The organism is Streptomyces sp. NPDC021356 (genome assembly GCF_040641015.1).
Taxonomy (GTDB): Bacteria; Actinomycetota; Actinomycetes; order Streptomycetales; family Streptomycetaceae; genus Streptomyces.
Map to the genome: position 1 here is coordinate 171,207 of NZ_JBFACU010000011.1, position 47,113 is coordinate 218,319.

The following is a 47,113-nucleotide window of genomic DNA, read 5'->3' on the forward strand; positions in this document are numbered from 1 at the left end:
GCACCGGGAGCGTCCGGAACTACCTGGCGGACGTGCGGGGCAAGGCACACGACGGCGACTTCGAGTTCACCAGTTTCTGGCGTGCGTACGCCCCGCAGATCCAGAAGCTGTCGGTCGTCGGCGGCGCGGACCTGCACCCGAGGACGGCGAGCACCGGCTCCGTCAACCTCGACGGAACCGGCGAGGCCGCGCTGGTCGACGCGGGCACCGGCACCCCCGACGAACTGCGGGCCGCGGGCGTCGCCGGGAAGATCGCGCTGGTCGAGGCCGGCGACGACGGTTTCCTGGGCACCCTGGCGCGTGACGCGAAGGCCGCGGGCGCGAAGGCGATCCTCGCCCACCGTCCCGCCGCCGGCCCCTGGCAGCCGTCCGTCGGCCTCGGCCGGGCGCCGCTGCCCTCGCTCGGCATCGAGGCGGACGAGGCCGCCGCGCTGAAGGCGGCCCTGGCCAAGGGCTCGGTGAAGCTGCGCTGGCAGGCCACCGCCGGCAGCCCGTTCGTCTACAACCTCGCCTTCCCCGAGACCGGTCCGCTCACCTCGGACCGCACCTACCAGGTCCGGGACAAGAAGCTCGCCTCGGTCAGCGCGACCTACGAGGCGATGGGCGTCGCGACGGACTACGTCGACACGATGGTCATGGGCCGGCCGTACGGCGGGGTGTTCTCCGCCGCCACCGACTCCGTCGCCGTCCCCGGCAAGCGCACCGAGTACTACTCGGCGGGCGACAGCACGTGGACGCGCTACCTCTCCTCCAGCTTCCCCTGGGGGGAGGCCATGGCCGACCGGACACGTACCTACACCGCCGGCTCGAAGCGGGCGGAGAACTGGTACCGGGGCATCCCGGCCCCGGCCGCCCCGCGCGACGCCGCCGGCAAGCTCCAGCTGGCCGCCGAGCGGCAGGACAACCTCATCGGCGTGGCACCCGCCTTCTGGGGTGACACCGAGCACATGGGCATCCAGGGCTCCTTCGGTGACGTCGGCAGCATGCAGCTCACCAGCGGCGGCAAGGTGATCGGCGAGACCGGGTGGCCGTCCGGCACCTTCACCGTCCCCGCCGAGGACGCCGCCTACGAACTCACCCTGTACACGGCGAAGTTCGGGCAGCCCGCCGCCGTGTGGAAGCGGTCCGTCCAGACCCGGACGGTCTGGAGGTTCCGCTCCCACCGGGACGAGAACGTCTACTCCCAGGGGATACCGCTGCTCTTCCCGAACTACGACCTGGACACGGACGGGCTCAAGACCCTCCCGGCGAAGGACGGCCAGACGATCGGACTGAGCGTCACCGGCCACGCGGGCTACACACCCGGCAGGCTGATCGCCGCCAAGGTCTCGTACTCGTACGACGGCGGCGCGACCTGGATTGAGGGCACGACCTCGCAGCACCACGGCCGCTGGACCGCGACCGTGGACCACGCGGGCGCGGCCGGCAAGTCCGTCACGCTGAGGACCGAACTGACGGACGCGGCCGGCAACTCCGTCCTCCAGACCGTGACCGACGCGTACGCCGTGCGCTGATCACGTGCTGACCGGCCCGCCGGGCGGACTCTCCCGCGGGGGAGAGTCCGCCCGGCGGGCCACCACTACGCCGACGGCACCCACGATCAGCAGCGCGGCGACGGTGCCGAGGGTGAAGGTCTCGAACGAGGCGCGGGAGATACCCCAGACGTCGTGGAAGGCGTAGCCGATGCCGAAGAGGTGTTCCAGCACCCCGGGGAAGAGCGCCGACCAGGACCCGATCAGGATCCAGGCGTAGACGAGCGCCGCGCAGAAGAGGAAGCCGCGGGTGCCGAAGGGGACGCGGTAGGGCCGCGGGACGTCCGGTCGGCGCAGGCGCAGCAGGACCAGGGCGGGCACGACGACCAGGTAGGACAGCAGCAGGGTGGTGACCGCGACGGTGAGCACCACGGCGAAGACGTCGGCCGCGTCGCCGTTCGCGAGCCGCATGGCGGCGAGCATGAACACCGTGGCGACGACTCCGGAGAGCAGATTGGTGCGCACCGGGGTTCCGAGCCGAGGGTGGAAGGCGCCGAGGGCGCGGGTGAAGAAACCTCCGTCGGCGGCGGCCATGGCCTGCATGCGGTCGCTGACGATCATCCAGGCGCTGCCCTGGGTGAGCAGGGCGAGGACGAACATGACCGCGGTGATCTTCAACAGGGGGCCGGCCGCGACGCCGTAGACGCCGAAGACCAGGCGGGCGCCTTCCATGAAGCCGCCGATGCCGGTGACCTGGCGGGCGGGTACGACGGCCAGCAGGGCGAGGACGGGCAGCAGGTAGCAGCAGGCCGCGACGGTCGCGGAGCGGCCGAGCGCGGCGGGCACGTCGGCCTGCGGGTCGTGCATCTCCTCACCCGCCGCGTTGGGCGCCTCGAAACCGACGTAGGCGAACAGCAGGATCGGCACGAGGGCGAGGAAACCGGCGGTCGTCGGGGTGAAGCGGGTGTCGGCCAGGCCGTGGAAGCCGTGCCGTACCCCGTAGAGCACGGCGGTGAGGGTGAACAGGGCGAGGGCGAGGACCTTCGTCGCCGCGCCCGCCGTGGTGATCCACTTGCCGCGGCGCAGGGAGACCACGGCCGTGAGGATGGCCACCCAGACGAACAGGAGCTTGAAGACGTAGTCGGCCACCGTGCCCGAGCCGAGGTGGAAGACGAAGCCGTCCCAGGTCTGCGCGGCGAGGAAGACCAGTGAACCGCCCAGCCAGATGGGGTTGGTGACCCAGTACATGAGGGTGGTCAGCGCGGCCGCCGGACGGCCGAGGGCGAGCTTGACCCACACGTACGGGCCGCCCTCCTGGGGGAACGCGGCGCCGGTCTCGGCGAAGAGCAGGGCGTAGGGGACGAGGAAGAACAGGGCGATGAACGCCGTCCAGGTGGCGGCCTCGCCGCCGCCGGTGGCGATCTGCCCGACGGTGTCGAAGGAGATGACCGCGGCGATGGCCATGGCGGTGATGTCGAAGCGCTTGAGGCTGCGTTGCAGCGCGCCGCCGGTCTCGGGCCGGGACGCTCGGGGTTCGGTCGTCGAGAGGTTGGAGGACACGGGCAGTTCCTAGGAGGGGAGAGGAGTGACTGCGAGGAGGCGCGGGTGCGGGGCGCCGCTACGGTGTGGGGTCCGTGTCGGGTGGTGCTGGGCCGGGGACATCAGCGGGGGAGGCCCGGTCGTCGCGGGCCGGACCTCCCCCCACTGAGGCCGAAGGCATCGAACGCCTGAGGCGTCAGGCGGCGCGGATCTCGCCGGTGGGCTCGGTGCGCTCCAGGACGCTGCGCAGCGCGGAGGCCGCCTCCTTGGCCTCGGCCTCGGTCATGATGAGCGGCGGGGACAGCACGAGGCTGTGCGCGGAGTCGCGTACGATCACGCCGGTCTCGCGGCGGATGACGTCGTGCGGCATCCGGTCGGGGCGCAGGGGCAGGGGTTCGCGGGTGGCGCGGTCCTGGACGAGTTCCACGGCGAGCATCATGCCGACCGAGCGGATCTCCCCGACGATGGGCAACTCACCGATTTTCGCCTGCAGTTCACTGTGCAGAAAGGCGCCCAGGCTCGTCGCGCGGGCGAGCAGGCCCTCCTTCTCGATGATGTCCAGGTTGGCGGTGGCGACGGCGGTGGCGACGGGGTGGCCGTTGTAGGTGTAGCCCATCGGGAAGCCGTGGTCGCGCAGCAGCGCCTCGGCGACGTGGTCGCCGACCAGGAGCGCGCCGAGCGGGACGTACCCGGAGGTGATGCCCTTGGCCGTGACGATGATGTCGGGGGTGACGCCGAAGTACTGCGCGGCGAACCACTCGCCGACGCGGCCGTAGGCGGTGACGACCTCGTCGAAGATCAGCAGGATGCCGTGCCGGTCGAGGACCTCGCGCACCCGGGGCCAGTAGTCGGCCGGCGGGACGAGCATGCCGCCGACGCCCATGATGGGCTCGCCGATCATCGCGGCGATGTTCTCCGGGCCGATCCGAGCGATGCGCTCCTCCAGCTCGCGGATCAGGAAGTCGGTGACCTGCTCGGGGCTCAGCGGCTGCCCGCCGTACAGCTCGCTGCGGTAAGGCCACGGCGGGGTGAGGTGGGAGACGTGCGGCATCATCGGGGCGAAGCCCTCGTGGTAGACCGGGAACCCGGTGGCCGAGCCGCCGCCGTAGCCGATGCCGTGGTACGCCTTGCTGCGGGCCAGGATCCAGGTGCGGCTGCTCTCCCCGCGCCGGTGGTGGTAGTAGCGGGCCATCTTGATGGCGGCCTCGTTGCCCTCGGAGCCGCCCGAGGTGAAGTAGACGTGGTCCATGCCGGCGGGGGCCAGGGAGGCCAGGCGGGCGGCGAGTTCGATGGCGCGCTCGTTGGAGAACTCCCAGAAGCTGGTGAAGTACTCCAGCTTCCTCATCTGCTCGTGGGCGACGTCGGCGAGTTCGGTGCGGCCGTGGCCGACCTGCGCGAGCCAGAGGCCGCCGGTGGCGTCGAGGTAGCCGCGGCCCTCCGTGTCGGTGAGGCGGCAGCCGGAGCCGGAGGTCATGACGACGCGCTCGGTGGCGCTGCCCGGCAGGTAGGGGTGGATGATGTGCGCCCGGTCGAGACGGGTGAGGTCTGCGGCGTCGAGGGTCATGAGCGGTACGTCCTTCGTCTGTTTCGGTGGTGCGGTGCGGGTTGATCCGGTGTGGTGTGGCCGGTGCGGTCAGGAGTGCGCGATCCAGGTCGTCTTCAGGCCGGTGTACTTGTCGAAGGAGTGCAGGGAGAGGTCGCGGCCGTGGCCGGACTGCTTGAAGCCGCCGAACGGGGTGAACGGGCTGAGCGCGTCGACGGTGTTGACGGAGACGGTGCCCGCCCGCAGGGCGTCGGCGACGCGGTGCGCCCGGCCCAGGTCCCGGGTCCACACGGAGGCGGCGAGCCCGTAGGCGGAGTCGTTGGCGAGGCGGACCGCCTCGGCCTCGTCGTGGAAGGGCAGCACGGTCAGCACGGGGCCGAACAGTTCCTCCCGGACGAGCGGGGCGTCGGGAGCGAGGCCGGTGACGACGGTGGGGTCCAGGTAGGCACCGTCGCGCTCGGGACGCGTACTGCCGCACACGAGGGTGCCGCCCGATGAGCGCACGGCTCGCAGGATCCGCTCCACCTGGGCCTCGTCGACGAGCGGTCCGAGACGAGTGGCGGGGTCGAGCGGGTCGCCCGGCAGCCAGGTGCGGGCGTGCTCCGCGACCCTCGCCGTGAACTCCTGGGCCACGGGCGCCTCGACCAGCAGGCGGGTGTTGGCGGAGCACACCTGCCCGCAGTTGTAGACGAAGCCCCAGGCGGCGCGCTCGGCGGCGGCCTCCAGGTCGGCGTCGGCGAAGACCACGTTCGGGCTCTTGCCGCCGGCCTCCGGCCACACCTGCTTCATGTTCGACTCGGCCGCGTAGGCGAGGAACCGCTTGGCCACGGCGGTGGAGCCGGTGAAGACCAGGGTGTCCACGTCCGGGTGGAGGCCGAGTGCCCGCCCGGTGGTCTCCCCCGGACCGGGTACGACGTTCAGCACACCGTCGGGAAGCCCGGCCGCCGAGGCCAGCTCGGCCAGCAGCAGCGCCGACAGCGGGGACTGCTCGGCCGGCTTCAGTACCACGCTGTTGCCCGCCGCCAGGGCCGGCGCCAGTTTCCAACTCGCGATGTCCAGAGGGAAGTTCCAGGGCACCACGGCGCCCACGACCCCCAGCGGGGAGCGGCGCACCAGGGCGAGGTTGCCGGGCGGGGCCGGGGCGACCTCGTCGTAGAGCTTGTCGACGGCCTCCGCGTACCAGGCGAAGACGCCGGCCGCGCCGGGCACGTCGGTGCCGTGGGACTCCGCGATGGGCTTGCCCATGTCTAGGGTGTCGCACAGGGCGAGTTCCTCGCCGTTCTCCTCGATGAGGCGGGCGAGCGCGAGCAGGACCCGCTTGCGCTCGGCCGGCGCGGTGCGCGACCAGCGGCCGTCCTCGAAGGATGTGCGGGCCGCGGCCACGGCCCGGTCGACGTCGGCGGCCGATCCGGCCGCCACGTGGGCGGTGGTCTTGCCGGTGGCGGGGTTCACGGTCGGGAACCACCGGTCGCCGTCGGGGTCGGCCCACGCGCCGTCGATGAACAGGCGGGTGCGGGGCGTGAGGTCGGCGGCGCGCTGCCGCCAGTGGGCGTACGTCTGCATGCTGTGGCCTTCGATCGCTTCGTGGACGTCATGGCACGTGGGTGAACCGGTGCCCGTCCGGATCCGGTGCGGCCGGGGTCGTCTCAGGTGCCGCCTCGAATCGGTGGGCGAGGCAGCGACGAGGGGCTCGGCAGCGAATGCCTGCGCCGGTTTCTTTGAGTCGAGATTCAAACAATAGGTGAACCGACCGTCAATGCTTCTGTCGGAAACTTATTGCGAAGGCTGATGTCTGTGACAGAGAATTGGCCGCCATGGGGAAAGCCGGCAGACCACGCAACCAGACGGCACGCAGGCAGGCCCTCGTCTCCGCGGCGGGACGGGCCATCGCGGAGCGCGGGCTGGAGGGGCTGCGCATCAAGGACATCGCGGACGCGGCAGGCGTCTCCCAGGGATCGGTCCTGTACTACTACCCGGAGCTGGACGACCTCGTCCTGGAGGTGCACCGGGGCGCGGTCGAGAGCTACCTGGACTCGCGGCAGCGGGCCTACGACGAGGCACCCGCCGAAGGGCCCGCGGCGCGGCTGCGGGCCCTGCTGCACAGCGGCCTGCCGAGCATGACGGAGGACCCGGTGCACGGGCTGCTGTACGAACTGCACCGGCGCGCCGGCCGCAGCCCGGGCCACGCCGAGCTGATGACCTCCCTGTTCGCCCGCGAGGTCGCGCTCTACACGACCGCCCTGGAGGTCGGCGCCGCGACCGGGGTGTTCACCCTCGCCGCGCCCGCGCACGACCTGGCGCACGGGCTGGTGGCCCTGGAGGACGGGTACGGCCTGCACATCGTCAGCCGCAACGCGGCCCTGCGCCCCGAGCGGGCCCAGGGGCTGGTCCTGGCCCATGCGCGGGCGGTGACGGGCTGCGCCGAACTGTAGGGGCCGGTCCGCCGGAGCCTGGACGAGTGCAGAGCCCGGTCCGCCCGGAGGCTGGAGGCTCAGCCGGCGTCGGTCCCGGACGCTCAGTCGGCGTCGGCCCCGGCGGCGATCTCCCGCAGCAGGTCCATCACGGCGCGCGAGCGGGCGGTCTGGCTCATGCCCCCGAGAGTGGCGATCTTGACTTCGAGGGCGGGGCCGCCGTCCCGGAGCTGGAGTTCCGCGACCTCGCCGCCGCCGTAGGTCTGACTGGTCGCGGGCCGCTGGTTGAGCACCGAGTAGCCGAGCCCGCGGGCCACCAGGGAGCGCACGGTCTCGTAGCTCTGGGTGCGGTAGCGGACGTCGGGCGCGGTGCCGGTGGCGGCGACCAGCGAGCGGAAGTAGTCGCGGCTGTGGGGGAGGTCGAGGAGGACGAGGGGTTCGGCGGACAGCTCCGCCAGCTCCACACTGTCCTGACCGGCCAGCGGGTGGCCGGCGGCGACGATGACGTAGGCCGGGGCGCGGGCGATCGTCTCGCTGTGCAGCTCCGGATCGGCGGACAGGCCCAGGCCGTAGGTGAGGGCGAAGTCGATGCGCCCGGACGCCAGGGCCCGGACGAGCTGGTCCGTCTCCGCCTCCACCACGTCGATCTCGATGCCCGGATGGCGCCGGGTGCACTCGCTGAACAGAGGTGGCAGGTAGGAAGGGGCCAGGGTCACGAAACAGCCGACGGCGACCGGCCCGGAGAGGGTCTCGCCGTCTCCCCGGGCCTCCCGTTCGATCTCGCGGGCGCGGGCCAGCAGATCCCGCGCCTGCTGCCGGAGCCGCTCCCCGGCGGGGGTGAGGGTCAGCCCCCGGCCCCGCCGGCGGATGAACAGCTGCACCTGCAGGTCCCGCTCCAGGTTGTAGACGGCCGTGGAGACGGCGGACTGCGCGATGTGCAGCTCCGCCGACGCCTCCGTCATCGACCCGCGTTCGGCCGCCACGAGGAAGTAGCGGAGCTGAACGAGCGTGAAACCCACTGGTGCCGTCATACGTGACCCTTGCGCCTGGTGACCGGTGCCGGTGCCGACCCTATGCGGCACTGTCCACCGGGGTCTCGCGGGCCGGCCCCTCGGCCACGTCCTCGGGGTGCAGCAGCGCGCACCCGGCGGTCTCCCGCAGGGTCAGGGCGGCGATGAGACCGGCGAGGGCGAACACCATCAGGTACGGGCCGGGCACCAGGGTGGAGCCGGTCGCGGAGATGAGCACGGTCATCAGGTACGGCACGGTGCCGGCGAACAGGGCGGCGGTGATGTTGTACGAGATGGACAGGCCGCTCTGCCGGGTGCGGGTGGGGAATGCCTCCGCCGACCACACCGCGTACGTGCCGAGGATCGCCGCCAGGATCACGCCGAGCAGCAGACCGGCGACCCAGGTCCCGGCGAGCCCGGTCCGCATCAGCCAGAACGCCGGGGTTGAGACGACCAGCAGGGCCGCCGTCGCCCCGACGAACACCGGCTTGCGCCCGACCCGGTCGGACAGCATGCCGAACAGCGGCACGAGCGCCAGCCCCAGCAGCGAGATCACCGTGGACAGCAGGGCGGCGCTGTCGGCCGAGTGGCCCAGGTGGTCCGTCTCGTAGGTGACCAGGTAGGTCAGCACGGCGTAGAAGGGCACGTGCATGGCCGCCATGAGGCCCGCCGTCTGGAGGAGCTGCCGCTTGTGCGAGCGCAGCAGCTCGCGCACGGGGCTGCGCGGGACCGAGTCGCCGGCCTCCAGCATCCGGAACTGCGGGGTGTCCTCGATCTTGCTGCGGATGACGAAGCCGATGACGCCCAGCGGCGCGGAGACGAGGAAGGGAATGCGCCAGCCCCAGGAGGTCAGCTGGTTCTCGTCGAGCCCGGCGGACAGCAGCAGGAAGACGAACGAGCCGGCGAGGAAGCCCAGCAGGGAGCCGGCCTCCAGCCAGCTCACCCCGAATCCGCGGCGGCGCCGGGGCGCGCTCTCGGCGAGGAAGCTCGCCGCGCTGCCGAACTCGCCGCCCGCCGCGAAGCCCTGGACCAGGCGCAGGACCAGCATGAGCACCGGCGCGGCGATGCCGATCGAGGCGTAGCCGGGCAGCAGGCCGATCGTCAGGGTGGCACCGGACATCAGGAAGATGACCAGCGACAGGGTGCGCTTGCGGCCGATCCGGTCGCCGAGCGGCCCGAACACCAGGGCACCGATGGGCCGGATGCCGAACGACACGGCGAACACACCGAACACGGCGAGCAGCCCGGTCGTACGGTTCTGGGACGGGAAGAACACGGTCGCGACGGTGCCGGCGAGATAGGCGTAGGCCGCCCAGTCGAACCAGTGCACGAACACGCCGACGGCACCCGCGATGACGCTCCTGCGCAGTGCGACCACGTCGGTTCCCGCCTCGACGTCGGTCCTCGTGTCCGCCCTGTCATGCGTGTCGGCGCTGTTGTAGGTGCGCATGCGCGCCTCCTTGGGGGATGGGTGGAGAAGCGGTGGCTGTGCGGGTGCTGCCGACGCCGTGCCCTTCAGAGCACGGGCAGGCCGGTGAGGGACGCGGGGCTGGTCAGCTCGCGCAGTTCCGCCTCGGTCAGCAGCTCGCGCTCGCGCACGAGGTCGAGCGCGGGTCTGCCGGTGTGGTGGGCCTCCAGCGCGAGGGCGCAGGCGGTCTCGTAGCCGAGTGCGGGGCTGAGCGCGGTGACGAGCCCGACGGAGGCCGCCACGGTCCGCGCCAGCCGGTCGCGGTTGGCGGTGATGCCGCGTACGCAGTGTTCGGTGAGGACCGTGATCCCCGCGGTGAGGTGGGCGAGGCCGGCGCTCAGACTCCGGAACACGACCGGCTCGAAGGCGTTGAGCTGGAGCTGCCCGCCCTCGGCGGCGAGGGTGACGGTCACGTCGTTGCCGATGACCTCGAACGCGATCTGGTTGACCGCCTCGGGGATCACCGGGTTGACCTTGCCGGGCATGATCGACGAACCGGCCTGCCGCGCGGGCAGGTTGATCTCGCCGAACCCGGCCTGCGGCCCCGAGGACAGCAGCCGCAGGTCGTTGCAGATCTTGGACAGTTTCACCGCGATGCGCTTGAGGACGCCGGACAACTGGACGAAGACACCGACGTCCTGGGTGGCCTCGATGAGGTCGGGCGCGGACACGAGCGTCGGGATCCCCGTGAGCCGGCGCAAGTGCTCCATCGCGCGCTCGCGGTAGCCCGGGCGGGCGTTGAGTCCGGTACCGATCGCCGTGCCGCCGAGGTTCAGCTCGTGCAGCAGCACCCTGGCCTCGGCGAGCCGCTGCTCGTCCTCGGCCAGGGTGGCGGCGAACGCGCCGAACTCCTGGCCCAGCGTCATCGGTACGGCGTCCTGCAACTGGGTTCGGCCCATCTTCAGCACGTCGGCGAACTCGGCGGCCTTGGCGGCGAACGCCTCGCGCAGAGCGGCCAGGGCGGCGAGCAGCTCGGCGATGTGCGCGTCCAGCGCCAGTTTCACCGCGGTCGGATAGACGTCGTTGGTGCTCTGGCCGAGGTTGACGTGGTCGAGGGGGTGCAGGTCCGCGTACTGGCCGCGGGAGTGTCCGAGCAGTTCCAGGGCGCGGTTGGCGATCACCTCGTTGGCGTTCATGTTGGTCGACGTGCCCGCGCCGCCCTGGATGAGGTCGACCACGAACTCCTCCCGCAGCGCGCCCTCGCGCAACTCGGCGCACGCGCCCGCGATCGCCGAGGCGAGCGTGCCGTCCAGGGCGCCGACCTCGGCGTTGGCGAGGGCCGCGGCGTGCTTCACCGCCGCCAGGGCGCCGATCAGGTGCGGCCGGGCGGCCACGGTCTCCCCGGTGAGGGGGAAGTTGACCACCGCCCGGACGGTGTGGGCACCGTAGTAGGCGTCCGCCGGCACGGCGACGTCACCGAGCATGTCGTGTTCGGTGCGGTACGTGTCTGCGCCTGTGTCTGTGTCTGTGTCGCCGAGCGTGTCGTGCTGGGTGCGCGACCTGTCCGTTCCCGTCATGCCACCGCTCCTTCGTCCGCCGTGCCGCGGTCCACGCCGGTCCACGCCAGCGCGATCGCGCCGTCGAGCAGGGCCCGCTGCGCCGTCCCGCCCACGCAGTACGCGGCGAACTCGTGCTGGTGGTTGGTGGCGGGCAGGGAGCCGATGCCGATGTAGGGGTGGATGGCCGGGACCACCTGCGAGACGTTGCCCATGTCGGTGGAGGCGCGGTTCATGCGCGCGGCCTGGCCGGGCGGCGCGAACTCACGCCCCAGGGCGAGGGCGTTCGCCCGGTAGTGCCCGAGGGCGGACTCGTCCGTACGGAACTCGGCGTACGGCTTGCTCTCCGGTTCGATCTCCAGCTCGCAGCCGGTGGCGAGGGCGCCGGCCTCGAAGGCCCGCATGACCCGCGGTTCCAGCTCGGCGAGTTCGGCGAGCGTCTCCGCTCGGACGTACCACCGGCCGCTCGTCCGCTCCGGGATGGCGTTGGGGGCGTCCCCGGCGTGGGTCACCACCCCGTGCACCCTGGCCGAGGCGGGCAGTTGCTGGCGCAGCAGGCCGATGGCGACCTGGGCCACGGTGAACGCGTCGGCCGCGTTGACCCCGGTCTCCGGATAGGCCGCGGCGTGCGCGGACTTCCCGGTGTACGAGATCCTGGAGTGGCTGACGGCGAACGGGCGGGCCTCGGCGACGTCGACCGGCGCCGGGTGCACCATCATCGCGAGGTCCACCCCGGCGAAAGCGCCCCGCTCCAGCATCTCGATCTTGCCGCCGCCGCCCTCCTCGGCCGGGGTGCCGTAGACCTCGACGGTGAGGCCCGCGTCATCGGCAACGGCTGCGAGGCCGAGCGCGGCCCCCACCGCGGACGCCGCGATCAGATTGTGCCCGCACGCGTGGCCGAGGCCCGGCAGCGCGTCGTACTCGGCGCACAGCGCGATCCGCACCGGCCCGCTGCCGAACCGGGCCAGGAACGCCGTCTCCAGGCCCAGGTAGGACGGGGTGACGTCGAACCCGGCGCGGTCGAGCAGTTCCGGTACGGCGGCGGCGGCCCGGTGTTCCTCCCAGGCGGTCTCCGGGTCGGCGTGCAGCCGCTCGGACAGCGCGATCAGCTCCTCGGCGCGCCGGTCGACCGCCTGCCGGGCCGCCTGCTTCAGCGCGCCCGTCGCGGACCGCTCTTCCGGCGCGTCCTTCACGTACTGCTCTCCTCGCGCGCCCATCACAGGTCGCCCGGGACGCCGTACGAGGGAGCGGAGGCGGGGTCCAGTCCGCGGCGCACGTAGTCGTCCCGCTGCGGCAGCCAGACGTCGAGGAGTTCCCCGAGCCGGTCCACGGGATCATCGGCCCAGTCCACCCGCAGGTCGGTCACCCGCCAGTCCACGTCCGCGACGACCGCCAGGCCCGCGGAGTGCACCGGCCCCTCCTCGCCGCCCGCCGCGACGGCGGCCTTCAGGGCGGCGAGCAGGCGCTCCTCCAGCTCCCCGGACGCCGCCGCGTACGCGTCGAGCAGGACGCCGGGTATGTGCTTGCCGGAGAGCATGTTGCCGGCCGCCACCGCGCCGTCCGCGGTGGCCGAGGCGTACGTGCCGAGCGTGCGCGCGCCGCTGTGGGCGAACCCGGGGCCGCAGCGGCCCAGCACGGTCAGCTGCCGGTACTCGATGGTCTTCGCGTTCCGCCCGGCGCCGGTGACGCCGGCCAGGGCGCGTTCCGCGTCGCCGTGGTCCGCGAGCCCGTCCAGCAGGTCCGTGCCGAGTGTGGGGTCGGTGATGTTCTGCGAGGTCGCCGCGCCGACGCCGGGCCGCAGATGGGTGACGCGGGCGGCGACCGCCGGGGACGACGAGCTGGCCACGATGCCGAAGCGTTCGCCGTCGCGTACCACCAGGGACATGGTCATGCCCGGTCCTCCTCGGGGATCACGGCGATCGCGTCGATCTCGCACAGCCACTCCGGGCGGGCGAGGGCGGAGACCACCAGGCCGGTGGAGATGGGGTGCACGCCCTTGGTCCAGCGGCCCACGGTGCGGTAGACCGCCTCGCGGTAGCGCGGGTCGATGAGGTAGATGGTCAGCTTGACCAGGTGCTCCATGCGGCTGCCCGCCTCTTCGAGCAGCATCTTGATGTTGGCCATGGCCTGCTCGGCCTGGGCCTCGGCGTCGCCGATGCCCACGGACTCGCTGGTGTCGAGGTCCTGGCCGATCTGCCCCCGCACGTACACCGTGTCGCCGGCGACGACGGCCTGGCACAGGTCGTTGTCGAGGCTCTGCTCGGGATACGTGTCGCGTGTGTTGAACGGACGGATCCGGGTGTGCCCGCCGGCGACGATCGGGTCCTTCGCCCGGCGGCCCTCGCTCGTGGACGTCATCAGCTGCTCCTCAGTCGTTCTGGACCGCCGGCGCGACGCCGGGCCGGTCGGTGGTGCCGTACGCGAGGTAGCCCCGCTGGGTGACGATGTGGTCGGCGACATACCTGGCGTCGTGCCACACCCCCCAGATGAAGCTGGACCCGCGGCGGGAGAGCCAGGGCAGGCCCAGGAAGTAGACCCCGGGCTCCGAGGAGACTCCTCGACGGTGGTCCGGCCGGCCCTTCTCGTCGAAGGCGTCGGCCTGGAGCCAGCTGTAGTCGGTGGCGAAGCCCGTCGCCCAGACGATCGAGGTGACGCCGGCCCCGGCCAGGTCGAGTTCCAGGAGGGGGCTGCTCACGCAGTCCGGGTCCGGCCCCAGGACATGGGCCTCCGGCTCCTCGGGGAGGTCGAGCCCGTTGCGCTCGACGTACGCGTCGGCCGCCGCCAGGAACGCGAGGTACTTGTCGTCGCCGAGCGAGATGTTCGTGGCGAGGTCCGGCGCGAAGCGCAGGACGCCGTCCTCGTACGACGCGGTCATGCCGACCAGCTCGACACCGGTGCCGGCCAGGGCACGGAAGTCCACGGTGTGGCCACCGCGGGCGCCGCTGACCGCGATGGTGACGTGTTCGGCGCCCTGGGGCGGCGTCTGCGCGTCCCAGATCCCGAGCACCCCGAGCCACCAGCAGAAGTCACGTCCGCGGTACTGGCGCGGAGGACGGTCGTGCGGGCCGACGGAGAGGAAGACCCGGCGACCGGACCGGCGCAGCTCGTCGGCGATCTGGACCCCCGAGGAGCCGGCACCCACCACGAGGACCGCACCCTCGGGCAACTGCCGGGGATTGCGGTACCCGCTGGAGTGGATCTGCACGGGGACGGCGCCGTCCGGGACGATGGGCGGGATCACCGGCCGCTGGAACGGGCCGGTCGCGGCCACGACGAAGCGCGCGTCGATGGAGCCCTCGGACGTCTCGACCCGGAAGCCGGGCCGGCCGGCCTTCTTGCGCACCGAGGTGACCTCGACACCGCTGCGGACCGGGGCGCCGATCTTCTCGGCGTACGCGACGAGGTAGTCCGCGACCTGCTCCTTCGAGGCGAAACCGTCGGGATCGACGTCGGCGAACTCGAGCCCCGGGAACCGGTCGTGCCAGGCGGGCCCGTTCGCGACCAGGGAGTCCCACCGCTCCGAGCGCCACCGCTCGGCGATACGGTGCCGCTCGAGGACGATGTGCGGGATCCCGTGCGCCCCCAGGTGCTCACTCACCGCGACGCCGGCCTGGCCCGCCCCGACGACGACTACTTCAGTTTCTTCACTGGGCACTTCAGCCTCCACTCAGGCGGTAGTCCATCCCGGTGTCGCGTTGACTGTGCTACCGCACGGGACATCCTTGGACGCGGCTGAAAACCTGTCCAACAGATGTTTCCGTTGAAGGCAATCTGATTTATGGATTCAGGCGTTCCGTCATCAGACTCCGTGATCGAACTCCGTGATCGAACCCCATGATCGACAGTGACGTCCGTCGCAGTCGGCGCATCCGGAAATCCTGATCACGCGGATTCTGTTGCACCCGCACATGAACATCTTCACGCCCGTCTCCCTGGGAGACGTCGAACTCGGCAACCGGGTCGTCATGGCCCCGCTCACCCGGATGCGGTCCGGTTCCTCCGGCGTTCCCGGGGACCTGGTGGTGGAGCACTACCGGCAGCGGGCGAGTATCGGGCTGATCGTCACCGAGGGCACGTACCCGAACCACGAGTCGCAGGCCTTCGTCGGCCAGCCCGGCATCGTCACCGACGAGCAGGTGGCCGGCTGGCGGCGGGTCGCCGAGGCGGTGCACGCCCGCGGCGGGCGCATCGTGATGCAGGTGATGCACGGTGGCCGGGTCACCCACCCGGACGTCAACGGCGGCCGCCGGGTCGTCGCCCCCAGCGCGATCGCGCTCGACGGCGAAGGCCACACGGAGAAGGGCAAGCAGCCCTACCCGGTGCCGCACGCGCTGACCGCCGAGGAGGCACGGGCGGCCCTCGACGACTTCGTCACCGCCTCCCGCCGGGCGGTGGAGGAGGCGGGCCTGGACGGCGTGGAGATCCACGGCGCCAACGGCTACCTGCTGCACGAGTTCCTCTCCCCGGCGTCCAACCGGCGCACCGACGAGTACGGCGGCTCTCCCGAGAACCGGGCACGCTTCGTCGTCGAGGTGGTGACGGCGGTGGCCGAGGCCGTCGGCCCCGGACGGGTCGGGCTGCGGATCTCGCCGGAGCACAACATCCAGGACGCCCTGGAGACCGACCGGGACGACGTACTGGCCACCTACGGACACCTGATGGACCAGCTGCGCCCGCTGGGCCTGGCGTACCTCTCCGTCCTGCACCGGGACCCCGCCGGCGAACTGGTCCAGGAGCTGCGCCGCCGCTTCGACGGCAAGCTCGTCGTCAACAGCGGCTTCTCCTCGCCGACCACGCGCGCGGAGGCGGTGGAACTGATCGAGGCCGCGCACGCCGACGCCGTCGCCGTGGGCCGCGCGGTCATCGCCAACCCCGACCTGGTCGAGCGCTGGCAGGGCGAGCACCCGGAGAACGCGCCGCGCCCGGAACTGTTCTACGCGCCCGGCGCCGAGGGCTACACCGACTACCCGTTCCTCCGGGCGAGTTGAGCCCGGCACCCGTACGCCCGTCCCCGCACCACAGGATGCGGGGACGGGCGCGCGACAGGGCGTGACGCGACCGGGAGACCGCGTGCCGAACGGCTTCACGGCGGTCGGCGGGCAGCCAGGCCGAGAACATCCCGCGCAGTGACCGCAGCGCTGCGGGCTGGCCCTCGACCAGGTCGAGGGCCCTATGGTCGGCGGCCATGGCATCACTCGGCACCACGGAACCCGTCACCCCTCCCCCCTCGCGAACCGTTCTTCCCCGGTCGTACGTTCTCTGGCTCGCGGGGACCTGCGCCTCTCTGGTCGGTGACGCGGCCCTCTACTTCGCTCTCGGCTGGGCCGCCAGTGCCCACGGCGGTCAGGCGGCCGCGCTGGTGCTGACCGCGATCACGCTGCCGCGGACCGTGCTCCTGCTGCTGGGCGGGGCGGTGGGCGACCGCTTCGGCGCCCGCCGCGTGCTGATCACGGGCGATGCCGCGATGCTCGCGGCTGGACTCGCCCTGGCTCTGGCGACCCGGATGTGGGGGACGTCGCTGTGGATGCTCCTCGGGTTCGCCGCTGTGGTCGGGACCGTCGACGCGTTCTGTCTCCCCGCGACGGGATCCATGCCGCGCCGCCTGGTGAGCAAGGAACAGCTCCCCCGTGCGATGGCTCTGCGGCAGGCCGGCGGTCAGGTGGCCGCACTGCTCGGGGCCCCGCTGGGGGCGGCGCTGGTGGCCGCTTCCGGCCTGGGCGGGACGGCCCTGGTCGACGCGGGCAGTTTCGTCGCCGTCCTGGCCGTCATGGTGTGGGTGCGCCCGGCGGCCGGGGCGGAGCGGGCTCCTCGTGCGGAGAGCGTGCTCGCGGGGATCACCGACGGGCTGAAGCTCGCGGCGGCGGACCCCGTCCTGCGCACCGCGTTGCTGCTGACGGCCGCGGCCGCGGCGGCGCTGCTGCCGGCGGTCTCGCTGCTCGGCCCGCTGCTGGTCCGTTCCAACGGCTGGGGGCCGGGAACGGCGGGCCTGGTCGCCGCCGGGCAGGGCGCCGGAATACTCTTCGCCGCGCTCCTGACCGCCCGCGTGGGGCCGGTCCGCCGGATCGGCACGGGCGCGAGCCTCGGCCTGGCGCTCGCCTCGGTGGGACTGGCCGGACTGGCGGCGGCTCCAGCACCTGCCGCAGCCGTTGCCGCGGCAGTGGTCGTCGGTGCGGGGTCGGGTGTGTTCGCGTGTCACATGGGCCCACTGGTACTGGCCGGCGCCCCGGACACACACCTGTCCCGGGTCCAGTCGCTGCTGTCGCTCGTGCAGAGCTCGGCGTTGGTGGTGGCGAACAACGTACTGGGCCGGCTCGCGAACGCCCCCGGCCCCGGGAGCGCGCTCCTGTTGTGCGCGGCCGTCGGCTGCGGTGCCGCGGGCATCGGCCTGACCTCGGCTTCCCTACGGGCTCCACGCGCGGCCGGCCCGACCCCGAGGAGCGGTCCCGGCCGGCGCAACAGCGAGGCGGAGTAAGTACTCTGACGCCCTGTCAGGAGTTGCCGCCGGCGTGCCCGACGCCGATCCAGGCCGCCGCCTTCCCGCCACCGACGCGCGCACGGAGTCTCCCGCTGAGTTCACCGCCGGTTCCCGGCCTGCGGCGATCGATGAGGGTCGGTGCGTACGTGTGCACGCATCCCTTGCAGGCCGAACAGGATGAGAAGCTCCACCACGCCGCCGTCGGCGCTGCCCAGCCAGTGGGGCAGGGACGTGTCGAACTCGGCTGCCTCACCGGGCGGCAGCGTCAGGTCGCGCTCACCGATCACGAGCCGCAGGCGCCCGTTGAGCACGTAGAGCCACTCGAAGCCTTCATGGGTCTGCGGAGTCGGTTCGAGTGGTTCCGGCGGGCCGGGAATGATCATCTTGAACGCGTGCACCCCGCCCGGTCGCCGGGACAGGGGCACGAACGTCATCCCGAATCGCCTGATCGGCTTGAGGTGGATCCGCGGGTCGCCCGTGCGCGGGGCACCCACGAGATCGTCCAGCGGAACGCCGTAGGTACGCGCCAGCGGCAGCAGCAGTTCCAGGCTCGGCCGGCGCTGCCCGCTCTCCAGTCTGGACAGAGTGCTCTGCGACACCCCGGTCGTCGCCGCGAGGTCGGCGAGGGTGATGCCGCGGTCACGACGCAGCGTGCGAAGCCGCGGCCCCACCGCGTCGAGGACGTCGTCGTCCGTCTTGCGATCCATCCGGCCATCTTGCCGTAACCGCAAGATCCCGTGCCAGGTCTCGGGGCGCCTGGCGAGACTGGGCGCGCAGCGGCCCGAGAGCCACTCGCGAACAGCCGCTGTGCCTCGGACCTGCTCGGCCCGACGTTCTCCACCGGCCGGCAAGCGAGCCGCGCACACATCCTCCGCGAACCCGTCCCGACGGCACGACCGGCCGTCGACCCACCTCCTCCAGGACAGGAACCCATGATCACCGCACCACGGCCGTCGCCGCGCCCCTCCCTCCGATCCGCGCACACGGTGACGGTCGTCCTGCTCACCCTCCTCCTCACGATCGCCACCGCCGCCTGCTCCGCACCGGCGGCGGACGACGACGTTCCCGCCTACGCCGCCGTCACCCAGGGCGATCCCCGGTTCGAGCACACCTTCCGGCACGGGTTCGCCGACGTCGACGGCGTCCGCATGCATTACGTCACCGGCGGCAGCGGCACGCCGGTCGTACTGATCCACGGCTGGCCGCAGACCTGGTACGGCTGGTGGCCCGTCATGCCGGAACTCGCCGAGCACCACACCGTCTACGCCGTCGACCTCCCCGGCCTGGGAGACAGCACCGGCTCACCGACCGGGTACGACAAAGCCACGCTGGCGCGGTACGTGCACACGCTGATCGCCGACCGGCTCGGGGTGCGTGACGCGCGTGTCGTCGGGCACGATTTCGGCGCCGCGGTGGCATTCCAGTACGCAAGCCGGTTCCCCGACGACACCGCACGCCTCGGCTACCTCGACCTGCCGCTGCCCGGGCCCGTGATCGATGCGCGCACCTACCGCTCACTGAGCTGGCACATCGCCTTCCACTCCCAGCGACGGATCCCCGAGACGGTCGTGGGCGACCACGTCCGCGAGTACCTGGCGCTGTTCTATCCCCAGGTCTCGTTCGGGGGCACGGCGTTCGGTGGCACCTCCGACCGGTCCCCGTTCACCACCACCGAGATCGACGAGTACGCACGGACCTACAGCCGGCCCAAGGCCCTGTCGGGCGGCTTCGAGCTCTACCGCGCCCTCGGCAAGGACGTCCGCGACACCGTGGCGGCAGCACCGGTACGCGTCCCCGCTCTGCTCATGACCGCCCAAGGGCAACTCGACGCGATCCGGGGCACGGTGGCCCCGCGCATGACCGACATCGTGCGGGCGGTGGACGTGCCGAAGGCCGGGCACTGGCTCGTCGAGGAGAACCCGCGGTTCGTCACCGCCGAGCTGTTGCGTTTCCTCGCCGGATGACCCTGGCGCAAAGGCGGTCCGGGATCCAGTTCCGCAGCCTCTCCGCGTGGATCACGACACGCCGGTGCGGGTCTCTTCCACGGACACGTACGTCAGACACGGGTGGTGTGCCGGGCCGGGAGGGCCCGCAGGCGGTCGATGTCCTCGGCCGTGCTCAGCGCGTGCTTGGGCAGGACCTCCAGGCACACGATGTCGGGGTCCCGGCTCAGCAGGACGAGGCGGCCGCGTGTCTCCCGGTAGCCCCGGAGGACCGACCACTTCTGGATGAGCGTGCTGTAGTCGCTCCTGGCGGTGATCCCGGCCGGGGACACCGTGGTGCGGTACTCGCCCTGCCGGCCGACGAGCCGCTGCACCTGGGCGGCCTGCAGCCGGGGACAACCGCCCACCACCAGGACGACGAACCGGAACAGAGCCGTGGAGACCACGTCGGCGCTGCCCCGGTTCAAGGTACCCACGAGCCACTGGCCCACCCACAGCGCGAGGAACACGCCCCGCAGCAGGAGCCCCAACGCTTGATCCGCGCCCGGACCCGCAGACCGATCAGGATGTCGGCGGGCTGCGGGCGCCTCCGCCCCTCCCCAGTGGCCGGTCGGTGGCGCCGCTGGGCAGGCGGCCGGCCACGCGGGCTGGTGGAAAGGTGAGCGGTGCCCGGTCCACGCGGGCGCCCCCGCGTCAGCGGACGGCGACCGGGCTGACGGGAGAACCGACCCCGCCGGTGATGCGCAGCGCAGCGGCCGTGAGGAAGAAGTCCCAGTGCCCGTCGGCGCGGCAGGCTTCGGCGAGGTCGTCGAGCTGCCACATCTCACCGAGCATCATGCCCATGTCCCTGATGAGCACGGCGTGCAGCGGGATGAGGCCGTCGCTCGCCGGCTGGACCTCCACGCCCCAGTTGTCGCAGGCCACCATCGCCAGTTCCCGGTCGTGGATCCACCGGGCGCAGGCGGGGTCGAGTCCGGGTTCCTCCTTCAGCCAGTCCTGCCAGCCTTCGGTGAGGCCCTTGCGCAGCCAGCCGGTGCGGACGAGGAGGGCGTCGCCGGTCCTGAGCCGGACGCCCGCGCTCTCCTCGGCGCGTTCCAGGTCGGCCACGGTGACCGAGCGGCCCGCGGGCAGCCATTCCCCACCCTCCAGCGCGGCCACGTCGAGGAGGACGCCCCGGCCGGTGAAGCCCGGGAGGCTCGCGTCGATGGCGTTGCGGGTGGCCCCGCGCGCCGGCGTGACGGCGTCGGCCGGCACACCGTTGTAGAAGGCCCCGTCGTAGCCGACGTGGGTGAGGCCGTCGAGCTGGGTGCCGGACTGCAGGGGCATGGTGATGAAGTCGTCGCTGACGACGAGTCCTTCGGGCGCGCTGAAGTCGTGCGGGGTCACGGTCATGGTGTGGAGCGGGTTGATCCGCCGCATCCAGCCGGTCTGCGGCCCCTCGGCGCCCACCGGGATGCTCAGCTCGTACCGCAGGCCGGTGCGTACGGAGGTGAGCGCCTCCTTCACCGTCTTCGGGGTGACGAAGTTCAGCGTGCCCCTCTCGTCGTCGTCGCCCCAGCGGCCCCAGTTCGACAGTTCCCGCCCGGTCTTCTTGAACGCGTACTCGGTCATGGAAAGCCTCCGCCCTCTTCGCTGCACTGATTGCACTCAGGCGAGCGCACGACAGGTGCACTCATTGCACTCACTGAGGACGATAACCTTGGAGTGCAGTCAGTGCAACGAAATGGCGGGCGACGTGGACAAGGCGGGCGGACCGATGAGTGAACGACAGCAGCGGGAACCGAGCCGGCGAGAGGACCGCAAGCGGGACACCACGGCCCGCCTGCGCGACTCGGCGACCAGACTCGCCGGGCTGCACGGCGCGGACAACGTCACCATCGACGACATCTGCGCCGACGCCGGTGTGTCGCGGCGCACGTTCTTCAACCACTTCGCCACCAAGGACGAGGCCTTCCTCGCCTGGGACGCCTCGGACGACTCCCACCTCGCCGGCCTCATCGCGGCCAGGCCCCCCGAGGAAAGCCCGGTCAGGGCGGCACTGTGGGCCATGACCACGACCGCCTTCGCTCCCCGGCCCGGCAGCCGGGCCACCGTGGTCCGCGAGGTGATGGCCCGCAACCCCGCCGTGGCCGCCCAGGCCACCCAACTCACCCGCAAGGTCATACACGCCGTCGAACTGGGCATCGCCGAACGTCTGGGCCTGCCCCCCGACTCCCACCCCGTACGCCTCGGCGCCGTCACCGCGGTGGCCGCACTCACCATCACCATGCGCAACGCGCCCCCGGACGCACCCGGACGGGAACGGCTCCTGGAGGAGACCTGCCGCGTACTGGACCACGGCTTCCTCAGCCTGCGCCCCGACGACACGTGTGCCGGACGGGACGGAGGGTGAGACAAGCGCACCCGGACCGAAAGCCCGCTACGGCGCACCCGCGGCCGAACCACGCGGGGCGCCTCCCCGGCGGACGCGAACGGCCGGCGGCCGGCGCCGGGCCCCGCCCGCCCCGCCCGCCTCGCCTTTGGCGCCGGGCTCGGTCAGGCGCCGGACGCGGCCCGGCGCGCCCAGTCACGGGGGCGCCGGACTCGGCCCGGCGCCCCCTCACTGGGCCTTGCCGGCCAACAGCCACCGACGCACACGTACTTCCAGCAACACACGCTCACTTCCGGGGCGCGTGGGAGCGGACACATCCCACTCGTACTTCTGCTCGAACGCGGTCACGATCTCGCGGGGGAACCCCTCATGGACCAAGAACGCGTCTCCTTCGGCGACGACCGGGAACCGGCCGTCCTCCAGAGCCAGGGACACACGGGGCTCCTTGCGGATGTTTCTCACCTTGACGGCGCCGAGATCCGAGCCGATCCACCACCGGGAGTTCCGGTAGACGAACCAGACGGGCGTGACGTGCGCAGAGCCGTCCGGACGCACGGTGCACAGCCAGACGTTCCTCTCCTCGGCCAGACGCAGACGGACTTCGGGCCCCGGCTCGTTGACAAGTTCGCTCACCTCGCTATCCGACCAGTACGCGTGACGAACCGCATCGGCCCAGCCCATCGGACCATCGACCTAGGTCTCGCGCCCCCATGACGCGCCGTCCATCGTGACGACGGAGCCGCCGGGCAGCCGTGTCCCGCCCAGATGGAGTACGGGCGGATCGGCGGTGGGGGAGCGGCGGCCGGTGTCGTCGAGCACGCGCTCACTGCCGGGACGCCGACCACGTGTCTACCAGGACCGGATCGGCCGGGTGGCGGTGCGGCGCCCGTCGGCGTCCAGCAGGTGGCCCATGCGCTTGACGGTACGGGCACCGATGAGCCGGTCGGTGATCTCCAGGGACGGCAGGCGGGCGGACATGACCGTCTCGTGGTGCTGGACGCCTCCGATGCCGGGCAGCCAGTAGGTGGCGAGGACGTTGGCGCTGCCGGTGACGGCGGCGACCAGCCGGCAGCCGGGCAGGGTGGCCAGGGTACGGTGCAGGCCGTTGACCTCCCGGACCGGCGCCCGGCCGCGGAAGGTCACGCTCACCGGAAGCCCCGTCAGGTCCCGGGACGTGTCGCAGCGGAAGGCGACCGTCCCCGAGCGCGTGAGCCTGCCGAGACGGCGCCGGACGGTGGCGGCGCTGGTTCCCAGGCGCTCGGCCAGCGCGGCCAGCCCGAGCCGCCCGTCACGGGCCAGGGCTTCGAGGAGTTCGCGGTCGACTTCACCGAGCGCGGCCGCGGGCGCCTCCCCGTCCGGATCCGTCCCGTCCGGGCGCCCCAGGGCCGAGAGCTGGGCGGAGTCCAGGGAACCGAGCCGCCACCGGCTGCCCTCGGTGTAGAGCGAGGTGGCGAACAGGCAGTCCACCGCCGTCACGCCGGGCAGCCGGGCCAGACGCTCGTCGACGAACCGGTGCACCCCTGCCACGTCAGGGGCCAGCACGTCCAGCAGCAGGTCGGCACCGCCCGGCGCGGTCAGTTCGACCGTCGCCGCCTCGTCCAGCTCGGCGATCCGCGCGGCCAGGGGCTCCCGCGCCGCGGGCGGGCACCTGACGAGGACGAACGCGCTGCACCGGGTCCGGGAGAACGCCGGGCCCGGGACCGCGGACAGCCATGCCAGCCCCTCCCCGGTCAGTCGCTCCCAGCGGCGGGCCAACGTCACCGCCGTCACTCCCAGCGAAGGCGCGAGATCGGTCCACGCGGCACGCGGCCGGATCTGGAGCGCGTGCACGAGGGCGAGGTCGAGTTCGGTGACGCTGCTCGATTCCTTCATCGCGGACGTCCTTCTCGCATGATTCTGGCGAAGTTGGCGATCGGTTCCAGCGGCGCTCGCACTGTAGTCACCACTTCGCGCTCCAGCCAAGGGAAGAGGGTGAGACAGTGACGTGTGCCATCATCCGTGGTCGCGGACTTCTCGCGGTCATGACGGCGATCGTGGTCTGCAGCGGAGTCGTCCAGGGGTACCTGACACCACTGCTGCCGGCGGTGGGCGACCATGTCGGCATCGGCGGGGTGGGGCAGAGCAATCTGTATCTGCTGTCGCAGCTCGCGTTCGCGGTCCTGACCCCGCTGCTGTCCCGCTGGGGCGACCTCTGGGGCCACCGGCCGCTGCTGCGGATCGCGGTCGCCATGGTGGCGGCCGGTTCGCTGCTGATCGCCCTGCGGCCCACGACGGCCACGCTCGCGCTGGGCATGGTGCTCCAGGGCGCTGTCGTGGGCTTCTTCCCGCTGCTCGCCGGAATCCTCCGCTCCCGTGCCCCGGAACACGGCCGTACGGGGATGTCGGTGCTCGTCGGCGCACTGCTGCTGTCCATCGGCACCGGCGGTCTCGTCGCCGGCTCGCTGAGTGAGGAGCACGCCCTCGCGGGCCTGTGGACCGCCGTCCCCTTCGGCGCCCTGGCCCTCGTGGCGGCGTTCGTGCTGCCCGCCGGCTCCGCGCCGCGCGCGGGCCGCTTCAACGCCCCGGCCGCCATCCTGCTGACCCTCGGTCTCGGCGCCCTGGTCCTGGTGCTCACCGAGGGCGACTCCTGGGGATGGGCCTCGGCGTCGTCCCTGCTCACCGCCGTGGTCGCGGTGCTCCTCCTCGCCCTGTGGGTGAGAGTGGAACACCGGTCGGACCATCCGCTGGTGGACCTCGGACTGCTGCGCAGTCCGCGGCTCACGATCGTCAGCGCGCACACCTTCTGCGCCGCGTTCGGCGCCATCGGCTTCCTCGGCGCCAACGCCGTCTTCCTCGGCGCCAAGCCGGACGGTGACGGCTACGGGATGGGCCTGGGGTCACAGGCGATCTCGCTGGTGTCCCTGGCGATGGTCGTCGCCGGCTTCTGCGGGTCCACGGCATCGCCCCGGCTGGCCCGGCGCGTCGGCGACCGGGCCACGATGGTCCTCACCGGCGGTCTCGGCGCCCTGGGCTTCCTGGCACTGACGCTGTTCCACGGTTCACTGCCGCAGTATCTCGTCGGGGCGCTGCTGGTGGGCGTGGCGACGGGCATGTTCGAAGCGGTCACACGGACGCTGTCGGCGGAGGTCGTCGAGGAGACGGAGACGGCCCTGTCCGTGGGCATCAACGAACTGGCGCTGTCCCTGGGAGCGGCGATCGGCGCGGCGGTCATCAGCGCACTGTTCGCCGCTCACCCCGGGGCCGACGGCGGTGTGGCCGGGGCGGGTTACCTGTGGTCGTGGGGGGTGTGCGCGGCGGTGGCGCTGGGCGGGGCGCTGCTCGGCCTGCTGTTCCGCGGTGACGGGCCGGGCCCGGCCACCCGGACCGTCGGTCTCACCACCAGCAAGGAGGCGGCATGACGCACGAACGTCCGGACGCGAGGCGGGAAGACGCGCTGGCGGCTGTCACGGCCGCCGTCCACTCCCGGCGGGAGGCCCTGATCGGCCTGAGCCACAGCCTGCACGCGGAACCCGAGACCGCGCTCCAGGAGCACCGCTCGGCCGCGAAGATCGCCACCCTCATGGCGGACGCGGACTTCCGGGTGACCCGGGGCGCGGCCGGACTGCCCACCGCCCTCGTCGCCACCTACGGCACGGGCGCCCTGGTGATCGCCGTGTGCGCCGAGTACGACGCGCTGCCGGGCATCGGGCACGCCTGCGGGCACAACGTCAACGGCGCCGCGGCCGTGGGCGCGGCGCTCGGCCTGGCGGCGGTCGCGGACGCCGTCGGGATCACTGTGAAACTCGTGGGCACCCCCGCGGAGGAGGACATCGGCGGCAAAGTACCGCTGCTGGAGGCAGGTGTGTTCGACGACGCCGCCGCCGCGCTGATGGTGCACGCGGCGCCGGAGGACTCGGTCGGGGCCTCGTCGCTCGCCGTCGGCGCCTGGGACGTCACCTACCGCGGCACCCCGGCCCACGCCGCGCTCGCCCCGTGGGAAGGAGTGAACGCGCTCGACGCCGCCGTCCTGGCGCACACGGCCGTCGGCATGCTGCGCCAGCAGTTGCCGCCGGGAACCCTGGTCCACGACGTGGTCCACGAGGCGGGTCACGCGGTCAACGTCATCCCGGAACGCGCGCGGGCACGCTACGAGGTGCGCGCCCGCACCATGGACGACCTCGTCGCCGCCCGCCGGCGCGTCCGGGCCTGCCTGGAGGCGGGCGCCCTGGCCACCGGAGCGGAACTGGAACTCGCCCCGCACGGCCACGACTTCGCCGAGCTGCGCCAGGACCCGTTCCTGACCTCCGCCTACCTACGGGCCGCCCGCGCCCTGGGCCGCGAACCGGTCCCCCGGCACGGCGAGTTGACGGCTTCCACCGACATGGGCAACGTCTCCCACGCCGTACCGTCGCTCCACCCGTGCATCGGCTACGACACCGGCGGCGCACTCCAGCACACCGAGGGCTTCACCCGGTACGGGACCAGTCCGGGCGCAGACCGTGCCGTCCTGGACGGGGCGACCGCGCTGGCCCATGCCGCGGTGGAACTCGCCACCGACCCGGGGCGGCGGACGAGCTACCTCCAGCGGGTGGCCCGGCGCCGGGCCACCCGCGCGACCGGGCCGGAACCGCACGGCCCCACGGATCAGGACACGCCGTAGGCGTCCCGCTGACGGCTGACGGCTGACGGCTGACGGCTGACGGCTGACGGCTGACGGCCGACGCCCTGGTGGGCGGGGGGCGATCGCCCGTGAGGTGCGCCGCACGGAGCTGTCGCCCCGCGTCAGCCCCTACGACACCACGAGTCCGACCTCAGCAGCCGAACGCCGCCCGGTGGTCGGCGGCCCAGGTCGCGTAGGTACGGGGCCCGCGGCCGAGCACGGCCGCCACGTCGTCGGTCAGCCGGGCGTTTCCCCCTTCGGCGACGAACCGCTGCCCGCGCAGCGCGCCCTCGGCGAACTCCGGGTCCCGGCCGGCAGCGATCATCTGCTCCTTCGCCGTCTCCAGCGGTACGTCGACGACCTCGACCGGGCGGCCGAGCACCTTGCGCAAGACCTCCACCTGGTCGGGTGTGCTCAGCAACTCGGGACCGGTCAACGTGTAGGTCCTGCCCGAATGACCGGGTGCCGTCAGCGCCGCGACCGCGACCTCGGCGACATCCCGGGGATCGATCACGCCCTGGGCGCCCTTCCCCGTCAGGTTGGCGACAGGCTGCCCGGCCCGGATGGCGGGAGCCCAGGACAGGGTGTTGGTGGCGAAGCTGCTCGGCCGAAGGACCGTCCAGGCCGTGCCCGCCGCTCGCAGGGCGCGTTCACCTGGAAGGTGCCAGGCACTGGTCCTCAGTTCGCTGTGCTCGCCGGTGCCGATGGCCGACACCTTGACCGCCTTCCCGACCCCGTGGGCCCGCACGACGTCGAGCATCGCCAGGTCGTGCCGCTCGATCCAGGGTCCCGGGGCGTCCAGCAGGAGGACCGCGTCGGCCCCGGCCACCGCGTCGACGAGAGAGTCACGGTCGTCGAAGTCGCCCCGCACCACCTCGGCCGGCAGATGCGCGCCCTCCGGGTTCCGTGTCATGGCCCGGACCCGCTCGCCCCGCCCGGCCAGGAGCCGGACCACTTCGGTACCTATGGTGCCCGTCGCACCCGTGACAAGAATCATGGCAACCAGCCTGCCGCGCCGCCGCCCGGCCGATCTAGGAAGAAACGGCAGACCGTAGAGTGGCCGACGTGGAGACGAAGATCCCGATGCCCACGCTCCGGCCCTGGATCGCAGACGTGACACTGATACGTCCCGACAGGAACCTGCCCCTGGTGCACCTGCCCGACGTCACCACCGCACTGGTGTACCGCAGGACTGGCCCGCGGGGCGGTGACCTGCACGTGGTGGGCCCACGCAGCCGCGCGTCCTACCATCCGGGCAAGGAACTGCCGATGTGCATCAGGGCTCGCCTGCGTCCCGGTGCGGCGCGGTCGGTGTTCGGTGCCCCCGTCAGCGAACTACGGGACCAGGCCGTACCGCTCACCGAACTGTGGGGGGAGCGCGCCGCCCGCCTGGAACAGCGGCTCAACGAACTGACCGGTCTCGACTCGGTTCTGCGGGGAATCGAGGACACCCTGCTCACCTGCGTGCACCGCGATGCGGACCCCCGAGACCTGCTCCTCCGCGAGGCCGTCGCGTCGCTGTCCACCCCCGGTGAACGGGTCGCCGCACTGGCCCGGCGGCTGTCGGTCAGCGAACGCCACCTGCGCGACCTGTTCACCGGCCATGTCGGCCTGACACCCAAGCGCTTCGCCCGCATCCAGCGGATCCGCACCGTGCTGGCCGGGGTGGGCTCCGCACCGTGGGCGGCGCTCGCGGTCGACACCGGTTACTACGACCAGTCCCACCTGACGGCTGATTTCCGCACGCTCATGGGACTCTCGCCCACTGCCTTCCACGCAGGCCGCCTTCCCACCCCGACGCCCTGCCCCACGTGACGTGACCGCGTACCGAACGAGCGCTGGTCGCGTCGGTTCCCGTCGGGGCCCCACGCCCCGGACGCTTCCGCCGGCGGGTCTCCGGCGTGTCTCCGCGCGGCTCCGGCGCGTCCCCGCGCATCTCCGGCGCGCAGGACCCTAGCCGAAGAGCTGTCGTCCGAGGGGGTCGTCTCCGAGGAAGCGGGCCAGTTCCGTGCGGTCCGGTGCGGTTGCCGGGCCGCTTCGGGTCACCGCGTAGGCGGCGGCCGCGTTGGCCCCGCGCGCGGCGGTCAGCGGGTCGTGCCCCTGCCCGAGCAGGGCGAGGAACGAGCCGACATGCGCGTCTCCGGCGCCGTTGCTGTCCACCGCCTGGACGGGGAACCCCGGCACGTGCGTCGGTGCTTGGCCGGGGGCCGCCAGCCAGCAGCCGTCCTTGTCGGCCCGGACGAGCACCCCCGCGCCCGGCGCCAGCCGGTCCCGCAGCGCGGTGGCGGCGGCCCGCGGGTCCTCGTGCCCGGACAGCAGCCGGGCCTCGCGGGCGTTGGCGCTGAGCCAGTCCGTGCGGGCCAGGACGGCAGACAGGACGGCCTCGGGGATGTCGGCCACCAGCGGCGCCGGGTCCAGACAGACGGTGACGTCCGCCGGCAGCCCGGCCGTGAACGCGGACAGCAGCGGGCCGTTTCCCGGCAGGACCAGCCCGTAGCCGGAGAGCTGGAGCAGGTCGCCGGGGCGCAGGCGCGCGGCTACGGCGTCGACGTCCGACTGCGTCAGGGTGGCCTCGACGCCGAAGCTGGTGACGAAGGTCCGTTCGCCGCCGCTGTCGATCAGGGCCACGGTGAAGCCGGTGTCACCGTCCGTACGGGCGGGCAGCAGCGGCACGATGTGTTCGGCCGCGAGCGCCTCCCGGACCAGGTCGCCGTGCGGGCCCGTGCCGTGCAGCCCGGCGAGGACGGCCTCCGTGCCGAGGCGCCGGGCCGCGACGAGGGTGTTGAAGCCGCCGCCCGCGGTCGTCTCGGTGCGGGTGCCGATGACGTCGCCGCCGCGTTCGGGCAGCGCGGGCACCTCGATGACCAGGTCGGCGATGACATTGCCGGCGAGGACGAGTCGGCGGGTCATCGCCGGGCCTCCTGAAGGGCGGGGGAGTCGGTCACGCCGTCGCGGTCCGCGGCGCCGGGACGGCGGCCGAACAGCGCGTACACCGCGGCGCCGACGGCCATCGAGATGGCCCAGCCGAGCCCGTTCACCCCGAGCCAGGTGTCCGCGAGCGGGCCGGCGAACCACACGTCGGTGTCGCTGGTCGACGCCTTGGTGAAGAGCAGGCCGGCGACGATGGCGGCGGCCCAGCCCGCGACGGCGGGGAGCCGGAAGCCGCCCGAGTACCAGTACCGGCTGGTGCGGGTGGTGTCCATCAGTGCCTCGGGATCGTAGGCGCGGCCCCACAGCGAGTCCACCGCGATGACTCCGATCCAGGCCGAGATGGGCACGGCCAGCAGGGTCAGGAAGGTGGAGAACGGCCCGTAGAAGTCGTCGGCGATCAGCATGAAGTAGATGCCGCCCGCGAACATCAGCACCACGTCGAGGGTGACGGCGGCGGCCCGCGGCACCCGCAGCCCGAGGGTGATCATCGTCAGGCCGGCCGAGTAGGTGGAGAGGTGGTTCGACATCAGCAGTCCGCCGAAGGCCGCGACGAGGTAGGGGATCGCCATCCAGGAGGGCAGCATCGCGTTGATCGCCGCGACCGGGTCGGAGGCGGTGGCCAGGGACTTGTCGCCCGCCGACAGCAGCGAGCCGAGCGAGATCAGCAGGACCAGCGGGATGCCCGCGCCGAACGCCGAGGCGGTGATCAGCCTGCGGCCCGGGATCGCGCGGGGCAGGTAGCGGGCGTAGTCCGCACCGGCGTTGGCCCAGCCGATGCCGGTGCCCGAGGCGATGAACCCGACGCCCGCGACCACTCCGCTGACCGGGCCCGCGGGGGTGTCGAGGACCTTGGTCCAGTCGACGGTGGCGACCAGGAAGCCCATCACGACCAGGTTCAGCAGGCCGAAGACGACCGTGGCCCACTTGTTGATCCACATGATGGTGGCGTGCCCGAGGCCGCTGATCAGCAGCGTGCAGCCGATGAAGACCAGCAGGCAGACGACGGTGAGCGCGGTGTTCCGGCCGACGCCGAACGCGGTGTCCAGCAACGCCAGCAGCGCGTACGCCGCCGTGGTGGTGGAGATCGTCTCCCAGCCGACCCGGCTGAGCCAGCTGATCAGGGTCGGCCCCGCGTTGCCGCGCTGGCCGAAGACCGAACGGGAGAGGGTCAGGGCGGGCGCGCCGCCCTTCTTGCCCGCCAGACTCAGGGCGCCCACCAGCGCGAAGGAACCGAAGGCCCCGACGACGGCGACGAGCACCGACTGCCAGATGTTCAGGCCGCGGAAGGCGACGAGCGTGGCGCCCAGGGGCAGGCCCAGGATGCTGATGTTGGCGGCGAACCAGGTCCAGAACATCTGGCCGGCCCGGCCGTGCCGTTCGCTTTCGGGAACCGGCTCGATTCCTCGGGTCTCAACGGCGCCGACGCGATCGTTCGTCTTCGAAGCGGTCATGACGGTACCTCCTTGCGGTGTGCGGGGAGCGGGCGGGAAGGGAGAGAAGGGGGGAGGGAGGGGAGGAGGGGGCCGCGTGGGGCGGGTGCGGGCCGGTCAGCGCAGGGCGAGCAGCTCGCCCGTCAGGGCTTCCAGGTCGAGGGAGTTGACCGTACGGAGGGTCCGCACGGCCTCGGCGGGCAGCGCCGCGAGACCGGTGACCGACCCGGCGACGGCACCGGCGATCGCGCCGATGGTGTCGCTGTCGCCGCCGAGGTTGGCGGCGAGCAGGGCGGCCCGCCAGGGGTCGCCGTCGGCCACGGAGAGGACCGCGAAGGCGGCGGGCACGGACTCCTGGCTGGCGACGCTGGTGCCCACCAGGGTGACGATCCGGTCGAGCGCCTCGGCCTCCGGCAGGCCCCGGACCAGGTCCCAGGCCCAGGCCACACGGGTGGCGATGTCGGCCCCCGCGACCCAGTGCCCGCGCCGGGCACCGGCGCGCGCCGCGCTCACCGCGGCGGCCACGGCCTGCTCCAGCGTGCCACCGCCGACGCCGGTGCTGACGGCGGCGGCGACCGCGGCGGCGCCCGCGATGCCGATGTTCGTGTCGTGCGTGACCTGGCAGGACTCCACGACGTGGTCGAGGAAGGTGTCCAGCGGCTCGGCGGCGCGGGCGATGCCCACCGGGGTGACGCGCATGGCGGCGCCGTTCGTCGTGCCGGTGCGCCCCGCCTCGTGCGCCGGGACACCGCGGGCCACCGCGTCCAGGGCGGCCTTGGTGGAGGGCCCGAGGAGGTCGAAGGAGCCCTTGGCCTTCATCTCCTTCTCCCAGGCGAGCAGTTCGTGGGCGAGTCGCAGCGGGTCGATCCTGCCCCGGCCCTCGGCGATGAGCCGGCCCACGATCACGGCCTGGTCGGTGTCGTCGGTGACGGATCCGGCCGGCATCCCGCCGCTGATCGGGTTGTCGGGGTGGGCGGGGACGAAACCGGTGAGGGTGCCGTAGCACCGCACGACGTCCTGGCGGGACATCGACTGGGTGGGCATGCCGAGGGCGTCGCCGAGGGCGAGCCCGTAGTAGGCGCCGAGGGCGCGGTCGAGCCGGTCGGTCACAGTCGGCCTCCTCGGCCTGATCGGATGTGCAGTTCGAACCTGGCCGGGTCGAGCAGGCTGGTGACGTGCTCGACCACCGAGCCGTCGGCGGCCCGGTACACCTGGCTCAGGCGCAGGAAGGACTCACCCTGCGCGCGGTGCAGCAGGGCGGCCTCGGCCGGGCCCAGCCCGCGCACCGTCACCAGACCCTCACCGGACTCGGTGACTCGGCCCGCGGCGACCAGGGTCCGGCTGAGCGAGCCCCCGTCGAGGCCGCGCTCGGGCAGGCCGGCCAGTTCTCCGGTGGCCGGCACCCTGCTGTGCTCCAGGGAGACGCCCTGCCCGTCGGGCAGCCGCCTGACCCGGTCCAGGGCGACGAACGCGTTCGATGCCAGCCCCAGCTCGGCGGCCAGCGCGTCGTCCGTCACCTGCTCGAACCGGACGGTCTCCGTCGACAGCTCGGTGCCCTGCTCCGCCAGCGCCCGGGTCCAGCCCAGGCGGTGGTCCAGCGGTGCCCCGCCGTCGAAGGTGACGAACGAGCCGATCCCGGCGTGCGTGGCGATGAGTCCCTCCTCGCCGAGCACCTGGAGCGCCTGCCGCAGGGTGGTGCGACTGACGCCGAAGCGCTGGGTGAGGGCGTGCTCGCCCGGGAGTCTGCTGCCGTCGGTATGTATTCCAGCGCGGATCTCGTCGGCGAGGACGCGGGCGATGCGATGATGCTTGTGTACCTGTCCAGGCATGTCTAGACAGTAGATGGACAAGCGTGGCGAGGTCTATACCTCGCCGCATCTTTTTTGCGGGAGCGACGGAGCGAACGCGAGCCGAGGGCGTCCCGCGCCCCCTGGGCCGCCCAGGGTACGTCCGTCCGGGCACTGCTTCCTGGAATACTGCGACCGATGACACGGTGATCGCCCACGACCTGCTCGACACCCGCGCGGACCCGAGGGGCATGCGGATCCTGCACGCCGTGCAGCCCTGACGGGTGGTCAGGGATCTGGGATCTCACCGCCTCCCGCCCCGGAAAGGCGACCGGCATGGACTCCACCGGCACAGCGCCGACTTCAGCGACCAGGTCCGAAGCCCGCGAGGTCCTCGTCGCAGCAGGTGTCACCATCTCCTACGACGATCTCGGTTCCCCCGCAGGGGTGCCGGTCCTGTTGATCCACGGGCACCCGTTCAACCGCGGCATGTGGCGTCCGCAGGTGGATGCGCTCGTGGCCGCCGGGTACCGGGTGGTCGTACCCGACCTGCGCGGGTACGGGGACAGTACGGTCGTACCCGGCACGACACTGCTGTCGGACTTCGCGCAGGACCTGGCCGACGTGCTCGGCCACCTCGGGACGGAGCGGGCCGTGGTGGCCGGCCTGTCCATGGGCGGCCAGATCGCCATGGAGTTCCACCGGAGCCACCCGGAGCGGGTGGCCGCGTTGGTGCTGGCCGACACGTCGCCGGTGGCCGAGACCGAGCAGGGCAGGGACTTCCGCAACGCCCTCGCCGATCGGCTGCTGGCCGAGGGCATGGACGGATACGCAGCCGAGGTGATCGACGAGATGATCGCCCCGCACCACGTGACCGGCCTGCCCGAGGTCGCCGGGCACGTCCTGCGCATGATGCGCGGTACCGACCCGGCCGGGGCCGCGGCGGCCCTGCGCGGACGGGCCGAACGGCCGGACTACCGCCGCACGTTGCGGGACGTGCGGGTACCGGCACTCGTGATGGTCGGCGCGGACGACACCTGCACTCCGGTGGAGCAGGCCGAGTTCATGCACGGCCTGGTCGACGGCTCGGCTCTCGCCGTCGTCGACGACGCGGCCCACTTGCCGAACCTGGAGCAGCCGGAGCGGTTCAACGCCGCGCTGCTGGCGTTCCTCGACGCCCACCGCACTGCCCTCGCGCTCCCGCACCCCCTGCTGAACCACCTTCTCGACGCCGCCGAAGGGCGCTTCCCACCCGCCGACGGGGCCGTCACGGTGCTGCCCGCGCTGCCCGGCGGCCTGGAATGTTCGCTCGCCTTCACCGGCCACGCCGTCGTCGCCACCGCGCTGCCGGCCGCACAGGTCCACGCCCACGAGCCCGACGGCTTCGGCGGCTCCCTGTCGCCGGACTTCCTGCGCGCCCTCGCCGGCCCCACGGGGCTCATCGGAAGCGTCGACGCCACCCTCGTACACCGCGGCTCGGGCGGGACTCCCCGCCTGCGGCCGCTCACCGGAGCCGAAGACCACCCCAGGGTGCGGTACGCCCGACAACTGCGCACCGACGTACGGGTGTTCGGCGACGACCGGGGCCTGGTCACGCTCGCGCACGGGCTCGCCGGGCGTACGGAACTCAGCATCGAGCTGCGTGAACCCCTCGACAGCGGGCGCGGACGCGGCCGGGCGCTGCTCGCCGACGCCCTCACGTTGGTACCGGCGGGCGAGCCCGTCTACGCCGCCGTCGCCCCGGGCAACGCCCGCTCCCTGCGCGCCTTCCTCGCCACCGGGTTCACCCCGATCGGCGCCGAGGCCCTCGTCCGGCCCGACCGGAGCCGGTCATGACAGCACCGCGCCCGCGGTCCCCTCGTAGTACCCCAGCCCGGCCGCTCCACCGCCGTCACGTCGAAGGGTCCGCGGAGCGGTGAGCGGGCCCGCGGCCGTACCCGCGGCTCGGACCGGCGGCACGTTGCGCACGGCCCGGTCCCGTACGGGTAGGAACCGCTCGGCGCGGCCTCAGGAACGTCTGCGGCGCAGGCTCCGTACGAAGGCAGGCGCCGCCAGCAGGAGCAGGGCTCCTTCGACGGCCAGGCTGACCAGTCCGAGCGTTTCCGTCCAGTTGCCGATGTCGTCGCTGTAGTCGGGCAGTCCCGAACTCCGCGAGAAGATGTAGCCGAGCAGAGGGCCCACGGCGACCCCGGTCGCCAGCAGCCAGCCCGGTCGGACGAGGCGGAGGAGGAGCAGCACGGCTGTGACCACGGCCACGATCTCCAGGACGTGGTAGGCGACGCCCACGTAGTAGGGGTCCCTCGTCGTCGTGATGCCTCCCTGGTCCACGACATGGATGGCGGCCACCGCGAGACACAGCAGGGCCCCCGCCACCCTGGCAGCCCAGGTGGTCTCCGGCGCCGTCGCGGCGTGGTCCGGCATACGAAAGCCCCTTCTTCATTCGGCAGCGCGTCTCCACAGCACCGCGAACTCGTCTGCCCGACAGGTCTCCCGAACAGGCGGCGCGGCACACCATGCCGTTCCCAGCCTGGGCGGACGACTGCTCGGCGTCACCTCCGACGGTGCGGACGAGTGAGAGGGGAAGACGAGTGAGAGGGGAAGCAGCGGGCGCGGCACTGCCCCCGTCCCGACCTCGTCACCGGCCGGTAGGGCCGAGGACCGCTGTCGCGAGCCGGCGTGCGTACGTGGCGTCGAGTCCGTCCGGGCGGAAGAGGATGCGGTACATCAGGGGTGCGACGACCTGGTCGATGACCGTCTCGACCTCGGGTGTCTCCTCCCCGCGTTCGAACGCGCGGGCGAGGATGACGTCGATCTGCTCGGCGGCGTAGGCGGAGCACTGGCCGGCGTTGCCGCCGTCCGGGTCGCCGAGGAGGGCGTCGCGGATGTAGGCGCGGCCGGCGGGGGAGGACATCTCGTCGAGGAACTGCTCGGCCCACGCCGTCAGGTCGGGCGACAGTGCGCCGTGGTCCCCGGGCGCGGTCTCGGGCCGCAGACGCTCGACCGCCACGTCCGACAGCAGTTCCTGCAGATCCCCCCAGCGGCGGTAGACCGTCGAGGGTGTCACGCCCGCACGCTGGGCGATCAGCGGTACCGTCAGGGCGTCGCGGCCCACCTCCGAGGCGAGTTCGCGCACGGCGGCGTGCACCGATGCCTGGACCCGGGCGCTGCGCCCACCGGGGCGTACCATCTGCCTGCTCATGGAACCCACCTTAAAGCGAAGTCGTTGCGTCTAGCGACCCATACACCTCCGAGATCCGCGGTCTGGTGTGTCCGCCCGGCCCGCTCCACCGCCCTCCGCCCGCTCCACCGCCCTCCGCCCGCTCCACCGCCCTCGGCCCGCTCCACCGCCCTCGGCCCGCTCCACCGCCCTCCGCCCGCTCCACCGCCCTCGGCGCCGTCCCCGCGCGGGGACGTCCGCGCAGGCTCGGCCGGCGACAGCGGCCGAGAGCCCGGCGGCAGAGGCCCGAGCGTCCGGCGACTGCGGGGCGGAGCGGGGTCGGGCATCGGCCCTGCCGGGGCGGTGCTGCCGGGTCCCGTCACTCGTTCACGCGGCGTGCGTTCACGCCACGTGCGCGAGGTCACGGGCGGGCCGGCTCTGCTCGTAGGCGTGGCCGACCCGCAGGAGCACGCTCTCTTCGAGCGGTCGCCCGAGCAGCTGCATGCCGATCGGCAGCCCCGCCGTGTCGTGGCCGACCGGTACCGACAGGGACGGTACGCCGGTGATGTTGGCGGGGGACGACAGCCGTACGTAGGCGTCGGAGACACCCTCGACGGTGCCGTCGGCCCAGGTGATCGTCTCCTGACCGGCCTTGACGGCGGTCGCCGGGACTGTGGGCGCGGCGATCACGTCGACCTCCTCGAACATGCGGGCCCACTCCTGCCGCATGAGGGTGCGGGAACGCTGGGCGCGCAGGTAGTCCCCGGCGCTCATCAGTTCGCCGGCCTCCAGGAGGATGCGGACATCGGCCTGGTAGAGCTCGGGGACCGCGCGCAGGGTGCCCTCGTGGTAGGCGGTGGCCTCGGGCACCATCAGCCCCCACTGGGTGGCCTGGATGTAGCGCGTCATGGGGATCTCCACCTCGACGAGGCGCGCGCCGAGGGCCCGGAGCCCGTCGATGGCGTGCCGGACGGCACCTTCGATCTCGGGGTCGACGTGGTCGAAGTAGTAGGTGCGCGGCACGCCGATCCGCAGCCCCGTCAGGTCCGTGCCCGCATCCGGCCGGTAGTCCGTGGCCGGTGCGGTCAGGGAGGCGGGGTCGCGGGGGTCGTGCCCGGCCAGCGCGGTCAGGACCAGGGCCGCGTCCTGGGCGGTGCGGGTGATCGGGCCGACGTGGTCCAGGGACCAGGACAGGGACGTGACGCCGTGGCGGGGGAGGAGACCGTAGGTCGGCTTGAGGCCGACCACCCCGTTGAGCGCGGAGGGGACCCTGATGGATCCGCCGGTGTCGGTGCCCAGGGCGAAGGTGGCCATGCCGGCGGCGACGGCGACGGCGGATCCGCCGCTGGAGCCGCCGGCTACCCGGCCCGTGTCCCAGGCGTTGTGGGTCTGCGGGGTGGTCAGGCCGTAGGCGAACTCGTGCGTGTGCGTCTTGCCCAGCAGGACCGCACCGGCCTCGGCCAGGCGTGCGACGACCGCGCTGTCGGCCTGCGCCCGGTGGTCGGCGCGGACCCGGGAGCTCGCCGTCGTGGCCGCGCCCGCCACGTCGATCAGATCTTTGACGCCCATGGGGATGCCGTGCAGCGGACCCCGGTAACGGCCGGCCGCGATGTCGTCTTCGGCTTTCCCCGCGGCCCTGCGGGTGCGTTCGGCGGCGACGGTGACGTAGGCCTGGAGGTGCGGCTCCATCCGCGCGATGCGCTCCAGGACGGAGTCCGCCAGCTCGACGGGGGACAGCTGCCGGGCCCGGATCGCGTCGGCGGCTGCGGTCAGGGTCAGTTCATACGGCTGCATCGTGCGTCTCCTTATCCGCCCGGTAGGCGGGGGCGGGCGGAGTGTCGCCGAAGTCCAGCTCACGCAGGACCGCGACGACGGAGTGGATGTGGTTGGCGGTGGCTGCGATCGCGGCGTGGCGGTCGGCCGGCAGCGGGAGCCCGCCACGGGCGGCCCAGCGGGCCGCTTCGGACGGGGTGAGTTCCAGGGCGGACATGGACTTCTCTCTTCTGGGGCCTGAGCGGCAAGACGAACGCCCTCAACCTCAAAAGCTAAGGGTTTGCGTTAGATCACTGTAGGGGTCTACCGTGACTTAACGCAAACCCGTAGCGTTTAGCGTATGAGGAGTCAGAGGAGCCAGTCCCATGTCCACCGTCACACCACGAGCACCCGCGCAACGCCCCCACCAGGCCGTCCACCCCCGCACGACCGGCCGCACGGCGCCCTTCGTCCTGAACGCCTCGATCCTGGCCGCGCTCCTCGCGGCCTCCAGCGCACCCACCCCGCTCTACCGCCACTACCAGGACTCCTGGCACCTGTCCGCGCTCACCGTCACCGTGGTGTTCAGCGCCTACTCCCTGACCCTGCTGCCGGCCCTGCTCACCACCGGAGCGCTCTCCGACCACCTGGGACGACGCCCCGTCCTGGTGGGCGCCCTGGCGCTGGAGGCCGCCGCCATGGTGCTGCTGGCCGCGGCCGACGGCGCCGCCGCGCTGATCGCCGCCCGCGTCCTGCAGGGAGCGGCCACCGGCGCGGCCACGAGCGCCGCGGGCGCCGCCCTCCTCGACCTGGAGGACCCCCGGCGCCCCGGCCGATCCGCCCTGACCAACAGCATCGCCCCGCTGGCGGGCATGGCCGCCGGCGTCCTGGCCTCCACCCTCCTCATCCGTTTCGCACCCGCTCCCACCGTCACCGTCTACGTCCTGCCGGCGGTCCTCTTCGCAGCCCAGGCGGTCGCGGTCACCTTCACCGCGGAGACGGCCCGCCCGCACCCCGGCGCCCTGCGCTCCCTGCGCCCCCGGCTCGCCGTGCCACCGCCGGCGCGCCGCGCCCTGTCGGCGGTCGGCACCGGCCTCGTCGCCGTCTGGGCCCTGGGCGGCTTCTACTCCTCCCTCGGACCGGCCCTCGTGCGCCTCGTCGCCCCCGGCGCCCCGCAGACGGCCGGCGGCATGGTCTTCTTCACCCTCACCGCCGCGGCCACCCTGACCGCATGGACACTGCGCCGCACGGCTGCGCGCACCGTCGCCGCCGGCGGCAGCCTGGCCGTCGTACCCGCCGGTGCTCTGACGCTGGGCGGTCTGCACGGTGCCGGCCTGCCCGCCGTCTACGGCGGAGCGGCCCTGGCCGGGATCGCCTTCGGTGCCGTGTCCCAGGGGGCGCTGCGCATGACACTCGCCTCACTCGACGAGCAGGACCGTGCCGCGACGCTGGCCGCCTGCTACGTCCTCAGCTATCTCGCCATGAGCCTGCCCGCCATCGCCGCGGGTGCCGCCACCCAGCACTACGGGCTGCGCACCGTCGCCCACGCCTACGCCATCGCCGCCGCCCTGCTCGCCGTCGCGGCCCTGGCCGCACTCACCGCGTCGAGGGGCGGCGCCTCCGACCCCGCACACCACGACCTTCCGTAACGAGACCGACCAAGGACACAGCGATCATGAGCACCGCACCGGCCACCGATCCGACCGCCGCCACCTCCTGGACCGTGGGCGACGTCACCGTCCACCGCATCGACGAGGTCCTCCTGCCGCCCGCCACCGGACCGTGGCTGCTGCCCGACGCCACCGCGGACCTCGTCGCCGCGCAGGACTGGCTGCACCCCCACTACGCCGACGACGAGGGCGTCCTCCGCATCGACAGCCACAGTTTCGCGTTCACCCTGGGCGGCCTGCGCATCCTGGTCGACACCGGCATCGGCAACGGCAAGGAACGGGCCAACCCCGCCTGGCACGACCTGGACACCGACTACCTCCGGGACCTCACCGCCGCCGGATTCCCGCCGGACTCGGTCGACCTGGTGATCCTCACCCACCTGCACGCCGACCACGTCGGCTGGAACACGCGGAAGGTGAACGGCGACTGGGTTCCGACCTTCCCCCACGCCCGGTACCTGACCGCCCGTACCGAGCGCGAGTTCTGGGCCGGGTACGACATGGAGGAGGCACGCGAGCAGATGTTCCGGGACTCCGTGATCCCGGTGGAGGAGGCGGGGCTGCTCGACCTCGTCGACGTCCCCGCCGAGGGCTTCGACGTCGCGCCGGGCCTGCGCCTGCTCCCCACCCCCGGCCACACCCCCGGCCACGTCGCCGTCGAGCTGACCAGCCGGGGCCGGACGGCACTGATCACCGGCGACTGCATCCACCACCCCGTCCAGCTCGCCCACCCCGCCATCGGCGCCTGCGTCGACATCGACCCGCAGCAGTCCGAGGCCTCGCGCCGGCAACTGCTCGCCTCGCTCGTCGACACGGACACGCTGGTCCTGGGCACCCATTTCGCACCGCCCACGGCCGGTCACGTCGTCCTCCACGAGGGCGGCTACCGGCTCTCGCCCGTCGGCGCCGAGGTGCGCTGAGCGGCGACTGCGGGCCGTGCCGGTGAGGCCGCCCTCGGGACCGACCGGCCGCACCCCGGTCGTGACGGTCAGCGGCGGAACCAGCAGCGATGCGGACCGGCCAGAACGGGACGGGCTGCGGAGGAGGTGGTCCTGGAGCCGGCGTCCTTCTCTTGCCGGGGGGCGCCGACGACGTCCTCAGTGGCATCGGCCTGCGTGTTGCGCCCGGCGGGCACATCGCGGTCGTGGGACCCGGCGCCATCGGCAACCGCTACGGCGAGCGCGCCGGCGCCGCGCCCGTCATCCGTCAACACACGAAGGCGGGAACCGACATGCCCGTGGTCGCGCCCGTCGCCGGCCTGCTCGCGTCAGGCATGGTCCGCCTCGGTCGTCTCCTCGGTGGCCGCGGCCTGGGCGCGGCGGCGACCCAGCAAGGCGCTTCCCACGATGACCAGACCGATCGCGACGACCTTGGCGGCCCCGTAGTAGCCGGTCGCCAACTCCTCGGGGGTACCGGGCAGTCGTAGGGAGACCCACACTGCCGCGAGAGCACCGAAGACGATCAGTGCGACGGCCCCCCAGGTCCCGAGGCCCACCCACCAGGGCCCCGGGCCGTGACCCCGCTCGTCGCTCCGCTCAAGGCCTTTGTCTGTCACTGCGTGTTCTCCGGTTCGTGTGGTGACGGTCGAGCAGGAAGACGCAGCGCCGGTGCGGGTGGTTCACGGGGGACGGCTCCCCGGTCAGTCCTCGATGGAGGCGAGCCAGGCGGTCAGGAGACGGTTGACCTCCTGCGGGCGTTCCTGCTGGATCCAGTGGCCGCAGTCGTCCAGGAGGTGTGACGAGACCAGGCCGGGGAGCGTGGCCGGGTAGGCGTCGATCGCGTCGGCCATCCAGGTCGTGGAGGCGTCCAGGCCACCGCCGATGAACAGGGACGGTTGCTTGATCGGGGCGCCGTTGTGCGGGGTGAGGTCCTCCCAGTCGCGATCCATGTTGCGGTAGCGGTTCAGCGCCCCCGTCATGCCGGTGCGCTCGAACTCCCCGGCGTACACGTCGAGATCGCCCTCGGTGAGCCAGGCGGGGAGAGGTCCGCTCGGGAAGCGGTCGCGCAGCCTCCCTGTGCTTCGGCTCACGAAGTGCGGGTCGGGCTCGGCCCGGGACGGCATGGTGTCGGCGGACAGGGCGGCGAAGAAGCCCGCGAGCCAGCCCCGGACGTCGGGTTCGATCTCCGCCTCGGCGCGGCCGGGCTCCTGGAAGTAGGACACGTAGAACTCCTCCTCGGGGCCGCCGATCCGGGAGAAGACGTCGGTGGGGCGGGGGCCGCCGGGCGGGGCGTAGGGGACGCTCAGCAGTCCGACCGCGCGGAAGACGTCGGGGTGGAGCAGGGCCGAGGTGGCCGCGATGTTGGATCCCCAGTCGTGTCCGATGATCACCGCCCGGTCCTCGCCCAGGGCGCGCACCAGGGCGACGTTGTCCTCCACCAGGTCGAGCATGCGGTACGCGTGCGTCGCGGCGGGCTTGGCGGAGCGGCCGTAGCCGCGTACGTCGAGGGCGACCGCCCGGTACCCGGCCGCCGCGAGGGCCGGGAGCTGGTGGCGCCAGGAGTACCAGGACTCGGGGAAGCCGTGCACGAGCAGGACCAGCGGCCCGGTGCCCTGCTCGACCAGGTGCAGCCGTCCGGCGGGGGCCTTGAGGGTGCGATGGCGCCGGCCGGCGGGGGGTGTGGGCTGGGGCATGGTTCTTCTCCTCGGGTTCCGGGGTGGCCGCGGGTACGCACCGATGATGCGCTGCGGCGGCCGGCCGATGCGACAAGCCTTGCCGCTGTGGCAAAGTGGCAGGACACGGCCGTAGCGGCGGCCCTCAGGAGGGCGGGGCGACGACCCATGACGGACGACGGCGTAGCCGGCACGCTGGCCGCGATCGCGTCGCGGCTGAGGGCCGCGCGTGAGAACCGCGGTGACACGCTTTCCGACGTGAGCCGCGCGACCGGCATCTCCCTCAGCACCTTGTCGCGGGTCGAGACCGGTCGGCGCAGCCCGACCCTGGAGGTGCTGCTGCGGCTGTCGAGGGCGTACGGCCTCTCCCTCGACGCCCTGGCAGGCGACGAACCGGCGGGCACGGCGCCCGCCGAGACGGCCCGAACACGTGAGCGCGCGCCGCGGAGTCGCGGTGACGACAAGGCGGTCCTGCCCCTGACCCGCTACGTCGGGGGTCTGCATGCCCACAAGCACGTCCTGCCGCCCGTGGACGGACCGCCACCGCGGCCACGGCAGGTCGTCCACGACGGGTACGAATGGCTGTGCGTGCTGTACGGGCGCCTGTGGCTGGCGCTCGGCGAGCAGGACCTCGTCCTCTGCGCAGGTGAGGTGGCCGAGTTCGACACCCGCACCGCCCACGGCGTGGCGAACGCCGGCCCGGCTGGACCGGTCGAATACCTGGTCATGTTCGGGCCGCAGGGCGAGCGCCTGCGACCACGCGGTCAGGCGTAGGCCCCCGGGCCCGGACACCGGGGCCCCCGCTGCGGCAAGACACTCACGTCTCCTGCCGGAACAGTCCTCTCACCCATCGCGCACGCATGAGCCCATGTGTGCGCACTGAGGTCAGTGGTCGAAGGCCAGGAGCTTGGCGATGCCGTTGCGCTGGATCTCGGACGTGCCCGTGAGGATGCGGAACATGCGGATCTTGCGGAAGAGGTACTCGATCTCGTTGCCCTGGGTGAGCCCTTCCTTGCCGTGGATCTGCACGGCCTCGTCGAGGATGCGGAAGGCGGACTCGGCGACGAACAGCTTGCACATGAAGGCTTCCGCGTGCACCTCGCGGCCCGCGTCCAGGGCCGCCAGCGCGGCATACGTCATGGACCGGGCGGCGTAGAACTCCGTGGCCATGTCGGCGACCTTGTGCTGGATGGCCTGGAGCATGAGGAGGGGTTGGCCGCCCGCCACCTTGCGGGTCCGGGTCCGGTCGAGGGTCAGGGTGAGAGCGCGGCGGGTGGCGCCGAGGACCGTGGGGCAGTGCAGGAGGCGGTTGGTGGTGACCCGGCCGAGCGCGATGCGCATGCCCTTTCCCTCTTCGCCGAGGAGGTTGGCGGCCGGGACGTGGCAGTCGTCCAGGACGATGTCGCTCTCGATGTGTTCGCCCGACATGGGGGTCGCCCCCTCCTCGACGCGGCAGCCGGGGCTGTCCAGGTCCACCAGGAACGCGGAGAACCGCGGTTTGTCGTCCTCCCGTTCCCCGGTGCCGGCCATGCGGGCGACGACGATCGCGAAGTCGGCGAAGGGACCGGCCGAGGAGAAGACCTTGTGCCCGGTCAGCCGGTAGCCGTCACCGTCGGCATCGCGTGCGGCGACCGTGCGCATGGAGCGGACGTCGGAGCCGGCGTCGGTCTCGGTGAGGGAGAAGCAGCACGCCCGCTCGCCGCGGATCAACGGCAACAGGTACTTGTCCAGCTGGTGTTCGGTGGCGTGCTTGAGGATGTCGCCCGCGCGCAGGGGGCCACCCATGTCACCGAGAACGCTGTGGCCGAGGACCCGGCCGCTGGCGCCGATCTCCTCCTTCAGGGCGGCGAGTTGGGTGTAGGTGAGGTTCTGGCCGCCGTACTCCACGGGCAGGTGGATGCCGTAGAAGCCGAGTTCGCGGCTGCGGCGCCAGACCGGTTCGAGGTCGGCGCGGGTGAGACGGCTGGAGTGGGTCAGGCCGCGTGAGCTCTCGAAGTCGGCGAGTTCGCCGTCGAGGTAGTCGCGCAGGCGGTCGACGAGTTCGGCGGTGCGCGGGTCGTCGTAGGCGGGGCGGAGGGAGAAGGTCACGGCGGGGGCTCCGAAGGGGAAGTGGTCAGTTGACGCGGCGGGCGGCGTGGGCCCAGAAGGGCTCGCGTACGGTCTTGCGGTCGAGCTTGCCGTTGCGGTTGTGGGGCAGTTCGGTCACGAAGTCGACCGAGCGCGGCTTCTTGAAACGGTCCAGCCGGTCGGCGCAGAAGGTGATCAGCTCGTCGGCCGTGACGGTCGTACCGGCGTGGGTGACGACGACGGCCTTGACGGCCTCGCCCCACCGTTCGTCAGGCACGCCGACGACACATGCCTCCTGGACGGCGGGGTGTTCGTACAGGGCGGCCTCGACCTCGGTGCAGTAGATGTTGAAGCCACCCGAGATGATCATGTCCTTCTTGCGGTCGACGAGGAAGAGGTAGCCGTCCTCCCGCATCCATGCCAGGTCGCCGGTGTGCACCCAGCCCTCGCGGAAGGTCTGCGCGGACAGTTCCGGCTCCTGCCAGTACTCCCTCACGCAGTCCGGCCCGCGCACGATCACCTCGCCGACCTCGCGCGGGCCGAGTTCCCGGCCCGCCTCGTCGACGACACGTATCTCGGTGTCGTAGGACGCACGGCCGCACGACTGGAGCAGCTCCGGGTCCTCCTTCACGGCGTGGGCGATCTCCTCGCTGCTCAGGCCCGCGACCACGCTGGTGGTCTCGCCCAGCCCGTACCCCTGGGCGATGACCGGGCCGAAGAACTCCACGGCGTCCCGCAGGCGCTGCGGTGAGATGGGCGCGCCGCCGATGCGCACACTCGTCAGCGAGCGCAGGTCGTGGCCGGCGGCACCGGGATGGGCGAGCACCGTGTTCAGCATGGCCGGCACCAGGAAGGTCGCGGTGATGCGTTCCTTCTCGACCGTCTCCAGGAAGCTCTGCGGGCTCCAACTCGGCAGGACGTAGGTGGTCGAGCCGCCGAACACCCCGGCGAGCAGGCCCATGCCGGTGGCGTGTGTGATCGGGCCGCAGGCGAGGTAGCGGGTGCCGGGGCGGGGGCGGGATTCGTCGGCCATCAGCTGCTTGCGCATGTTGGCGAGGCGGTTGCCGACCGTCTGCACCGCGGCCTTGAGCGCGCCGGTGGACCCTGAGGTGAAGTTCAGGACGCAGGGGGCGTCCTCGTGGACCTCGACGCGGACCGGTGTCCCGTCGCCTTCGGCCAGCAGGTCGCTGTAGGAGACCTCGCCGGGCTGTGCGCCGTCGAGGGGGACGGGCAGGCAGCCGGTGCCCGCCGCGGCGATGGCCGCGAGGGCGTCCTCGCGGTGGGCGGCGTCGAAGACGAGGGCGCGTACGGGGGCGTAACGCAGGATGTGCCCGATCTCGCCGGGGCCGAGCCGGGCGTTGATCGGCGCGCGCGTCAACCCGGCCTTGTACAGCGCGAATTCGACCTCCACCAGCTCGCCGCGGTTCCACGCGAGGCAGGCCACGGCGTCGCCGGGGCGCAGGCCCCGGCCGGCCAGGGCGGAGGCCAGGCGGTCGGCCGCCCGGTCCAGGTCGGTGAAGCTCCAGACGCGGTCCCCGCAGACGAGGGCGGGGGCCTGGGGCCAGTAGCGAGCGCTGCGCGACAGGTAGATGCCGAGGTTCATGAGGGCCTACTCAGTAGGGGGCGTCCGTAGAGTTACATACTGATCAGTTCCAGACAGCTTGTTCATTAACAGCTGCCATGTCAAGAGTCTTCTAGACTGGCTCCGCATGCGTCACCGCGGCCATGCGTGACGATCGAGGAGGAGGGTGCATGGCGGAGGACAGGCGGACCAGACGTTCACGCCGGGCTCTGGGGGAAGCCCTGGTGGAGCTGGTACTGGAGCGGGGCTTCACGGCGCTGACGGTGGAGGACGTCACCGAGCGCGCGGATGTGGCACGCGCGACCTTCTACGCGCACTTCCGTGACAAGGAGGATTTGTTCGCGCGCGTGACCGCGGACCTGCTCGCCGAACTGTCCGAACGCCTGGCACCCGCGGTCGCCGACAGCGCGATCGGGTTCACCGGCAAGCCGGTCCTGGAGATGTTGCGGCACGCGCGCGAGCAGCGCGATCTGTACCGGATCGTGCTGCGCGGCGAAGGCGACGGCAGGCCTTTGCAGATGTTCGTGGACGCCTGCGCGCGTGCCACGACCGAGGAGTTCCGCGCCCGCGCCGAACGCAACGCCGTACAACCGCGCATCGACCCCGAGCTGCTGGCCCGGGTATGGGTCGGGGAGCAGATCGCGGTGCTGCGGTGGTGGGTCGAGCAGGACTCTCCCTCGCTGCCGGCCGCCGAGGTCGTCCGCATGCTCCTCGACCTGGCCCTGCACGGCCGCTACTGGGCCAGCGGATTCGAGCCGCCGGCCTGAGCGGCGCACTCCGGTCACCGGTCTGAGCGGCGCACTCTGGCCGTCGGTCGGGAGCGGCGCACTCTAGCCGTCGATCGGAGCGGCGCACTGCTGCCCGCGCCCGGCTCGGTCGGCCGGCCTCAGCCGCTGTACGTCCCGCTCGGGGCGGATCGCGGCGAGGGCGGTCAGCCCGCAGACCAGCATCACCGCGGCCGACACCAGGAAGGCATGGGAGTATCCGGCGGTCTGCGAGGGCGCCGAGTCCAGCAGGCGCCCGGCCAGATACGGCGCGATCAGTCCGGGCAGAGTGCCGGTCGCGGCGACGAAGCCGAACACCGCTCCCCGCTGTGCGGGCGGCACCACGGCGGCCGTCGTCATGTAGTGCAGCGGGAAGGTGATGGCATGGGCGCCGAACGCCAGCGTGATCAGGGCCAGGAGCACCCCCCTGACGTCGGCGAAGGGCAGGGCCGCCATGGCCAGCGCCGCGACGGTGACGGCGATCCCCTGGGGCGCGCCCCTCGACCAACGGCTCGGCACCCCGCGCCGGTTCAGCGCGTCGACCAGGGGGGACACCGCCAGCAGCAGCACGAAACTGAACGCCGAGACGCCGCTGATGAGTGTGGCCGCCCCGCCCGATGACATGCCGAGCTGCGTGCGCAGGTAGGCGGGCAGCCACGCCTGGCTCAGGGACAGGGCCCAGGAGGCACCGAAGGCTCCCGCGATGCTCCCCAGCACCGTGCCGTTCAGCAGCAGCCGGCGAAACGGCAGCCGTATCACCGGTCCGGACCCACGCCCGGACCCGGCCCCGGACCGATGCACTGACCCGGAGCCGGCCCCGGAGCCGGCCCCGGACCCGGCACCGTGCACGGACTCGTGGCCGTACGGCCCGTCGTGCCCCGTCCGCCACCGGGCCCTGGAGCCGGCCCCGGACCCGGCACCGTGCACGGACTCGTGGCCGTACGGCCCGTCGTGCCCCGTCCGCCACCGGGCCCTGGAGCCGGCCCCGGACCACG

At 72.6% G+C, this 47,113-nt stretch carries 44 protein-coding genes (1 of these 44 running past the window's edge); 14 read left to right on the forward strand and 30 right to left on the reverse strand.

Features of this window, described 5'->3' with window-relative positions:
* Positions 1 to 1,514: the 3' end of a S8 family serine peptidase gene (locus AB0G56_RS17190; protein ID WP_360969877.1), read on the forward strand. It extends 2,248 nt beyond the left edge of the window; the window shows 1,514 of its 3,762 coding nt (coding positions 2,249-3,762); the start codon falls outside the window, past its left edge; its stop codon occupies positions 1,512 to 1,514.
* On the opposite strand, the gene AB0G56_RS17195 is transcribed toward AB0G56_RS17190, so the two are convergent.
* From AB0G56_RS17195 to AB0G56_RS17205, 3 genes are all read right to left on the reverse strand, one after another.
* Positions 1,515 to 3,032: an APC family permease gene (locus tag AB0G56_RS17195; protein WP_360969879.1), complete on the reverse strand. Its 1,518-nt coding sequence runs from the start codon at positions 3,030 to 3,032 to the stop codon at positions 1,515 to 1,517.
* 175 nt (positions 3,033 to 3,207) lie between these two features.
* Positions 3,208 to 4,575, reverse strand: a complete 1,368-nt coding sequence (locus AB0G56_RS17200; protein ID WP_360969881.1) for an aspartate aminotransferase family protein — start codon at positions 4,573 to 4,575, stop codon at positions 3,208 to 3,210.
* Positions 4,576 to 4,644: 69 nt separating this feature from the next.
* Complete coding sequence (locus tag AB0G56_RS17205; protein ID WP_360969883.1) at positions 4,645 to 6,117, reverse strand: aldehyde dehydrogenase family protein; 1,473 nt, start codon at positions 6,115 to 6,117, stop codon at positions 4,645 to 4,647.
* 251 nt (positions 6,118 to 6,368) lie between these two features.
* On the opposite strand from AB0G56_RS17205, the gene AB0G56_RS17210 reads away from it, so the two are divergent.
* Positions 6,369 to 6,986 carry a TetR family transcriptional regulator gene (locus tag AB0G56_RS17210; RefSeq protein WP_360969885.1) on the forward strand — a complete coding sequence of 206 codons (618 nt, stop codon included), beginning with the start codon at positions 6,369 to 6,371 and terminating at the stop codon, positions 6,984 to 6,986.
* Between the two features lie 83 nt (positions 6,987 to 7,069).
* Here AB0G56_RS17210 and AB0G56_RS17215 read toward each other — a convergent pair whose 3' ends face one another.
* The 7 genes from AB0G56_RS17215 to AB0G56_RS17245 form a co-directional block, all read right to left on the reverse strand.
* The gene (locus tag AB0G56_RS17215; protein ID WP_360969887.1) at positions 7,070 to 7,996 is read right to left on the reverse strand and encodes a LysR substrate-binding domain-containing protein; all 927 of its coding nucleotides are present in this window, start codon (positions 7,994 to 7,996) and stop codon (positions 7,070 to 7,072) included.
* Between the two features lie 40 nt (positions 7,997 to 8,036).
* On the reverse strand, positions 8,037 to 9,425 hold the full coding sequence (locus AB0G56_RS17220; protein ID WP_360969888.1) for an MFS transporter: 1,389 nt from the start codon (positions 9,423 to 9,425) through the stop codon (positions 8,037 to 8,039).
* Between the two features lie 65 nt (positions 9,426 to 9,490).
* On the reverse strand, positions 9,491 to 10,960 hold the full coding sequence (locus AB0G56_RS17225) for an aspartate ammonia-lyase (protein ID WP_360969890.1): 1,470 nt from the start codon (positions 10,958 to 10,960) through the stop codon (positions 9,491 to 9,493).
* On the reverse strand, positions 10,957 to 12,132 hold the full coding sequence (locus AB0G56_RS17230) for a M20 family metallopeptidase (protein ID WP_360969892.1): 1,176 nt from the start codon (positions 12,130 to 12,132) through the stop codon (positions 10,957 to 10,959). The genes AB0G56_RS17225 and AB0G56_RS17230 overlap by 4 nt, the downstream gene beginning before the upstream one ends.
* Positions 12,133 to 12,155: 23 nt before the next feature.
* Complete coding sequence (locus AB0G56_RS17235) at positions 12,156 to 12,830, reverse strand: DUF1028 domain-containing protein (protein WP_360969894.1); 675 nt, start codon at positions 12,828 to 12,830, stop codon at positions 12,156 to 12,158.
* Complete coding sequence (locus tag AB0G56_RS17240; RefSeq protein WP_360969896.1) at positions 12,827 to 13,297, reverse strand: RidA family protein; 471 nt, start codon at positions 13,295 to 13,297, stop codon at positions 12,827 to 12,829. The genes AB0G56_RS17235 and AB0G56_RS17240 overlap by 4 nt, the downstream gene beginning before the upstream one ends.
* Before the next feature lie 10 nt (positions 13,298 to 13,307).
* A complete protein-coding gene (locus AB0G56_RS17245; RefSeq protein ID WP_360969898.1) occupies positions 13,308 to 14,594 on the reverse strand; it encodes an NAD(P)/FAD-dependent oxidoreductase in 1,287 nt (428 codons plus the stop codon).
* Between the two features lie 253 nt (positions 14,595 to 14,847).
* On the opposite strand from AB0G56_RS17245, the gene AB0G56_RS17250 reads away from it, so the two are divergent.
* Positions 14,848 to 15,927: an alkene reductase gene (locus AB0G56_RS17250; protein ID WP_360969900.1), complete on the forward strand. Its 1,080-nt coding sequence runs from the start codon at positions 14,848 to 14,850 to the stop codon at positions 15,925 to 15,927.
* A gap of 197 nt (positions 15,928 to 16,124) precedes the next feature.
* On the forward strand, positions 16,125 to 17,411 hold the full coding sequence (locus tag AB0G56_RS17255) for an MFS transporter (protein WP_360969902.1): 1,287 nt from the start codon (positions 16,125 to 16,127) through the stop codon (positions 17,409 to 17,411).
* 101 nt (positions 17,412 to 17,512) lie between these two features.
* Here AB0G56_RS17255 and AB0G56_RS17260 read toward each other — a convergent pair whose 3' ends face one another.
* Entirely contained in the window at positions 17,513 to 18,121 is a 609-nt protein-coding gene (locus AB0G56_RS17260; protein ID WP_360969904.1) for an XRE family transcriptional regulator, read from the reverse strand.
* A gap of 225 nt (positions 18,122 to 18,346) precedes the next feature.
* Here AB0G56_RS17260 and AB0G56_RS17265 point away from each other — a divergent pair, with 225 nt between their 5' ends.
* Positions 18,347 to 19,378 (forward strand): alpha/beta hydrolase, encoded by a 1,032-nt coding sequence (locus AB0G56_RS17265; RefSeq protein ID WP_360969906.1) that lies wholly within the window; start codon positions 18,347 to 18,349, stop codon positions 19,376 to 19,378.
* 92 nt (positions 19,379 to 19,470) lie between these two features.
* Here the strand turns inward: AB0G56_RS17265 and AB0G56_RS17270 are convergent, their stop codons facing one another.
* On the reverse strand, positions 19,471 to 19,887 hold the full coding sequence (locus tag AB0G56_RS17270; protein WP_360969908.1) for a YcxB family protein: 417 nt from the start codon (positions 19,885 to 19,887) through the stop codon (positions 19,471 to 19,473).
* Positions 19,888 to 20,050: 163 nt separating this feature from the next.
* Positions 20,051 to 20,968, reverse strand: a complete 918-nt coding sequence (locus tag AB0G56_RS17275) for a cyclase family protein (RefSeq protein WP_360969909.1) — start codon at positions 20,966 to 20,968, stop codon at positions 20,051 to 20,053.
* A 145-nt stretch (positions 20,969 to 21,113) separates the two neighbouring features.
* On the opposite strand from AB0G56_RS17275, the gene AB0G56_RS17280 reads away from it, so the two are divergent.
* Positions 21,114 to 21,749, forward strand: coding sequence for a TetR/AcrR family transcriptional regulator (locus AB0G56_RS17280; protein WP_360969911.1), 636 nt, complete (start codon positions 21,114 to 21,116; stop codon positions 21,747 to 21,749).
* A gap of 207 nt (positions 21,750 to 21,956) precedes the next feature.
* On the opposite strand, the gene AB0G56_RS17285 is transcribed toward AB0G56_RS17280, so the two are convergent.
* Genes AB0G56_RS17285 through AB0G56_RS17295 form a run of 3 tightly spaced genes read right to left on the reverse strand, consistent with a single transcriptional unit; the run spans position 21,957 to position 23,600 of the window.
* Positions 21,957 to 22,409, reverse strand: a complete 453-nt coding sequence (locus tag AB0G56_RS17285) for a pyridoxamine 5'-phosphate oxidase family protein (RefSeq protein ID WP_360969913.1) — start codon at positions 22,407 to 22,409, stop codon at positions 21,957 to 21,959.
* Between the two features lie 12 nt (positions 22,410 to 22,421).
* Positions 22,422 to 22,547 carry a hypothetical protein gene (locus tag AB0G56_RS17290; protein WP_360969915.1) on the reverse strand — a complete coding sequence of 42 codons (126 nt, stop codon included), beginning with the start codon at positions 22,545 to 22,547 and terminating at the stop codon, positions 22,422 to 22,424.
* A 30-nt stretch (positions 22,548 to 22,577) separates the two neighbouring features.
* Entirely contained in the window at positions 22,578 to 23,600 is a 1,023-nt protein-coding gene (locus AB0G56_RS17295; protein ID WP_360969917.1) for an AsnC family transcriptional regulator, read from the reverse strand.
* 149 nt (positions 23,601 to 23,749) lie between these two features.
* On the opposite strand from AB0G56_RS17295, the gene AB0G56_RS17300 reads away from it, so the two are divergent.
* Entirely contained in the window at positions 23,750 to 25,126 is a 1,377-nt protein-coding gene (locus tag AB0G56_RS17300) for an MFS transporter (RefSeq protein WP_360969919.1), read from the forward strand.
* Entirely contained in the window at positions 25,123 to 26,367 is a 1,245-nt protein-coding gene (locus AB0G56_RS17305; protein ID WP_360969921.1) for an amidohydrolase, read from the forward strand. The genes AB0G56_RS17300 and AB0G56_RS17305 overlap by 4 nt, the downstream gene beginning before the upstream one ends.
* 151 nt (positions 26,368 to 26,518) lie before the next feature.
* On the opposite strand, the gene AB0G56_RS17310 is transcribed toward AB0G56_RS17305, so the two are convergent.
* On the reverse strand, positions 26,519 to 27,364 hold the full coding sequence (locus AB0G56_RS17310) for an NAD(P)H-binding protein (RefSeq protein ID WP_360969923.1): 846 nt from the start codon (positions 27,362 to 27,364) through the stop codon (positions 26,519 to 26,521).
* A gap of 68 nt (positions 27,365 to 27,432) precedes the next feature.
* Between AB0G56_RS17310 and AB0G56_RS17315 the strand changes: the two genes are divergently transcribed.
* Positions 27,433 to 28,182, forward strand: a complete 750-nt coding sequence (locus tag AB0G56_RS17315; protein WP_360969925.1) for a helix-turn-helix domain-containing protein — start codon at positions 27,433 to 27,435, stop codon at positions 28,180 to 28,182.
* A gap of 138 nt (positions 28,183 to 28,320) precedes the next feature.
* Here AB0G56_RS17315 and AB0G56_RS17320 read toward each other — a convergent pair whose 3' ends face one another.
* The 4 genes from AB0G56_RS17320 to AB0G56_RS17335 form a co-directional block, all read right to left on the reverse strand.
* Complete coding sequence (locus tag AB0G56_RS17320) at positions 28,321 to 29,277, reverse strand: PfkB family carbohydrate kinase (protein WP_360969927.1); 957 nt, start codon at positions 29,275 to 29,277, stop codon at positions 28,321 to 28,323.
* On the reverse strand, positions 29,274 to 30,749 hold the full coding sequence (locus AB0G56_RS17325; RefSeq protein WP_360969928.1) for a cytosine permease: 1,476 nt from the start codon (positions 30,747 to 30,749) through the stop codon (positions 29,274 to 29,276). The genes AB0G56_RS17320 and AB0G56_RS17325 overlap by 4 nt, the downstream gene beginning before the upstream one ends.
* Positions 30,750 to 30,845: 96 nt before the next feature.
* Entirely contained in the window at positions 30,846 to 31,838 is a 993-nt protein-coding gene (locus AB0G56_RS17330) for an ADP-ribosylglycohydrolase family protein (protein WP_360969930.1), read from the reverse strand.
* Positions 31,835 to 32,557 carry a GntR family transcriptional regulator gene (locus tag AB0G56_RS17335; protein ID WP_360969932.1) on the reverse strand — a complete coding sequence of 241 codons (723 nt, stop codon included), beginning with the start codon at positions 32,555 to 32,557 and terminating at the stop codon, positions 31,835 to 31,837. The genes AB0G56_RS17330 and AB0G56_RS17335 overlap by 4 nt, the downstream gene beginning before the upstream one ends.
* A gap of 294 nt (positions 32,558 to 32,851) precedes the next feature.
* On the opposite strand from AB0G56_RS17335, the gene AB0G56_RS17340 reads away from it, so the two are divergent.
* Positions 32,852 to 34,351 carry an alpha/beta fold hydrolase gene (locus tag AB0G56_RS17340; RefSeq protein ID WP_360969934.1) on the forward strand — a complete coding sequence of 500 codons (1,500 nt, stop codon included), beginning with the start codon at positions 32,852 to 32,854 and terminating at the stop codon, positions 34,349 to 34,351.
* A gap of 171 nt (positions 34,352 to 34,522) precedes the next feature.
* Here AB0G56_RS17340 and AB0G56_RS17345 read toward each other — a convergent pair whose 3' ends face one another.
* The 4 genes from AB0G56_RS17345 to AB0G56_RS17360 all read right to left on the reverse strand — a co-directional run bounded on the left by AB0G56_RS17345 (position 34,523) and on the right by AB0G56_RS17360 (position 37,662).
* Complete coding sequence (locus AB0G56_RS17345) at positions 34,523 to 34,936, reverse strand: hypothetical protein (protein ID WP_360969936.1); 414 nt, start codon at positions 34,934 to 34,936, stop codon at positions 34,523 to 34,525.
* A 214-nt stretch (positions 34,937 to 35,150) separates the two neighbouring features.
* Positions 35,151 to 35,714, reverse strand: a complete 564-nt coding sequence (locus AB0G56_RS17350) for a TetR/AcrR family transcriptional regulator (RefSeq protein ID WP_360969938.1) — start codon at positions 35,712 to 35,714, stop codon at positions 35,151 to 35,153.
* A 360-nt stretch (positions 35,715 to 36,074) separates the two neighbouring features.
* A complete protein-coding gene (locus AB0G56_RS17355; RefSeq protein WP_360969940.1) occupies positions 36,075 to 37,466 on the reverse strand; it encodes an amidase in 1,392 nt (463 codons plus the stop codon).
* Complete coding sequence (locus AB0G56_RS17360) at positions 37,453 to 37,662, reverse strand: hypothetical protein (protein WP_360969941.1); 210 nt, start codon at positions 37,660 to 37,662, stop codon at positions 37,453 to 37,455. The genes AB0G56_RS17355 and AB0G56_RS17360 overlap by 14 nt, the downstream gene beginning before the upstream one ends.
* Positions 37,663 to 37,810: 148 nt before the next feature.
* Between AB0G56_RS17360 and AB0G56_RS17365 the strand changes: the two genes are divergently transcribed.
* Positions 37,811 to 39,073: an MFS transporter gene (locus AB0G56_RS17365; protein WP_360969943.1), complete on the forward strand. Its 1,263-nt coding sequence runs from the start codon at positions 37,811 to 37,813 to the stop codon at positions 39,071 to 39,073.
* Between the two features lie 26 nt (positions 39,074 to 39,099).
* Positions 39,100 to 40,014: an MBL fold metallo-hydrolase gene (locus tag AB0G56_RS17370; RefSeq protein WP_360969945.1), complete on the forward strand. Its 915-nt coding sequence runs from the start codon at positions 39,100 to 39,102 to the stop codon at positions 40,012 to 40,014.
* A gap of 347 nt (positions 40,015 to 40,361) precedes the next feature.
* On the opposite strand, the gene AB0G56_RS17375 is transcribed toward AB0G56_RS17370, so the two are convergent.
* Positions 40,362 to 40,649, reverse strand: coding sequence for a hypothetical protein (locus AB0G56_RS17375; protein ID WP_360969946.1), 288 nt, complete (start codon positions 40,647 to 40,649; stop codon positions 40,362 to 40,364).
* 84 nt (positions 40,650 to 40,733) lie between these two features.
* On the reverse strand, positions 40,734 to 41,726 hold the full coding sequence (locus tag AB0G56_RS17380; protein WP_360969948.1) for an alpha/beta hydrolase: 993 nt from the start codon (positions 41,724 to 41,726) through the stop codon (positions 40,734 to 40,736).
* A 147-nt stretch (positions 41,727 to 41,873) separates the two neighbouring features.
* Here AB0G56_RS17380 and AB0G56_RS17385 point away from each other — a divergent pair, with 147 nt between their 5' ends.
* On the forward strand, positions 41,874 to 42,479 hold the full coding sequence (locus AB0G56_RS17385) for a helix-turn-helix transcriptional regulator (RefSeq protein WP_360969950.1): 606 nt from the start codon (positions 41,874 to 41,876) through the stop codon (positions 42,477 to 42,479).
* Positions 42,480 to 42,590: 111 nt separating this feature from the next.
* Here AB0G56_RS17385 and AB0G56_RS17390 read toward each other — a convergent pair whose 3' ends face one another.
* Complete coding sequence (locus tag AB0G56_RS17390) at positions 42,591 to 43,793, reverse strand: acyl-CoA dehydrogenase family protein (protein ID WP_360969952.1); 1,203 nt, start codon at positions 43,791 to 43,793, stop codon at positions 42,591 to 42,593.
* A gap of 25 nt (positions 43,794 to 43,818) precedes the next feature.
* A complete protein-coding gene (locus AB0G56_RS17395) occupies positions 43,819 to 45,375 on the reverse strand; it encodes an AMP-binding protein (RefSeq protein ID WP_360969954.1) in 1,557 nt (518 codons plus the stop codon).
* A gap of 149 nt (positions 45,376 to 45,524) precedes the next feature.
* Here AB0G56_RS17395 and AB0G56_RS17400 point away from each other — a divergent pair, with 149 nt between their 5' ends.
* Positions 45,525 to 46,121, forward strand: a complete 597-nt coding sequence (locus AB0G56_RS17400; RefSeq protein ID WP_360969956.1) for a helix-turn-helix domain-containing protein — start codon at positions 45,525 to 45,527, stop codon at positions 46,119 to 46,121.
* Positions 46,122 to 46,184: 63 nt separating this feature from the next.
* On the opposite strand, the gene AB0G56_RS17405 is transcribed toward AB0G56_RS17400, so the two are convergent.
* Complete coding sequence (locus AB0G56_RS17405) at positions 46,185 to 46,877, reverse strand: MFS transporter (RefSeq protein WP_360969958.1); 693 nt, start codon at positions 46,875 to 46,877, stop codon at positions 46,185 to 46,187.
* Positions 46,878 to 47,113 lie beyond the last annotated feature (236 nt).

Coding starts and splice junctions, on each gene's coding strand:
- AB0G56_RS17225 (WP_360969890.1), bottom strand. CDS start 10,960: ATGACGGGAACGGACAGGTCGCGCACCCAGCACGACACGCTCGGCGAC.
- AB0G56_RS17280 (WP_360969911.1), top strand. CDS start 21,114: ATGAGTGAACGACAGCAGCGGGAACCGAGCCGGCGAGAGGACCGCAAG.
- AB0G56_RS17310 (WP_360969923.1), bottom strand. CDS start 27,364: ATGATTCTTGTCACGGGTGCGACGGGCACCATAGGTACCGAAGTGGTC.
- AB0G56_RS17285 (WP_360969913.1), bottom strand. CDS start 22,409: ATGGGCTGGGCCGATGCGGTTCGTCACGCGTACTGGTCGGATAGCGAG.
- AB0G56_RS17200 (WP_360969881.1), bottom strand. CDS start 4,575: ATGACCCTCGACGCCGCAGACCTCACCCGTCTCGACCGGGCGCACATC.
- AB0G56_RS17205 (WP_360969883.1), bottom strand. CDS start 6,117: ATGCAGACGTACGCCCACTGGCGGCAGCGCGCCGCCGACCTCACGCCC.
- AB0G56_RS17320 (WP_360969927.1), bottom strand. CDS start 29,277: ATGACCCGCCGACTCGTCCTCGCCGGCAATGTCATCGCCGACCTGGTC.
- AB0G56_RS17370 (WP_360969945.1), top strand. CDS start 39,100: ATGAGCACCGCACCGGCCACCGATCCGACCGCCGCCACCTCCTGGACC.
- AB0G56_RS17220 (WP_360969888.1), bottom strand. CDS start 9,425: ATGCGCACCTACAACAGCGCCGACACGCATGACAGGGCGGACACGAGG.
- AB0G56_RS17305 (WP_360969921.1), top strand. CDS start 25,123: ATGACGCACGAACGTCCGGACGCGAGGCGGGAAGACGCGCTGGCGGCT.
- AB0G56_RS17300 (WP_360969919.1), top strand. CDS start 23,750: ATGACGGCGATCGTGGTCTGCAGCGGAGTCGTCCAGGGGTACCTGACA.
- AB0G56_RS17210 (WP_360969885.1), top strand. CDS start 6,369: ATGGGGAAAGCCGGCAGACCACGCAACCAGACGGCACGCAGGCAGGCC.
- AB0G56_RS17395 (WP_360969954.1), bottom strand. CDS start 45,375: ATGAACCTCGGCATCTACCTGTCGCGCAGCGCTCGCTACTGGCCCCAG.
- AB0G56_RS17235 (WP_360969894.1), bottom strand. CDS start 12,830: ATGACCATGTCCCTGGTGGTACGCGACGGCGAACGCTTCGGCATCGTG.
- AB0G56_RS17360 (WP_360969941.1), bottom strand. CDS start 37,662: ATGTCCGCCCTGGAACTCACCCCGTCCGAAGCGGCCCGCTGGGCCGCC.
- AB0G56_RS17265 (WP_360969906.1), top strand. CDS start 18,347: ATGATCACCGCACCACGGCCGTCGCCGCGCCCCTCCCTCCGATCCGCG.
- AB0G56_RS17325 (WP_360969928.1), bottom strand. CDS start 30,749: ATGACCGCTTCGAAGACGAACGATCGCGTCGGCGCCGTTGAGACCCGA.
- AB0G56_RS17365 (WP_360969943.1), top strand. CDS start 37,811: ATGTCCACCGTCACACCACGAGCACCCGCGCAACGCCCCCACCAGGCC.
- AB0G56_RS17385 (WP_360969950.1), top strand. CDS start 41,874: ATGACGGACGACGGCGTAGCCGGCACGCTGGCCGCGATCGCGTCGCGG.
- AB0G56_RS17335 (WP_360969932.1), bottom strand. CDS start 32,557: ATGCCTGGACAGGTACACAAGCATCATCGCATCGCCCGCGTCCTCGCC.
- AB0G56_RS17240 (WP_360969896.1), bottom strand. CDS start 13,297: ATGACGTCCACGAGCGAGGGCCGCCGGGCGAAGGACCCGATCGTCGCC.
- AB0G56_RS17340 (WP_360969934.1), top strand. CDS start 32,852: ATGGACTCCACCGGCACAGCGCCGACTTCAGCGACCAGGTCCGAAGCC.
- AB0G56_RS17350 (WP_360969938.1), bottom strand. CDS start 35,714: ATGAGCAGGCAGATGGTACGCCCCGGTGGGCGCAGCGCCCGGGTCCAG.
- AB0G56_RS17215 (WP_360969887.1), bottom strand. CDS start 7,996: ATGACGGCACCAGTGGGTTTCACGCTCGTTCAGCTCCGCTACTTCCTC.
- AB0G56_RS17355 (WP_360969940.1), bottom strand. CDS start 37,466: ATGCAGCCGTATGAACTGACCCTGACCGCAGCCGCCGACGCGATCCGG.
- AB0G56_RS17250 (WP_360969900.1), top strand. CDS start 14,848: ATGAACATCTTCACGCCCGTCTCCCTGGGAGACGTCGAACTCGGCAAC.
- AB0G56_RS17380 (WP_360969948.1), bottom strand. CDS start 41,726: ATGCCCCAGCCCACACCCCCCGCCGGCCGGCGCCATCGCACCCTCAAG.
- AB0G56_RS17400 (WP_360969956.1), top strand. CDS start 45,525: ATGGCGGAGGACAGGCGGACCAGACGTTCACGCCGGGCTCTGGGGGAA.
- AB0G56_RS17275 (WP_360969909.1), bottom strand. CDS start 20,968: ATGACCGAGTACGCGTTCAAGAAGACCGGGCGGGAACTGTCGAACTGG.
- AB0G56_RS17260 (WP_360969904.1), bottom strand. CDS start 18,121: ATGGATCGCAAGACGGACGACGACGTCCTCGACGCGGTGGGGCCGCGG.
- AB0G56_RS17255 (WP_360969902.1), top strand. CDS start 16,125: ATGGCATCACTCGGCACCACGGAACCCGTCACCCCTCCCCCCTCGCGA.
- AB0G56_RS17345 (WP_360969936.1), bottom strand. CDS start 34,936: ATGCCGGACCACGCCGCGACGGCGCCGGAGACCACCTGGGCTGCCAGG.
- AB0G56_RS17295 (WP_360969917.1), bottom strand. CDS start 23,600: ATGAAGGAATCGAGCAGCGTCACCGAACTCGACCTCGCCCTCGTGCAC.